This window comes from Burkholderia sp. Bp8984 (assembly GCF_003853755.1).
GTDB lineage: Bacteria > Pseudomonadota > Gammaproteobacteria > Burkholderiales > Burkholderiaceae > Burkholderia.
Genome location: NZ_QTQN01000009.1, coordinates 110,883 through 167,818, shown reverse-complemented (window position 1 = coordinate 167,818; position 56,936 = coordinate 110,883). Strand labels below are relative to the sequence as shown.

The following is a 56,936-nucleotide window of genomic DNA, read 5'->3' as shown; positions in this document are numbered from 1 at the left end:
TGCGTACCTGCTGAACTACTCGGGAATCAGCTACACGCTCGGCACCGGTGTCGCGTCGACCGGTGCGCTGTTCCCGCTCGTGTCGGCGTCGCTCGGCTGGATCGCGGTGTTCCTGTCCGGCAGCGACACGTCCGGCAACGCGCTGTTCGGCAACCTGCAGGTGGTCGCCGCGCGGCAGCTCGGCCTCGATCCGGTACTGATGGCCGCGACCAACTCGTCGGGTGGCGTGATGGGCAAGATGATCTCGCCGCAGAACATCGCGACGGGCGTCTCGACGACCGACCTGAAGGGGCAGGAAGGCATCGTGTTCGCGCGCACCTTCTGGCACAGCGTGATCCTCACACTGCTGCTCGGCGTGCTCGTGTTCCTGCAGCAGCACGTGCTGACGTGGATGATCCCCGCGCTGCCGAAGTGACGCGCGGCGGGAAGCGGCAAGGAAGGCACGAGGAACACAACGACGGAAGGCGCGGGAACAACGCAGGAACAACGCAGGAACAACGCAGGAACAACGCAGGAACAACGCGGGAACAACGCGGGAACAACGCGGGAAACGCGCCCCGAAAAGCGCCGGGAAGCGCGAAGGGAAAAACGCGAAGGGAAAGACGCGAAGCCGACGAACGCGCGGCGGCTCAGCGCGCGTTCACCGGCCGCGTCGCGTGCGTTGCGTCGCGCGTCGCGGTCTGCGCCGGTACGATGCACGCGAGGAACGCATCGATCGCCGGGCTTTGGCGGCGCGCCTTCAGGTAGTACACGTATTCGTCGATCGTCGTGTCGACGCCGCGCAGCGCGACGACGCGCAGGTCCGGGTGACGCTCGGCCTCGCCGCGCGGAAACAGGCTTCCACCCACGCCATGCAGGATCGCCTCGCGGATCGCTTCGCGGCTGCCGATCTCGGCGACCGACGTGGCCGCGACCCCGGCGGCCGCGAGGATCGTCTCCGTGCAGCGACGCGTGACCGACCCTTCCTCGCGAATCAGGAGCCGCACGTCGGCGAGCTGCGCGGCGTCGATCGCGTCGAAGCGTGCGAGCGGATGGTCGCGATGCACGACGAGCACGAGCGGATCGGTCGAGATCACCTTGCGTTCGAGGCCGTCCGCGTCATTGTGCTGCGACGACACCGCGAGGTCGATGCGGAATTCGTGCAGCGCCTGCAGGATTTCCTCGGAATTGCCGATCCGGCACGTGAGCGCGATCGACGGATGCGCGTGCGAGAAGCGGCCGACCGCGTCCATGATGTAGTACGGCCCGGTCGCGCCGATCCGCAGATGGCCTTCGAACAGGCCACCGACGTTGCGCAGCATGATGTCGGCCTGCGCCTCGAGCGCGATCATCTTCTCGACGAGCGGCAGCAGCTCGATGCCGGTCTCCGTGACCTCGAGCTTGCGGCCGCTGCGATAGAACAGCTCGACGCCGTACAACTGCTCGACCTGCCGGATCTGCGCGGCGATCGTCGGCTGGCTCACGCCCAGGTGGCGCGCGGCGCGCGTGATGCTGCCCTGCCGGACGGTCGCGTGGAACGCCTTCAGCTGATCGAACACGACTCGGCTTCTCCCCCCTCTTCATCGCGCGTCAGCGTAGCGCATGCGTGTGTCGGCCACGTGAAAGGTGCGTCGTGCGCCGCTTCGAAAAAAAGCTGGGGGTGACCGCAAGAAACCTGCTGGAACCGGTCACGGCCGGGACATGCCGGTGCGGAGTAATAGCGGCAACGCACCGACCGCCGGCCCCGCTCGACCGGCGCCACCCTTACCGACCCACAGGATCCTCCTCATGTCCGCCACCAATCGACGCGATTTCCTGCGCCTCGCCGCCCAGTCGGCCGGCGCGATGGCCGCCTACGCCGGCTTCCCGCCGGCGATCCGCAAGGCGCTCGCGATGCCGGCCGCCTATCGCACCGGCACGATCCGCGACGTCGAACACGTCGTGATCTTCATGCAGGAAAACCGCTCGTTCGATCATTACTTCGGCGGGCTGCGCGGCGTGCGCGGGTTCAACGACCCGCGCCCGCACCTGCTGCCGAGCGGCGCGCCGGTGTGGCAGCAGCCGCCGGCGTCGGTGTTCACGAAGAACTACCACTCGCGCGGGCTCGACCCGTCCGCGCCGTACGTGCTGCCGTTCTACCTCGACCCGAAGCAGACGACCGAATTCCAGCCGGGCACCAACCACGGCTGGAGCAGCGGCCACCTGTCCTGGAACAACGGCCAGTGGGACCAGTGGGTGAACCAGAAGCAGGACGTGCTGACGATGGGCTACCTGAAGCGCCAGGACCTCACGTACCACTACGCGCTCGCCGACGCGTTCACGATCTGCGATTCGTACTTCTGCTCCGCGCACGCCGACACGGCGCCGAACCGCATCTACCTGTGGACCGGCACGATCGATTCGCGCAACGTGTACGGCACGCAGCCGAACGGCCCCGGCATCGGCGAGCGCAACAACACGAACGGCTACACGTGGACGACCTACGCGGAACGCCTCGAGAACGCGAAGATCAGCTGGAAGCTGTACCAGGGCGGCACGGGCATCCCGGGCGACCCGACGGACAACTACACCGACAACTCGCTGATGTTCTTCAAGCGCTTCCAGGTGAAGGAAGGCGCGAGCGGCCCGCTGGTCGACAAGGGCGCGTCGGACCACACGCTCGCCGAGCTGAAGGCCGACGTGCAGGCGAACCGGCTGCCGCAGGTGTCGTGGATCGTGTCGCCGTACAAGTACAGCGAACACCCGCAGGCGTCGCCGACCGACGGCGCGTTCTACATCAACATGGTGCTCGAGGCGCTGACGTCGAACCCCGAGGTGTGGGCGAAGACGGTGTTCATCCTCAATTACGACGAAAACGACGGGCTGTTCGACCACGTCGTGCCGCCGGTGCCGCCGGTCACGAGCGGCGTGGGCGGCCAGGGCATCGTGTCGTCGAACCTGCTGTCGAACCTCGGCGACGAACTGCTCGACCTGAACAAGTACCCGGGCGAGATGAGCCCGCTCGTGCCGGGTGCGGACCCGGGGGGCATCCAGCCGATCGGCCTCGGGCCGCGCGTGCCGCTGATCATCATCTCGCCCTGGACGAAGGGCGGCTGGGTCTGCTCGGAGACGTTCGACCACACGTCGGTGCTGCGTTTCCTCGAAGCGCGCTTCGGCGTGCAGGAGCCGAACATCAGCGCGTGGCGCCGCTCGGTCTGCGGCGACCTCACGTCGGCATTCGATTTCTCCGCGCGACCCGATACGCGCACGGTGAGCTTCACGGTGCCGCAGCACATCCAGACGGCCGGCCAGGCGTACCAGGTGCCCGCGCAGCAGTCGATGCCGGCGCAGGAGCCCGGCACGCGTCCGGCGCGGGCGCTGCCGTACGAGCTGTTCGTGCATGCCCGCGTGAACGGCCGCGACGACAGCGTGTCGCTCGATTTCGCGAATTCGGGTGACGCGGGCGCCGCATTCTACGTGTACGACCGCCGCAATCCGGCGACGCCGCCGCGTCGTTACGCGGTGTCGTCGCACGACCGCTTCGCCGATACCTGGAGCACGTCGGCCGCGCGCGGCGACTACCATCTCGCCGCGTATGGCCCGAACGGCTATCTGTGCGAATTCCAGGGCAACACGCGGCTGGCCGCGGACGGCCGCCACGCGAATCCGGAAGCGAAGGTCGGCTACGACGTGCGCAACCGCCACGTGTACCTGCAGCTGCGCAACAGCGGCGGCGCGGCGTGCCGCGTGGTCGTCGACAACGCGTACAGCCATGCGCATGCACGCAGCTACACGCTGGAGCCGGGCGAGCGCATCGAGGATCACTTCGAGCTGTCGTCGAGCCACGGCTGGTACGATCTGACGATCACCGCGACCACGCTGCGCGGTGGCGACGACAAGGTCGTGCGCCGCTTCGCGGGCCACGTCGAGACGGGGCGGCCGAGCCAGAGCGACCCGGGGCCGGTGAAGCAGCCGGCCTGACGGCAGGCCCGCATCGAGCGGTTCGGCGTGCTCACGCCGGCCGCACGATGCCGCGTGCCGGTTGCATTCCGGCACGCGGAACCGGTTTTTGGAAACTGAAAACTGTTGACAATGTATCGGGCCGAGGGTATATAACGATCATTCGCCGACATGGCGCCCTCGTTTTTCTTCCGCAGCGTCGCTGCCTGCCCGACCATGACTGCCCCGAACGCGCTCAACGCCATCGAACTCCTGCAAAGCCAGTCGCTCGCGATGATTGTCCAGGACATGCTCGAGCGCGCGATCGTGTCCGGCGAATATGCGCCGGGCGAGAAGCTCAACGAAGTCGATATCGCGACCAAGCTGAACGTGTCGCGCGGCCCCGTGCGCGAAGCATTCCGCGCGCTCGAGCAGGCCGGGCTGCTGCGCAACGAGAAGAACCGCGGCGTGACGGTGCGCGTCGTGCCGCTGCGCGAGGCCGAAGAGATCTACGAAGTGCGCGCGATGCTCGACGAGTCGGTCGCGCGCGCGCTCGCGAAACGCATTTCGCCCGACACGCTGAAGGTGCTGAAGGGCATCATCCAGTCGATGAAGGATGCCGCGAAGACGCATGACGTCACGCGCTATACCGAGCTGAACGTGCAGTTCCACGACGCGATGGTGGTCGGCGTCGGCAATACGCATCTCACCGACACCTATCGCCGGCTCGTGCGCCAGCTCGGGCTGCTGCGCCAGGCCGCAATCGAGGCCGAGGAGGATGCGATCGCGGTGTCGGCGGCCGAGCACGACAAGATCGTGCAGGCGCTCGCGAGCGGCGACGAGGAGAAGGCGGTCGCACTGGTGCGCGAGCATGTCGCGCACGGCCTCGCGCGGATGCGCCGCACGCACGAGCAGGGGTTGCCTGCGGCGGGGAAGGCGGCGCGGGAGAAAGCCGGCGCGTGAGCGGGTTGCGGCGCGGGTTTCACCGCGCGTCGATGGCGACAGGGCGCTGAACCGATCGGTCAGCGCCTTTTGTTTTTTGCATCGCTGGCGCGGCTACTTGTGGTGCGTGATGTTCCGCGGGCCTGACCGGTTCAGTTCCCGCCGAAGGTGACGAGATCCGAGCCGATGGTGGTGATCGTCGGCGCGTTGATCATTTGCCGCTCCGGTTTATCGAAGAGATCGTCCAGGACCCAGCCGGTGCCAGTCTCGCAGCTCACCTGTGTGTAGGCGTAAATTTTTGCGGCGCGATCCGCCAATGGCACGCAGGATTCGCCTTTCCTGATCGTAAAGACGGGCTGGGTTCGATCGTCATTCGGCTCGGCGAAGGCAGGCATGTCTTGAAGCGCCATCCATTTTTCATCTATGTGTTTGGAGCATGCGCTGATCATCACGATGAGTGCGGGCAATAGAAGAAACTGTGTCATTTCTTCGGATGTCGTCGGACGAGTTGATGAGGGAGTCGATGGTATCGCGTTGCATCCCGATTTGTTGGCAATGCAGATAATTCAAGACGCTATCCCGGTACGACTCTATCGACCGCCGATAGCGGCATGTTGGAATCGTGGACCCGAAGATATGGATCGTGTGCGGCAGGACGCGTCCTATATTCATGCGGCTATTTGCATGCAGCGCCGCCGGTTCGAGAGAAGACGCCACGCTGGTGATTTGACTTGTTCTATCGAAGGACTTCGCGTGTTCGCGATCTGGTGAGGCGATACACGCGTTTCGATAAAAATCGGCGATGCCGCAACGTTCACGAGCGCTGTGCGTTACTTGCCCCTTTATTGCATGGCGCCCGCCATCACGCCTTGTCCGCCTTCCCCGCCGCGCTCGCGAACTTCGCGAGCCACGTATCGACCATCGCCGGCCTCCGGCTCTCATCCTCCGCACGCTCCTTGCGACGAATCGCATTGCGCACCACGTGCGCGCCCACATAGCGGATCGGCTCCGGCGGGAAATGGCCGAGCGGGCCGCGCACGATCGGGCTGCGCGTCCACGCGTTGTCGAGCCCGAGCACCAGCGACGACAGGATCTGCCCGCCCATGTAGGTCGGCCCGACGCCGTTGCCTGAATAGCCGAAGCCGTAGAACACGTTCGGCGCGCCATCGAGGCGACCGAAGAACGGGAAGCCCGTCACCGAGCGATCCGACGGGCCGTTCCAGCTCGCGGTGACCGGCACGCCCGCGAGCGACGGGAAGAATTCGCGCAGGCTCTGCGTGAGCTGCGCCTCGTACGGCGAGCGCCGGTCGAACACCGGCGCGATGCGGCTGCGCCACGAGAACGTGTTGCCGCCCTTGCCGAGCATCAGCCGGCCGTCGGCGGTCGTGCGGTAGTAGTACACGAAGATCCGCGAATCGAGCACCGACACGCCGTCGACGAGCCCGGTCCGTTCCAGCAGTTCCGGGCATTTCTCGGTGATGACCATGTCGCTCGACACGACCGCGATCGTGCGCTCGAACTGCGGGAAGCGGCTCGCCATCCACGCGTTGATCGCGAACACCAGCTTGCCGGCGCGCACGCTGCCGGACGGCGTCCGAACGACGGCCGGCTGCCCCGGCGTGAAGTCGACGAGCGGCGTGCGCTCGTAGATCCGGATCCCCATCTCGAGCGCGACGCGGCGCAGCCCGCGCACGAGCTTGCCCGGATGCACGGTCGCGGCGATCGGCGAGTACACGCCGTCGAGATTGCGGGCCGAGCCCGAACGGCGCGCGACTTCAGCTGCCGGCAGCGGCTCGTAGCTGTGGATACCGCACGCGGCGAGCGCGTCGAGCACCGGCGCGAGCGTGCCGACCTGCGCGCGCGACGTCGCGGTGTACAGCGTGCCGTCGAGCCGCAGTTCGGCATCGATGCGATGCGTGCGGCAGAAGTCGGCGATGTGCTGGACGGCCGCCTCCGACGCCTTCACGAGCCGGATCGCCTCCGCTTCGCCGAACAGGCGCCGCAGCGTTAGGAATTTGGCTGACCACGTGAGCAGGCATCCGCCGTTGCGCCCGCTCGCGCCGGCGCCGCACAGGTCGGCCTCGAGTATCGCGATGTCGAGCGCCGGGTTCTGCTGCTTCGCCTGGATCGCGGTCCAGAGCCCCGTGAAGCCGCCGCCGACGATGCAGACGTCGGCCTCTATCGTGCCCTGCAGCGCCGGGGCGAGATCGCCGTCGTTGAACAGTGCTTGTTCGATCCAGAAGGGTCGCATCGGATGTCGTGCCGGTAAGGGTCGAGAGAATTGCCGTGCCGCACACGGCGGTAAAACGCAAAACGAAAGCGAACCCGCCGCACCGCAACGCACGGCGACCGGCCGCGCGCCGCGGTGTGGCGGATGCAGCGCGTCAGGCCGCCGCTTCGGCCGACACGCGCCGCACGCCCATCGCCTTCAGCGTGTCGGCGATCGCGGCGACCGCGCCCGGAATGCCGGCCTCGCCGAAGTGGCCGATGCAGCCGACGCGGAACGTGTCGACCTCGGTCAGCTTGCCCGGATACAGAATGTAGCCGCGCTTTTTGACCTCCTGATAAAACCGCTTGAAGTCGTAGTTCGGATCGTCCGGCGCATGGAACGTGACGATGATCGGCGCCTGGATCGCGGAATCGAGGAACGGCCGGAACCCGAGCGCGCGCATTCCGTCGATCAGCGCGCGCGTGTTGCGCTGGTAGCGGCCACCTCGTGCGGCGAGCCCGCCTTCGTCGACGTATTGCGCGACGGCCGCATCGAGCGCCGCAACCACGTGCGTGGGCGGCGTGAAGCGCCATTGCGTCGTGCGCTGCATGTAGACCCACTGGTCGTACAGGTCCATCGCGAGCGAATGGCTGTTGCCTTCGCAGCGTTCGAGCGCGGTGCGCTTCGCGATCACGAAGCCGAGCCCCGGCACGCCTTCGAGACACTTGCCGGACGCGGCGATCACCGCGTCGAACGGCGTCGTGCGCGCATCGATGTCGATCGCGCCGAACGAGCTCATCGCGTCGACGATCAGTCCGCGGCCGTGTTTCGCGACGACCTGCGCGACTTCGTGCAGCGGGTTCAGCACGCCGGCGCCGGTTTCGCAGTGCACGAGCGCGACGTGCGTGATGGTCGGATCGCCGGCGAGCGCACGCTCGACGTCGGCCGGATCGACGCGGCGGTCCTCGCTGTAGTCGATCGTCGTGAGCTTGCGGCCGAGCACGCGGCAGATCTTCGCGAGGCGCTGGCAGTACGCGCCGTTGTTCGGCACCAGCACGTGGCCGTCGCGCGGCACGAGCGTGCCGATCGCCGCCTCGACCGAGAACGTGCCGCTACCCTGCAGCGGCACGCATTCGTGCGTGCCTTCGCCGTGCACGATCTGCAGCAGCCGTTCGCGCAGCCGCGCGGTGATCGCGTTGAAGTCGCTGTCCCACGAACCCCAGTCGCGCAGCATCGCGTCGCGCGTGCGCTCCGAGGTCGTCAGGGGGCCGGGGGTGAGCAGGATGGGCTGGGTGGCGAGCGTCATGGTGTCTCCTTGGTGAAGTCGGGACGTCACGTGAATGCGGCGAACGGATCAGCGGCGATGCGGGGTGCGCCAGGCCTGCGTGCGGCGCAACAGGCGGTGCGAGATGCAGGCAAACAGCACGCACGCGAACGACGAGGTCGCGAGCACGAGCGTCGCCATCGCGGCGGCCGGGCCCATCTGGCCCGCGTCGTCGAGGTTCAGGATCGCGACGGAGGCGGGCTGCGTGTCCGGCGAGTACAGGAACGCGACGGCGGAGACCGTCGTCATCCCGTTGACGAACAGGTAGCGCGCGATCAGCAGGATCGCGGGCAGGCACACGGGCACGGTCACGCGCAGGAAGGTCTTGTAGAACGGCACCTTCAGCGACGCGGACACGGCCTCGAACTCGCTGTCGATCTGCCGCAGCGCGGTGACGGCGGTCAGGTGGCTCGACGCGTAGTAGTGGACGACCGTGACGATCGCGAGCAGCCACAGCGACCCGTACAGCCCGTTCAGTGGATTGCCGGGCGCGTTGAACAGGAAGATGTAGCTGATGCCGAGCACGAGGCCCGGCACGCCCATCGGCAGGATCGCGCACAGGCTGATGAAGCCGCGCAGCCAGCGTGCGCCGCGGGTCTTCTCGATCAGGTAGGCGCCGCCGAACACGACGATCGTGCCGCCGAGCGCGACGGTCGCGGCCATCCGCAGGCTGTTCTTGTACGCGTCGAAGATGCCGGCGCCGATCAGTCCCATCTCGTAGTGCTGCAGCCCGACGCTCATCTGGTACGGCCAGAACTTCACGAACGACGCGAACACCGAGATGCCGACCACCGCGATGAAGAACGCGCACACCAATGCGCAGTACGCGAGCATCGCGGCGTCGAATCCGCGTGACGGCTTCGGCTGGTACGGCGTCGAGCGCGCGCCGAGCTGCGACTGCTGGCGGCGGCGGATGAAGAAGTCGACACCGAACGCGACCAGCGCCGGGCACAGCAGCATCAGGCTCACGACCGCGCTGCGGTTGAAGTCCTGCAGCCCGATGATCAGCTTGTAGATGTCGGTCGACAGCACGTTGTACGAGCCGCCGATCACGACCGGCACGCCGAAGTCGTTGATACACATCGTGAAGGCCACCATCGTCGCGCTGATCAGCCCGTACTTCGCGCCCGGCAGCGTGATCGTGAAGAACTTGCGCACGCGGCTCGTGCCCATCGCGTCGGCGGCTTCGTAGAGCCGGCCGTCCGCGAGCGACAGCGCGGTGACGAGGATCATCAGCACGTGCGGAAACGATGCGTACACCATGCTCAGCACGATCCCCGGCAGTCCGTAGATCGAGTGGCCGTGCAGCAGCGGCTTGAGCAGCCCCGCGTTGCCGAACCAGTAGATGAACGACACGGCGGACAGCAGCGTCGGCGCGAGCAGCGGCAGCAGCGCGATCGTGCGTGCTGCGTTCTTCAGCGGCATGCACGAGCGTGTCAGCGCATACGCGAACGTGAACGCCATCGGCACGACGATCATCGTGACGAGCGCGCCGACCGTCAGCGAATGAAGCATCGAGCGCAGCACGCCGCTGTCCTCGAGATACTCGACGAAGTTGTGTGCGCCGACGAAGCGGCCGTCCGTATCGACGAAGCATTTCTGCACGACGAGCGCGAGCGGCAGCAGCAGGAACAGCGACATCAGCGCGGCCATCGCGACGAGCGCGAGCTGTGCGATGCGGTCGTGCCAGTGCGTGAGCTGCCGCACGTCGGCGGAGGCGGCCGCGCCGCGGCGGCGTTCGGTGAGGACGGCGCTCATTGCAGTCGCTCCTTCGCGCTGGGGAACACGCGGACATGCTCGCGATCGAGCGCGAGGTCGATGCGTGCGCCGGCCTGCACGCCGGTGCGGTCGACGTCGTGATACGACAGGTCGGCGACGACTTCCTGGCCGTCGAGCCCGTCGATCCGGAAGCTCACGCGACAGAACGCGCCGAGGAACTCGAGCTTCTCGACGCGGCCGGCCAGCACGTTGTCGGCCGTCTCGCCCGGAATGCGGATGCGCAGATCCTCGGGCCGCACGTAGACCGACACGGCCGCGCCCTGGGCCGGCCGGTTCGCGCCATGCCGGCAGTCGAAGCCGATGCCGCCCGCGCGCAGCGTGCCGTCCTGCGCGACTTCGGCGGGGATCGTGTTGACGCGGCCGATGAAGTCCGCGACGAACGGCGACGCGGGCTGGCGGTAGATTTCGAGCGGCGTGCCGATCTGCTCGATCACGCCGTGATTCATCACGACGATGCGGTCGGCCATCGACAGCGCCTCTTCCTGGTCGTGCGTGACCATGATCGTCGTCACGCCGAGCCGCTGCTGCAGCGCGCGGATCTCCTGGCGCAGCCGCACGCGCACGCGCGCATCGAGTGCCGACAGCGGCTCGTCGAGCAGCAGCAGGCCGGGCGACGTCGCGAGCGCGCGCGCGAGTGCGATGCGCTGCTGCTGGCCGCCGGACAGTTGGCCCGGATGCTTGCGATGACTGTCGGGCAGGCCGACCAGCGCGAGCAGCGTATGAACGCGCTCGTGGATCGCGTCGCGCTTCATCCTGCGGTTCACGAGCCCGTACGCGACGTTGTCGAAGACGGTGAGGTTCGGAAACAGCGCGTACGACTGGAACACGATCCCGTAGTCGCGCAGTTGCGGCGGCAGCCGCGAGATGTCGCGGCCGTCCTGCATGATGTGGCCGGCGCTTTGCGCCTCGAGCCCCGCGATGATCCGCAGCAGCGTGGTTTTCCCGCAGCCGGACGGCCCCAGGAAGCAGATCATCTCGCCCTTCATCACGCTCAGGTTGATGTCGGTGAGGACCTGTGTGTCGTTGTACCGCTTTTCGATGCGTTCTACGCTCAGATAGGGTGCCATGCACGCCTCCACGCTGCGGGCGGCCCGGATGCGGGCCGGATACGACGATCGGAAGGGAGGCGGGGCGGCGCGTGTCGCGGCCCCGCTGCCTGGTGCGGCGTCATCGCCGCGTCATTGCTGTGCTTTCGCCCCGTAGCGCTTCTGCCAGGTATCGAGGATCGACTGACGGTTCTTCGCCGACCACACGAAGTCGTTCTTCACGAGCAGGTCCGCATAGTTGTCGGGTATGCCGGCGAGCTTGCGCGCGACGCCCGGGTACGCGACGATCGCCCACCAGCGCGCGGTGATCTGGTTCGCGTCCTTGCTCGCCATGAAGTCCGCGAGTTTCTTCGCGGCGTCGGGCTGCCTGGTCGTCTTCATGATCGCGGTGCCTTCCATGTCCCAGCCGAGCCCTTCCTTCGGGAACACGAGATCGATCGGCGCGCCCTGCGCCTGCAGTTCATGACCGCGGAACTCGAACGAGATGCCGATCGGGAATTCGCCGGTGCCGGCGAGCGTGCACGGCTTCGAGCCCGAATGCACGTACTGCGCGACGTTCTTGTCGAGCGCGTCCATGAATTTCCAGCCGCGATCGTCGCCGAAGGTTTGCAGCCACGCGGTGACGTCGAGATAGCCGGTGCCCGACGACACCGGGCTCGGCATCACGATCGCGCCTTTGTAGACCGGCTTCGTCAGGTCTTCCCACGACGTCGGCTTCGGGATGTTCTTCGCCTGCGCGGCGACGCGGTTGTAGCAGATCGTCGCGCCCCACACGTCCATGCCGACCCAGTGCGGCGGCGTGTTCGCGTCGCTGTACTTGCGGGTGAGCTGGTCGAAGCCCTTCGGCGCATACGGCATCAGCATCCCCTGCAGGTCGAGCAGCGTGAGGCTCGATGCGGCGAGGCCGAGGATGACGTCCGCGCGCGGGTTGTTCTTCTCCGCGAGCAGCTTCGCGGTGACCGAGCCGGTCGAGTCGCGCACCCAGCGGATCTCGATGTCGGGGTTCGCTTTCTCGAAGGCGTCCTTGTAGGGCTTCATCGCCTCGTCCTCCAGCGCGGTGTAGACGAGCAGCGACGTCTTCGCATGCGCCGCCTGCGCGGCGCCCAGCGCGACCGCGGCGGCCAGCGCGACGCGCGCCGCGCCCGTCGCCCATGCATTGAAACGCTTCTGTACCGGCACTTCGTTCATCTTCAGACCCCTTGACCGTGGCGCCGCGGGATGCGGCGGATGAGTGGAGACCAGCCCTCTTCGTACTGCCTCGTGTTTCCGTCTTTTGCTTTCTGTTCTCTGCATGTTGTTGACAATCTACAAATCATCAATTTTAATGTCAAGCATGGAAAACACCTCCTCGGCGCGGCGCGGGCGCCGACAGCTCAACCCCTTCGAACCGAAAGGACTGAACGTCATGACTGAAACGCCTGTATCCGTGGAAGTGAACGGCCGCCGCTACAACTGGATGCGCCGCCCCGTGGTGGTGGTCTGCGTCGACGGCTGCGCCTATGAGTATCTCGAGATGGCGGCCGAGGCCGGCGTCGCGCCGTTCCTGCGCACGCTGCTGAAGCCGGGCACGGCGCTCAAGGGCGAGTGCGTGGTGCCGAGCTTCACGAACCCGAACAACCTGTCGATTGTTACCGGCGTGCCGCCGGCGATCCACGGGATAAGCGGCAACTACTTCTACGATCGCGACACCGGCGCCGAGGTGCTGATGAACGATCCGAAGTACCTGGTCGCGCCCACCGTGCTCGCGACCTTCGCGGAACAGGGCGCGCGCGTCGCGGTCGTCACCGCGAAGGACAAGCTGCGCCGCCTGCTCGGCAAGGGGCTCAAGGGCATCTGCTTCTCGTCGGAGAAAGCGGACGAGGCGAGCCTCGAGGAAAACGGCATCGACAACGTGCTCGAGCTGGTCGGCAAGCCGGTGCCGAGCGTGTACAGCGCGGACCTGTCGGAGTTCGTGTTCGCGGCCGGCGTGCGCCTGCTCGAGACGCGCCCGATCGACCTGATGTACCTGTCGACGACCGACTACGTGCAGCACAAGTGCGCGCCCGGCACCGACGGCGCGAACGCGTTCTACCAGATGATGGACGCGTACCTGAAGCGGCTGGACGAACTCGGCGCGATCGTCGCGATCACGGCCGACCACGGGATGAACGCGAAGCACGACGGCGAGACCGGCGAGCCGAACGTGATCTACCTGCAGGAGCTGTTCGACGAGTGGCTCGGCCACGACGCGGCGCGCGTGATCCTGCCGATCACCGATCCGTACGTCGTGCACCACGGCGCGCTCGGCTCGTTCGCGACCGTCTACGTGCCCGACGACGCCGATCCCGACGCGCTGCGCGCGCGGCTCGCCGCGGTGGACGGCATCGAGGTCGTGCTGACGGGCGCCGAAGGCTGCGCGCGCTTCGAGTTGCCGCCCGAGCGGATGGGCGACCTGATCGTGATCTCGAAGCAGGACGTCGTGCTCGGCACGCGCCGCATCAAGCACGACCTGTCGGGCCTCGACGTGCCGCTGCGCTCGCACGGCGGGATCTCCGAGCAGATCGTGCCGCTGATCTTCAGCAAGCCGGTCGCGACCGACGTCGCGGGCCGCGCGCGGCTGCGCAACTTCGACATCATCGACATCGCGCTCAACCATCTGCAGTGACGCGGACGCATCCGCCAGGAGACACTCATGAACGCCATTGCAGCATCGACGGAGGTTCGCACGGTTCATCGTGAAGCACTGCGAATCGATGGTGAAAGGATTCAGCGCGATGCGGTAATCGAAGTGCGCAACCCGTACGACGGCTCGCTCGTCGGCACCGTGCCGAAGGCGACGCTCGACGACGTGCGGCGCGCATTCGCGGTCGCGCGTGCGTACCGGCCGTCGCTCACGCGCCACGAACGCGCGGCGATCCTGCGCCGCGCGGCCGACATCGTGCGTGCGCGCACCGCCGGGATCGCGGCGCTGATCACGGCCGAGGCCGGCTTGTGCATCAAGGATTCGACGTATGAAGCCGGGCGCGTGGCCGACGTGCTCACGTTCGGCGCGGGCGAAGTGCTGAAGGACGACGGACAGATCTTCTCGTGCGATCTGACGCCGCACGGCAAGAAGCGCCGCGTGTACACGCAGCGCGAACCGCTGCTCGGCGTGATTTCCGCGATCACGCCGTTCAACCATCCGATGAACCAGGTCGCGCACAAGGTCGTGCCGTCGGTCGCGACCAACAACCGGATCGTCGTGAAGCCGTCGGAGAAGGTGCCGCTGTCGTGCTACCTGTTCGCGGACATCCTGTATGAAGCCGGCCTGCCGCCGCAGATGCTGCAGGTGATCACCGGCGACCCGAAGGAGATCGCCGACGAGCTGATCACGAATCCGGCGATCGACCTGATCACGTTCACCGGCGGCGTGTCGATCGGCAAGTCGATCGCGTCGCGGATGGGCTACCGGCGCGCGGTGCTGGAACTCGGCGGCAACGATCCGATCATCGTGATGGAGGACGCCGATCTCGACGAAGCGAGCACGCTGGCGGTGTCGGGTTCGTACAAGAACTCGGGGCAGCGCTGCACCGCGATCAAGCGGATGCTCGTGCACGAGGCGGTGGCCGATCGCTTCACCGAGCTGGTCGTCGAGAAAACCCGCGCGTGGGCCTACGGGAACCCGGCCGATCCGTCGGTCGACATGGGCACCGTGATCGACGAAGCGGCCGCGAAGTTCTGCGAGCAGCAGGTGAACGACGCGATTGCGCGCGGTGCGCGGCTGCTGGTCGGCAACGTGCGCGACGGCGCGCTGTATTCGCCGACGGTCGTCGATCGCGTGACGCCCGACATGCCGCTCGTGAAGTACGAGACGTTCGGGCCCGTGTCGCCGATCATGCGTTTTCGCGACATCGACGAGGCGATCCGGATGTCGAACAGCACCGACTATGCGTTGTCGTCGTCGGTCTGCACGAACCGCTTCGACAGCATCACGCGCTTCATCACGGAGCTGGAAGTCGGCAGCGTGAACGTGCGCGAGGTGCCGGGCTACCGGCTCGAGCTGACGCCGTTCGGCGGCGTGAAGGATTCGGGCCTCGGCTACAAGGAAGGCGTGCAGGAGGCGATGAAGAGCTTCACGAACACGAAGACCTACTCGCTGCCGTGGTAAGCGGTGTGTGATGCACACGCGCCGGCTCGAAGGCCGGCGCGCGCAATTTCCCCATGACGGGAGGCGGCCGCGACAGCCGTCAGGCGACGGTCAATCGTCGTCGTGATGGTGATGACGCCAGCCGCGATGCCAGCCGTTGTCGTGCCGGTAGTAGCGGTAACGGTATTCGCCGTAGTACGGGCCGTAATAGACCGGCGCCGGCTCGTACACGACGGGCGGCGGCGGCGCGTAGTAGACAGGCGGCGGCGCCTCGATCACGGGCCCCGGCACGCCGAAATACACGCCGACGTCGGCACGCGCGAACGCACTTGCCGACAGGCAGGCGGCCGCGATGCCGACGGCACTGGACAACAGGATGCGTCTCATTTGCCGTTCACTCCGTCCGCGGGGACCAGGCCCGCGAGCAATCGTTTTACCTGCCTTCATGGTACGTAGCGCATGCCCAATGGGTGATACCGCAGTGTCGCTTCTGTAACCGCAGGTAACGATTCGTCAGACGATCGCCGCGCTGCATCGCGTGGGATTTCGTCTGCGGAATGGGCGCGGCTCGCCGGCGCGTTATTCGACGCGCTCATATCGTTAGCGGATTTGCGTTTTTGCCGGATATCGGCGCGTCGGTAGAATTCGCGGACCTCTCGCGCGGCCGTTCGGGCCGGCGGGTCCACTCCCTTCCATCGTTCGGGGTCCGCACCATGAAATTCCTTCGCTCCATCCTGGTCGTCGCATTGCTGCAGGCCACTGCCGTCACGAGCGCGCTGGCGGCCGACGATCTCGCGCAGATCAAGTCGGCCGGTGTGTTCCGGGTCGGCACCGAAGGCACGTACGCGCCGTTCACGTATCACGATGCGTCGGGCAAGCTGACCGGCTTCGACGTCGACATCGCGAGCGCGATCGCGCAACGGCTCGGCGTGAAGGCGGAGTTCGTCGAAGGCAAGTGGGACGGGCTGATCGCGGGCCTCGACGTGAACCGCTACGACGCGGTCGTCAACGAAGTGTCGATCACCGATGCGCGCAAGGCGAAATACGATTTCTCGACGCCGTACATCACGTCCCACGCGGTGCTGATCGTGCGCGCGGACAACACGTCGATCCGCTCGTTCGACGACCTGAAGGGCAAGAAATCCGCGAACACGCTGACCAGCAATTTCGGCAAGCTCGCGGCCGCGCACGGCGCGGACGTGGTGCCCGTGCAGGGCTTCAACGAATCGATCGACCTGCTGAGCGCGGGACGCGTCGACGCGACGATCAACGATTCGCTGTCGTACCTCGATTTCCGCAAGCACAAGCCCGACGCGAAACTGAAGATCGCGGCGACCGACACGAGCGGCGCCGGCGATGCATCGGGCGTGCTGCTGCGCAAGGGCAGTCCCGCGCTGGTGGCGGCGATCGACAAGGCGCTCGCGGACATCAAGGCCGATGGCACCTACGCGAAGATCTCGCAGAAGTACTTCGGCCGCGACGTGTCGCAGCCGTGACGCGAGGCTGACCGATGCCGCCCTGGCTGCACTTGATGGCGGAATCGCTGCGGCCCCTGCTGGTGGCGGGGCTCGTGTTCACGGTTCCGCTCACGCTCGCGTCGTTCGCGATCGGCCTGCTGCTCGCGTTCGGCGCGGCGCTCGCGCGCCTGTTCGGGCCGCGCTGGGCGCAGGCCGGCGTGCGTTTCTACATCTGGCTGTTTCGCGGCTCGCCGCTGCTCGTGCAGCTGTTCGTGATCTTCTACGGGCTGCCGAACGTCGGCATCGTGCTCGATCCGCTGACCGCCGCCGTGATCGGCTTCTCGCTGAACGTCGGCGCGTACAACGCCGAGGTGATCCGCGGCGTGATCGAATCGATCCCGAAAGGGCAGTGGGAAGCCGCGTACTCGATGGCGATGACGCGCGCGCAGGCGCTGCGCCGCGCGATCCTGCCGCAGGCCACGCGCGTCGCGCTGCCCGCGCTGTCGAATTCGTTCATCTCGCTGGTAAAGGACACGTCGCTCGCGGCCGTGCTGACCGTGCCCGAGATCTTCCAGGCCGCGCAGCGCATCGCGGCCGTCACCTACGAGCCGCTGATCCTCTATACCGAAGCCGCGCTGATCTATCTGCTGTTCAGCTCGGTGCTCTCGTCGCTGCAGCGTCGGCTCGAGCTGCGCTTCGGGCGCCATGCGCTGTTCCACGCGGAGTTGCGATGATCCGTCTCGAACGCATCGACAAGTCGTTCGGCGCGCAGCGCGTGCTGACCGGCATCGACCTCGCATTGCAGCCCGGCAGCGTGACCGCGTTGATCGGGCCGTCCGGCAGCGGCAAGAGCACGCTGCTGCGCTGCGTGAACCTGCTCGAAGTGCCGGAGGCGGGCGCGCTCACGGTCGGCGACGCCCGCATCGACTTCGCGGCGGGGCGCCGCCCGTCGCGCGATCACGTGTTCGCGGTGCGCCGTCAGACCGGCATGGTGTTCCAGAACTTCCAGTTGTTTCCGCACCTGAGCGTCGTGCAGAACGTGATGGAAGGGCTCGTGACCGTGCAGCGCTGGCCGCGCGACCAGGCGCGCGAACGGGCGCTCGCGTTGCTGGACAAGGTCGGTATCGCCGACAAGGCCGACGCATGGCCCGCGACGTTGTCGGGCGGCCAGCAGCAGCGCGTGGCCATCGCACGCGCGCTCGCGCCGTCGCCGCAGGTGCTGCTGTGCGACGAGCCGACGTCCGCGCTCGATCCCGAATTGTCCGTCGAAGTCGTCGAAGTGTTGCGCCAGCTCGCGCGGGAAGGCACGACGATGCTGATGGCCACGCACGACCTGCGCCTGGCTGCGTCGGTCGCGCACGATGCGGTGTTTCTCGCGGATGGCCGCGTGGTCGAGGCCGGCGCGTCGCGCGAGCTGTTCGGGCGGCCGCGAGATCCGCGCACCGCGAAGTTCGTCGCGACGCTCGCGCAGGGCGTGCCGGCCTTCTGATTGGCCACGCCACGCGGCTGCGTGGGCGATCATTCCTGTCCGTGTGCGTCGAGCACCGCGGCGACGATCGCCTCGGGCGCATCCTCCTGGACCAGGTGCCCCGCGCGCGGCACGCGGATCAGCGTGCCGCCCGCGATGCGATCGGCGAGCGCCTGCCCCTGTTCGCGCGGAATCCACGCGTCGTCCTCGCCCCACACGATGCGCACCGGAAAGTCCGGCGGCGCATAACGGGCCTCGGCTTCCTCGATATAGCGCTGGCGCATCTGCGCGATCTGCCGATAGAACGCCGGCTGGCCGGCCGGCGTGAGCCACGGCGAGCGGTAGATCGACAGCACGTCGTCGCTCAACGGCCGTGCGACCGCATTGCCGATGTAGGCCGACACGAGTGCGTGATGCGCATACGCCGGCAGCCCGGTGAACGCGGCTTCGTGCTGCGCGACGTGACGCACGAACGGCGAGCCTTGCGGCGCGATCGCGACGGGGTTCACGAGTGTCAGGTCCGAATACGCGATACCGTCGAGGAAATGCGCGCGCAGCACGGTTGCGCCGCCGTAGTCGTGCGCGAGTACGCGCGGGCGTGAGAGTTTCCATTCGGCGAGCAGCGCGCCGAACAGCGCGTTCTGCCGGCCGAGCGAGACGTCCGTGTCGGGCATGTCCGACTGGCCGTAGCCGAGCAGGTCGTAGAAGAACACGCGATGACGCCGTGCGAGCCACGGCGCGATGCGGCGCCACACCTGCGACGAGAACGGCGTCCCGTGCACGAGCACGAGCGGCGGCCCTTCGCCGAGCGTGCCCCATGCGATCCGGTGACCTTCAAAATTGTAGCGATTGGCGAGCTCGAGCATCGGTGCCTCCGTGCTAACCTGTTTTGGTTGTTAACAGGTTACGCTTGTTCACTCGGATGTGAAACCGATAGGTGAAAATAAATGGTTACTCGACACGAGCCTGCGCGAGCGGCGCATACATGGCGTGCGGCCGATTTCGTCGGCGGCCATCCGGCGCTCGATTTCCTGAACACGGTGGCCGACACGGGCAAGACGCGCGATGAGGACAAACTCGTCGACTGGCCGGCCGTGCGTGCCTGGGCCGGGAAGTCGGGGTTGCTGGCGGAGGCCGACCTGACGCGGTTTCTGCGTCATCCCCGGCAGGACGGCGCGGACGAACTCGTCGCGCTGCACGGTTTTCGCGAGGATGCGTATGCGGCTCTCGCGCACCTGACGGCCGGCGAAGGCGGCAGTGCCGGCGCGCGAACGGCGGACCGGCTCGCCGAGGCGATTCGCGATGCGATCGGGCGCAGCAGATTCGACGCGGTCGACGGCCGCTTCGCGTGGCGGCCCGATGCGCGCGCCGCGTCGCGCTGGATCGACGCGGCCGCGCTCGGGTTCGAGCATCTGCTGCGCGGCGACGATTTCGCGCGCGTGCGCCAGTGCGGCCGCTGTACGTGGTTCTTCGTCGATCGCGGCCGCGGCGTCGGACGCCGCTGGTGCGACATGCGCACGTGCGGCAACCGAGCGAAGGTGGAGGCGTTCAGGGAGCGGTGAAGCCGGGGCCGCGACGTTGACGGCCCGGTTCTTCCGCGTTCGTCATTCGGCGAGTTCGTGCGGCCGAGGCTCGGGCCACAGCGCCCCGACGACGAACAGTCCGGCGACGAGGAACGGCGCGCCGATCGCGAACAGGATGGCCGTGAGCCCCCACCGGTCCCAGAACCGGTCGATGACCGCGCGCTCGGGCGTGACGGGGTCGTACAGCACGTCGACCACCTCGCCTTCGTACAGCCCGGGGCGCGACGAGGTCGAGCCTTGCGCGAACGTGACGGGGCGGCCGCTGTCGGTCATGAACGCGATGGTCGCCGAATAGAGCGACGTGCGCGTGCGGGACGACTGGGCGGTTTCGGCGATCTCGACGACATGGCCGGTCGAGTGCGCGTAATGGCGGGCGATCTGCCACTGGCGCAGCCCGGCGGCGCCGGCGCCGGCCAGGAAGCCGGTGCCGATCGCGATCGGAATCAGCACGATCGCGATGTTCCAGCGGCGCCGGACCGCTTTGCGGGCGGCTGGCGCAGACAGCGCGTCGGCCTGCCGGCCGCGGCGCGCGTTCACGTACAGCAGGCTACCGATCGCCAGCGATGCGACTGCAAGCAGCGCCGGCACCGCGACGGGCAACCAGCGTTGCGTGAAATCGTCGATCAGTGCGGGACGGTTCGGATGGGCCGGATCGACCAGGACGTCCACGCTTTCGCCGATGTCGTAGGCCGGGACCACCGATGCGGTATTGCCGGCGACTTCGCGGCGGCGGCCGTCGTTCGCCAAATAGGCGACGATCGGGCGGTATGCACGCATCGCGTCGCTGTCCTGCACGATGCGCACGACCGTGCCCGGCGTACGGATCAGGTCGCCGGCCGCATGGCTCGCGGTGACGGCGAGCATGGCTGCGACCACGAGCAGCGCAACGCCGAGCGCGAGTGCGACGAGCGCGTCCTTACGCGGCATGGCCGGATCCGTAGTGCGCGTCACGCGACGGGCCCGGATGCGAGCGGGGGGAGGAGGCGACACGATGTGCGTGCCGTTGTCGGCGTGACCATGCCCTCTGAATGGTCGCGTCTCGTTCACATGATTCCATGTCTGACGTCCCATGCTCTCTCAGTGCCGGCGGCGATACGGCGATCGCCGTCCCGGTCGTGTGATATTTTGTCGGACGATTCTAGCGGAAAGTACCTGGGCGAGGCATCAATGTGATTGCCCGTCGCGAGGAGGGGCCGAGGCCGGGCGGCGCCGGAAATGGAAAAAGGCCGGTCAGCTTGCGCTGACCGGCCTTTGGAATTCCTGGTGGGGCGTGAGTGACTCGAACACTCGACCTACGGATTAAGAGTCCGCTGCTCTACCAACTGAGCTAACGCCCCCAACAGAAGAAAGATTATGCCCGTGTATTTCGGACTTGGCAAGCCCTTTCTGCGAATTTCCTCAAAATATTTCGTGGCGGCGACGGCGGCCGTCGCCGCGGTAATGAGCCATCGCAGTTGGCGCGCTCCCGGTATGATGACGTCCACACCCGTTGCGCGGCGGTCGCGCAACGTTTTCTGGACATTCGAAGATGGACGAAAACGCAGTCCGCGAATTGCTGGATCGCCTGCTGGCCCCGTGGGTCCGCTCGCTCGGTCTGGTCCCCGTATCGATCGGCGACGACAGCGTCACGATGCGCCTGCCGTTTTCCGGCGAATTCCGTCATTCGGGCGGGGTCATCTGCGGCCAGGTGTTCACGGCCGCCGCCGACACCGCGATGGTGGTCGCGATCTCGGCCGCGCTCGGCGAGTTCCGGCCGATGACCACCGTCTCGCTGAACACGAACTTCATGCGTCCGGTGCGCAAGGGCGACGTGCTCGTCACCGCGCGCGTGCTGCGGATGGGCCGCAACCTGGTATTCGGCGAAGTCGAGCTGTTCGACGAGGACGGCAAGATGGCCGTTCACGCGACGTCGACCTACGCGCTCGTCAGCTGAGCGGCGCGATGTTCGACCAGATCGTCTTCGCGGGCGGCGGCAATCGCTGCTGGTGGCAGGCCGGCTTCTGGGACGTCGCGCAGCCGGCGCTCGGCTTGCGCCCGCGCGTGATCGCGGGGATCTCCGCCGGCGCGGCGACCGCCTGCATGCTGTATACACGCGACGCCGCGTGGGTGATGCGCTATTACGAGGAAGCGCTGCGCCACAACCGCAAGAACGCGTACTGGGGCAACCTGTTCGGCCGCGAGCCGGTGTTTCCGCATTACCGGATCTACCGTCAGGCGCTGCTCGACATCTACGGCGAGCCGTTCGCGCGGCTCGCCGACGCGCCGGAGATCCGCATCGGCGTGTCGCACGTGCCGCGCTGGCTCGGCGCGCGCAGCGCGGTCGCCGCGGGCCTCGTCGCATACAACATCGAAAAGTACCTGCGCAAGACGCTGCACCCGACGCTCGGGCGCACGCTCGGTTTCCGGCCCGAGTTCGTGCGCGCGCAGGCGTGCGCGAGTGTCGAGGAGCTCGCCGACCTGATCCTGCAGTCGTCGTGCACGCCGCCGTTCACGCCGGTGCTGCGCCGCGACGGCCGGCCGGTACTCGACGGCGGGATGGTTGACAACGTGCCGGTCGACGCGCTCGACACGTCGCCGGGCGACGTGCTGGTGCTCGTCACGCGGCTGTATCCGCGCCCGCAGATGTTCACGGTCGCGCACGGCGACCAGCGGCGGCTGTATGTGCAGCCGTCGAGCAAGGTGCCGATTTCGAGCTGGGATTACACGAGTCCGTCGCAGATGCGGCATGCGTACGACCTCGGACGGCGCGACGGCGAGCATTTCCTCACGCGCGTCGACGCGATGACGGGCGGCCGCGTGGCCGCCTGAAGGCGGGGAAGGCGGGAAGCCCGGCAGCAGAGCCGCGCGGCGAGCGCGGCCCGTGCCGGTCAGCACCGGTCGGAGTCCGTCAGCGCACGCGGCGCGGCGTCAGCGCTTCCGGATTGACGACGCTCGACATATCGCCCTGGTCGAACGCGAGGATGTTCTTGAACGCCGCGCTGAAATAGAGCTCGTAGCTTTCGCGCTCGACGTAGCCGATGTGCGGCGTGCAGATCACGTTTTCCATTCGCAGCAGGCTGTAGCCCTGCAGGATCGGCTCGCTCTCGAACACGTCGATCGCGACCATCCCCGGACGGTTGTGCGACAGCGCGTTGACGAGCGCGTTCTCCTCGAGCAGCTCGGCACGGCTCGTGTTGACGAGCAGCGACGTCGGCTTCATCCGCATCAGGTCTTCCTGCTTGACGATCCCGCGCGTGTCGTCGTGCATGCGCAGGTGCAGCGACAGCACGTCGCTCTGCTCGAACAGCGCTTCGCGGCTCTCGGCGGCCGTGTAGCCGTCGGCGCGCGCGGCCTCGAGCGAATGCTCGCGGCCCCAGATCAGCACGTTCATCCCGAACGCCTTGCCGTAGCCGGCCACCAGCCGGCCGATCTTGCCGTAGCCCCAGATGCCGAGCGTCTGGCCGCGCAGCACCTGGCCGAGGCCGAAGTTCGGCGGCAGCGCCGACGTCTTCAGGCCCGACTGCTGCCACGCCCCCTGCTTCAGGTTCGCGACGTATTGCGGAATGCGGCGCTGGGCGGCCATCACGAGCGCCCAGGTCAGCTCGGCGGGCGCGACCGGCGAACCCGTGCCTTCGAGCACCGCGATGCCGCGGTCGGTACACGCTTCGAGGTCGATGTGGCTCGAGATGCGGCCGGTCTGGCTGATCATGCGCAGGTTCGGCAGCTTGGCGAGCAGTTGCGACGAAATCGGCGTGCGCTCGCGAATCAGCACGAGCGCCTCGACTTCCGCCAGGCGGCTCGCGAGTTGCCCCAGGCCGCGTACCGTGTTGTTGAAGACCTTCACGTCGTGCTCGGCGAGCATCTCGAAGCAGTTCAGCTTGCGGACGGCGTCCTGGTAGTCGTCGAGGATGGCAATTTTCATGATCAGCGGGAGTCGCGCGTTGAAAGCGGCAGCGGCGGCGGCGCAGGTCGCGCACCCGTCCCGCCCGGCCGGGGCCGACATGATGCTACGTCGGCGCACGTCGTGGTGTCTTTTTAACAGGTTGTTACGCTCCGCCGCAATCGGCGCCGGCCTGAGCCGGCGCCGCTCCCCTCGGACGCGTCGGGATGCGATGTTGTGTCGCATCAGACACGTCCTTTCTGATTCGGCAGCTTACCGGAGGAGGTTCACCCAATTGTTGCTTCAATCAGAATAATTGGATCATCCATTCGCGATGAGTGAGGATTTTTGACTATTTTTATCGTCAAGGCGGCCCTTGTTGAGCAACTCTGCATCATTTCCGCTGTCGTAGGAGAATTACGCATTTGCTTCAACTTTTTGAAGTTGTAACAGCGGCAGGAGTCGTTATGGATCATTTGCAGTCGATGCGCGTGTTCGTCAAGGTTGCGGATCTCGGCAGTTTCGCGCGGGCCGCGAGTGCAATGGATATTTCCAACGCGGTCGCGACGCGTCACGTCGCCGATCTGGAAGGCCGGCTCGGCACGCGCCTGCTGAACCGCACCACGCGCAGCCTTTCGCTGACGGAGTCGGGCCAGGTCTATCTGGAGCGGGCGCGCCAGATTCTCGATGAGCTCGAGGATGTCGAGCAGATGGTCGTCGCGCGCAATCACGAGCCGGTCGGCACGTTGCGCATCGTCGCGCCGGTCGTGTTCGGCCTGCACAACCTTGCGCCCGTCCTGCAGTCGTACACCGAGAATTTCCCGAAAGTGGTGCCGGATCTGACGCTGGTCGACCGCCAGGTCGACCTCGTCGAGGAAGGTTTCGACGTCGGCATCGTCGTGACGCGCCAGATGCGCAGCGCGAGCATCGTCACGCGTCGGCTGACCACGGGCTGCATGACCGTGTGCGCGACGCCGAGCTACCTGGAAAAGCACGGCGTGCCGACCCATCCGGAGCATCTCGCCGAACACCCGGCGCTGAGCCTGCCGACCGAATACTGGGGCGACGAGCGCGTGTTCACCGGGCCGGACGGCGAAGTGCGCGTGCGCCCGACCAACGTGATCGTCGCGAACAATACCGCGATGCTGCGCCAGTTCGCGCTGCTCGGGATGGGCGTCGCGATCCTGCCCAGCTACCTGATCGGCAGCGACATCGCGCGCGGCGCGCTGGTCCGGCTGCTGCCGGATTTCCGGCTGCCGCAGGTCGAGATCAACATCGCGTATCCGAGCCGGCGCCACCTGCCCGCGAAGGTGCGCACGTTCATCGATCACCTCGTCGAATATTTCAGCCACTCGACCGACGCGATGATGGGCGAACAGTGGGCCGCACAGAGCGCGGCGCCTGCGCCGATCGGCGTCGAGATGCGTGCCGAGCCGCCCGGGTCGACCGACCCGAACCTGCAGCCGCGGCTCGCGCGTTCGCCGCGCGCGCGCGTCGCGGTGCCGTCGCCGCTGTAACGGCGCGGCGGCCGCGCACCGGCACGGCCGGCAGCAGGCACCAAGAAAAAACGCGGATCGAGCGATCGATCCGCGTTTTTTTTGTCGCCGCTTCACCGGCGTACTACGGGCCGGAGAAACCCCGGCGCCCGGTGCGTCAGGAGCCCGTCTTGCGCGCCGTCGTCTTGCGGGCGGCGGTCTTGCGCGCCGGTGCCGGTTTCTCGTCGGCGCCTTCCGTCACGGTTTCGGCATCCTTCGTCGCCGATTTTGCCGTCTTCTTCGCGGCCGCGGCCTTCGGTTCCTTCTTCTCGAACTCGAAACCGATCTTGCCGTCCGGCTGCTTCACGAGGAATGCCTTGAAGTTGCGGCCCGTGCGCGACGACTTGAAGTTCGGCAGCAGGTCCGTGCGGCCGTCGGCCAGCAGTTTCGCCATCTGCTCGCGCGTGATTTCCTGCTGCAGGATCACCTTGCCCGAACGGAAGTCGCAGGTCTTCGGATTCGCGACCGAGTGCTCGCACACATAGCTCATCCCGTGCTCGAACACGCGGCCCTTGCACTTCGGGCATGCGCCGACCGGTTCCTGCGCGGAGAAGTCGGGCGCTTCGCCTTCCTCGCCGCCCTGGTCCTGGCCGAAGTCGAACTCGAGCTTGTAGTTCTTCGTTTCGTCGTCGAACGAGAGCTTCAGGATCGCCGAGAACGGACGGCCCATCTTGCTGCGGAAGCCGGACAGCGGGCCGATGGTTTTTTCCCGCAGCAGCTCCTCGACTTCCGCGATCTCGAACTGCCGGCTGCCCGGAATCTTCGAGATCGAGAACTCGCACTTCGTGCATGCGAAGCGGCGGTAGTTTTCCTTCACCTGGCCGCCGCAGTTCGGGCACGGCGTCTCGAGCGTCGCGTAATCGCCGGGGATCGTGTCGGAATCGTATTCCTTCGCGCGCTTGACGATCTGCTGCGTCATGCGGGCGATTTCCTGCATGAACGCGTCTCGCCCGAGGTTGCCGCGCTCCATCTGCGACAGCTTGTATTCCCATTCGCCAGTGAGCTCGGGCGCGGTCAGCTCCTTCACGCCGAGCCCGCGCAGCAGCGTCATCAGCTGGAATGCCTTCGCGGTCGGGATCAGCTCGCGGCCTTCGCGCACGAGATACTTCTCGCCGAGCAGGCCTTCGATGATCGCCGCGCGCGTCGCCGGCGTGCCGAGGCCCTTCGCGGCCATCGCCTCGCGCAGCTCGTCGTCCTCGACGAGCTTGCCCGCGCCTTCCATCGCGGACAGCAGTGTCGCTTCCGAGTAGCGTGCGGGCGGTTTCGTCACGAGCGCGACCGCGGCGATCTCGTCCGTCTTCACCTTCTCGTCCTTCTGCACCGGCACGAGGTTCGCGTCCGCGCCTTCGGCGTCGCGGCCGTACACCTGCAGCCAGCCCGGCTCGACGAGCACCTTGCCTTCGGTCTTGAAGTGATGGCCGGCGACTTCGGTGATCCGCGTCGTGACGCGGAACTCGGCCGCCGGGAAGAACACCGCGAGGAAGCGCTTCACGACCATGTCGTACAGCTTCTGCTCCGGCTCGGACAGCGACTTCGGCGCCTGCAGCGTCGGGATGATGGCGAAGTGGTCGCTGATCTTCGAGTTGTCGAAGATCCGCTTGTTCGGCTTCACCCAGCCCTTGTCGAGCACCTGCTTCGCATGCGGCAGGTAGTTGTGGCTCTCCTTGAGCATCTCGAGCGTGGACTGCACCGTCGAAATGTAGTCTTCCGGCAGCGCGCGCGCGTCGGTACGCGGGTACGTGAGTACCTTGTGCTTTTCATACAGCGCCTGCGCGAGGCCGAGCGTGTTCTTCGCGGAGAAGCCGAAGCGGCTGTTCGCTTCGCGCTGCAGGCTCGTCAGGTCGAACAGCAGCGGCGACAGCTGGGTCGACGGCTTCGATTCCTCGGACACCGTGCCGACCTGGTCGCGGCACGCGGCGACGATCGTTTCGGCGGCCGGCAGGCTCCAGAGGCGCGAGTCGCGCTTTTCCGGATCGAATTCGTCGCGCTTGAATTTCGGGTCGAACCACTTGCCTTCGTAGAAGCCGCCCGCGCATGCGAACTCGGCCTTCACTTCCCAGTAGTCGCGCGGGATGAAGCGGCGGATTTTTTCTTCACGTTCGACGACGATCGACAACGTAGGCGTCTGAACGCGGCCGACGGTCGTCAGGAAGAAGCCGCCGCCCTTGCTGTTGAACGCGGTCATCGCGCGCGTGCCGTTGATCCCGACGAGCCAGTCGGCTTCCGAGCGGCAGCGTGCGGCGTCGGCGAGCGGCTGCATGTCCGAGTCGGTGCGCAGGTGCGCGAAACCGTCGCGGATCGCCTGCGGCGTCATCGACTGCAGCCACAGGCGCTGGACCGGCTGCTTCGCCTTCGCGTGCTGCACGATCAGGCGGAAAATCAGCTCGCCCTCGCGCCCCGCGTCACATGCGTTGATCAGGCGGTCGACGTCCTTGCGCTTCATCAGCTTGGTCAGGACTTTCAGGCGCGACTCGCTTTTTGCGATCGGATTCAGGTCGAAATGCGGGGGGATGACGGGCAGATGAGCGAAGCTCCATTTCCCGCGCTTGACCTCGTACTCTTCCGGGGCGGCGATTTCCAGCAGGTGGCCGACCGCGGACGACAGGACGAATTCGTCGCTCTCGAAGTATTCGTCATGCTTGGTAAAGCCGCCCAAAGCGCGCGCGATGTCGTTCGCGACAGAAGGCTTTTCCGCAATGATCAGAGCTTTGGACATGACAGATGTGTGTTGGTAGACCGGGTTCGCCGGCGTGGGTCCCTTTTACGACGGCTTTATAGCACACGCCGCAGCGACGGCGGCTCGGCGTGCAAAAAGCGGCTCATCATAGAGGGGGGGCGCAACGGCGGCAAGCGCGCCCGGCGCGGCGGCACGCGCAACGGCGCGAAAAGCCCGGAAAAGCCGCCCGGCCCGTGCGCGGTTCACGCCTCGACGTTCAGGATATTGCGCAATTTCGGTGCGTGCGGCGCGCCGGGCACGGCGCTCAGGTCGGACAGCATCCGTTCGACGATCGTCGCGTGCGGCAGCACCGTGCCGAAGAAGCGCGCGGTGTTCGCGTCCTCGATCAGGATCGTCGGGAAATTCTCGACGTCGAGATCGTCGAGCCGGTCGGCATGGGTTTCGATGTCGATCCACGCGAAGCAGGCGTCGGGATGGGTATCGGCGAGCTGGTCGAAGGCCGTCCGGTAGTCGCGGCAGGTGCCGCACCACTCGGCGCACAGGCAGGCGACCAGCAGCGTGTCGGGATCGGCGAGGCGCTCGGCGATCCGATCGGCATCGGTGTCGAGATTCAGCGCGGGCATGGAATTCCTTGGGTAGCGTCGGCGGCACGGGCCGCCCTATGCGGGGGACTGTAGCACGCCGGACGCGGGCGGAGTGGGCGCCACGTCAAGCCGCGCGAAGCGTCCGCCGGGCACGCTCGCGACGCGGCCGGCCAGTTCGAGCGCGAGCAGCGCGCGGTGCAGCGCGTCATCCGACAGGCCGCTGTGCTCGGCGAGCCACTCGTAAGTAACGGGGCCGTATCCCAATGCGACGAGCACGGATCGTTCGGCCGGGTCGTCGGGCGGCACGCCTTCGTTTGCGGCCGATGCGATGGATGGAACGGCGCAATCCGGTTTCCCGGCATGCTCGCCCGCGCGTCGCCCCAGCGTGCCGGCTGTTTCGCCGTTATCGGGGCGCGTACGCGAATTCGCCGTGGCATGGGCGGTGTGCGCTGCCGGTTCGTCCAGCCCGTACTCCTCGAGCACGTCGAGCGGTGTCGCGGTGAGCTTCGCGCCGTCGCGGATCAGCGCGTGGCAGCCCTGCGCGAGCGGCGCGTGGATCGAGCCCGGCATCGCGAACACGTCGCGGCCCAGCTCGTTCGCGAGGCGTGCGGTGATCAGCGAGCCGGAGCGCGGCGCGGCTTCGACGACGAGCACGCCGAGCGCGAGCGCGGCGATCAGCCGGTTGCGCTGAGGGAAATGCGACGCCCGCGCGGGCGTGCCGAGCGGCCATTCGGACAGGATCGTGCCGCGCGCGGCAATGTCGTGCGCAAGCGTGCGGTGCCGCGCCGGATAGACGAGATCGGCGCCCGTCGCGATCACCGCGACCGTGCCGGCGCAGCCGTCGAGCCCGCCGCGATGCGCGGCGCCGTCGATGCCGAGCGCGAGGCCGGAGACGATCGCGAGCCCCGCGTCGGACAGCGCATGGGCGAAGCGCGTGGCGTCGGCGAGCCCTTGCGGCGTCGCATGGCGGCTGCCGACCACGGCGAGCCCGCGTGCGTGCAGCAGGTCGAGCCTGCCCTTTACATATAGCAGCGGCGGCGGGTCGTGCAGGTCGCGCAGCCGTGGCGGATAGACGGGATCGTTGAGCGTGACGATCGCGTTGCCCGGTGTATCGAGCCATGCCAGTGCGGCGTCGGTGCAGGCGTCGAGGTCGTCCCGCTCGCTGGCGCGCACCGCCCGCGCGGCGGCGGCGCTGCTCGCCGCGCCGATGGCCTGGTCGGACGCGGCGAGCAGCGCCGCCGGCGAGCCGAATGCGTCGAGCAACGCATGCAGCACGGCGGGTGAGATGCCCGGCGCATGCGCGAGCTGCAGCCACGCGCGCAATGCGGAAGTCGTCAGCGCTTGCGGCGACATGAGGTTCCCCTCGAACGCGGCGGCCAGCGGAGCGCGTGGCGCCATGATAAAATTTTCATCATCCGAAATACTCGACAGGGCCGCGCGCACGAGCGCCCGGCCAATTGCAGGAGGCATGACCCGCGGCGTTGATATGCCGCGCGTCTGCCTCATCTTCATTGCATCCCGGCGGCGGCGCCAGCCGGCCGGATGGCCGATGCGGCACGCCGCTCCACCGAATACCGAACACCATGGCTTTGCTGAACATTCTTCATTACCCCGACAAGCGACTGCACAAGGTCGCGAAGCCCGTCGACAAGGTCGACGACCGGATCCGCAAGCTCGTCGCCGACATGGCCGAAACCATGTACGCCGCGCCGGGCATCGGCCTCGCGGCGACGCAGGTCGACGTGCACGAGCGCGTGATCGTGATCGACGTCTCCGAGGAGAAGAACGAGCTGCGCGCGTTCATCAACCCCGAGATCATCTGGTCGAGCGACGTGAAACAGGTCTATGAGGAGGGCTGCCTGTCGGTGCCCGGGATCTACGACGAAGTCGAGCGTCCCGACCACGTGCGCGTGCGTGCGCTCAACGAGCACGGCGAGACTTTCGAGCTCGACTGCGAGGGCCTCCTGGCCGTGTGCGTGCAGCACGAGATGGATCACCTGATGGGGCGCGTGTTCGTCGAATATCTGTCGCCGCTGAAGCAGACCCGCATCAAGACGAAGATGAAGAAACTCGAACGCGCGATGTGACGCGCGTGTGCCCAGCCCGATCCCGAACGCTGTCATGACCCATACGTTGCGCGTGATTTTTGCCGGCACGCCGGAATTCGCCGCGGCCGCACTCGCCGCGATCCACGAGGCCGGTTTTCCGGTGCCGCTCGTGCTCACCCAGCCCGATCGCCCGGCCGGGCGCGGGATGAAACTGCAGGCGAGCGCCGTGAAGCGCTATGCCGTCGAGCACGGGATGCCCGTCGCGCAGCCGCCGTCGCTGCGCCGCGCGGGCAAGTACCCGGCGGAGGCGGCCGACGCGATCGAGCTGCTGCGCGCGACCCCGCACGATGTGATGGTGGTCGCCGCATACGGCCTGCTGCTGCCGCAGGAAGTGCTCGACATTCCGCGTGCCGGCTGCATCAACATCCACGCGTCGCTGCTGCCGCGCTGGCGCGGCGCCGCGCCGATCCACCGCGCGATCGAGGCCGGTGACGCCGAGACGGGCGTCACGCTGATGCAGATGGACGTCGGCCTCGACACCGGCGCGATGATCGAGGAAGCGCGCGTCGCGATCGCGTCCGACGACACGACCGCCACGCTGCACGACCGGCTCGCCGCCGACGGCGCGCGGCTGATCGTCGATGCGCTGGTGCGGCTCGAGCGCGACGGCACGCTGCCCGCCACGCCGCAGCCGGCCGACGGCGTGACCTATGCGGAAAAGATCGGCAAGCACGAAGCGGCGCTCGACTGGCGCAAGCCGGCCGACGTGCTCGCGCGCCAGGTGCGCGCGTTCGACCCGTTCCCGGGCGGCGTCGCCACGCTCGATGGCGCGGCCATCAAGCTGTGGGCGGCCGAGCCGGTGGCGGCGCGCGGCACGACTGTCGACATGGCGCCCGGCACGATCGTCGAGGCTGCGCCGGAGGGCGTGGTCGTCGCCTGCGGCAGCGGCGCGCTGCGCGTCACGCAACTGCAGAAACCGGGCGGCAAGCGGCTGCCCGCGCGCGAATTCCTGGCCGGCTCGCCGCTCGCCGCGGGCCAGCGCTTCGCGTTGCCTGACGCGGCCTGAGCGTCATTCGACACGGCATCGCGCCCGCGCGCAATCTGCCGGATGGCCGAGTCGCGCAGCGCGGCGGGCGCGCGTAGAATTTCCCTGCGCATTCCGGTTTCGAGGTTCTCATGCTTGGCATCACCCATTTCGGCTTCTTCGTGCTCGCGGTCTTCCTGCTGAACGTCACGCCCGGCCCCGATACGGCGTACATCGTCGGCCGCAGCGTCGCGCAGGGCCGTGGCGCGGGGCTGATGTCGGCGCTCGGCATCTCGGCCGGCTGCTGCGTGCACACGCTTGCGTGTGCATTCGGCCTGACCGCGCTGCTCGCGGCGTCGGCGGCCGCGTTCACGGCGATCAAGCTGGTCGGTGCCGCTTACCTGATCTACCTCGGCGTGCGCATGATCATCACGAAGCAGGCCGCCGCGCCGGCAGGCGCCGAGGCGGCGCAGGCCACGGCCGCGAAGCCGCTGCGCCAGTTGTTCATGCAGGGTTTCTGGACCAACGTGCTGAATCCGAAGGTCGTGCTGTTCTTCGTGTCCTTCTTCCCGCAGTTCGTGTCGGCCGACAGCCCGCACAAGGCGCTGGCGTTCCTGGCCCTCGGGTCGGTGTTCCTCGTGATGAGTACCGTCTGGAGCTGCATCGTCGCGTGGGTCGCGGGTAGCGTCACGCAGCGCTTTTCCGGCAAGCCGGGCGTCAGGAAATGGCTTGATCGCACGGTGGGCAGCGCCTTCGTCGGCCTCGGGCTGCGGCTCGCGGCGACGCAACGCTGAAATTGAATTTTTCCGGCAAGACCTTATCTAACAAATCGCTTACAATTTTCCGCCGTGCATTGTGAAGTCGGCGGGTCCCCTGACGGATAAGGAGTGGGTATGTTCAATTGGGTCAAAACGGCGATGCTGATGGCCGCGATCACGGCCCTGTTCATCGTGATCGGCGGCATGATCGGTGGCTCGCGCGGCATGACGATCGCGCTGCTGTTCGCGCTCGGCATGAATTTCTTCTCATACTGGTTCTCCGACAAGATGGTGCTGCGCATGTACAACGCGCAGGAAGTCGACGAGAACACGGCGCCTCAGTTCTACCGGATGGTGCGCGAGCTCGCCACGCGCGCGAACCTGCCGATGCCGCGCGTCTATCTGATCAACGAGGACGCGCCGAACGCGTTCGCCACGGGCCGCAACCCCGAGCACGCGGCAGTCGCCGCGACGACGGGCATCCTGCGCGTGCTGTCCGAGCGCGAGATGCGCGGGGTGATGGCGCACGAGCTCGCGCACGTGAAGCACCGCGACATCCTGATCTCGACGATCACCGCGACGATGGCGGGCGCGATTTCGGCGCTGGCCAACTTCGCGATGTTCTTCGGCGGCCGCGACGAAAACGGCCGTCCGGCCAACCCGATCGCGGGGATTGCGGTCGCGCTGCTCGCGCCGATCGCCGGTGCGCTGATCCAGATGGCGATCTCGCGGGCGCGCGAGTTCGAGGCCGACCGCGGCGGCGCGCAGATCTCCGGCGATCCGCAGTCGCTTGCCACCGCGCTCGACAAGATCCATCGCTATGCGGCAGGCATCCCGTTCCAGGCGGCCGAAGCGCATCCGGCCACCGCGCAGATGATGATCATGAACCCGCTGCACGGCGGCGGCCTGCAGAACCTGTTCTCCACGCACCCGGCGACCGAGGAGCGCATCGCGCGCCTGATGGAGATGGCCCGTACCGGCCGCTTCGACTAAGTCGCGCAGCGCTCGACACGTCGCCCCGCATGCCCCGCGCTGCGGGGTGTTTCATTTGTGCGCCCCGTAAAGGGGCCGCATGACCTCACGCTACAATGCGCGGTTTGGAATCGCGGCGGCCATGCGGCCGCAGGGTTCCCGCCGCTCGCGGCACCCGTTTGCCGATTTTGCTCCGATGACACGAACCCGTTCCTCCGCCCCGTCTTCCTCCGGCCGCCCGGCGCGCCCGTCCGCGCTGCATCTCGCGCCCGATTCGCTGGGCTTCGCGCTCGACGCGGCCGCGCAGGCAGTCGATGCGGTGCGGCGCGGCACCGCGCTGCCGGCGGCACTGGCCGCGGTGTTCGCGCAGATGCCGGCCGGCACGCAGGCGCTCGCGCGCGGCGCGACGCAAGACGTGGCGTACCGGACGATGCGTCGTCTCGGGAGCGCCGATTGGCTGATCGGCCGGCTCGTCAGCAAAGCGCCGCCCGCGCATGTGCATGCGGTGCTCGCCGGCGCATTCGCGCTGCTGCTCGATCCGGAGGAAACGGCTGCATATCCGGCGTTCACGATCGTCGACCAGGCCGTGACTGTAATCGGCGCGCGACGCGAATACGCGTTCGCGAAGGGGCTGGTCAACGCGGTGCTGCGGCGGTTCCTGCGCGAGCGCGACGTGCTCGTCGCGGCGCTGCAGGACGATCCGGTCGCGCGCTGGAATTACCGCACCTGGTGGGTCGACGCGGTGAAGCGCGCATGGCCCGACGCATGGCAGGCGATCCTCGCGGCCGGCGAGCGCCAGGGGCCGCTGACGCTGCGTGTGAACGCGCGCCGCGCGAGCGTCGACGCGTATCTCGACACGCTGCGTGCGAGCGGGATCGACGCGACCGCGATCGGCCGTCACGCGGTGCGGCTCGCGTCGGCGCTGCCGGTCGATCGCATTCCGGGCTTCGCCGATGGCGTCGTGTCGGTGCAGGACGCCGGCGCGCAGCTCGCGGCCGAATGGCTCGGTGCGCGCGACGGCATGCGCGTGCTCGACGCGTGCGCGGCACCGGGCGGCAAGACCGGGCATATCCTCGAACTGGCCGACGCGGAAGTCGTTGCGCTCGAAAGCGACGCGACCCGCGCGGCGCGCATCGGCGAGAACCTCGCGCGCCTGTCGCTCGCGGCGGACGTGCGCGTCGGCGACGCGGGCGCACCGGACGCGTGGTACGACGGCCGTCCGTTCGATCGCATCCTGGCCGACGTGCCGTGCTCGGCGTCCGGCATCGTGCGCCGTCATCCCGACATCCGCTGGCTGCGCCGCGAAGCCGACATCGCCGCGCTCGTCGCGGAACAGCGCCGCATCCTGAGCGCGTTGTGGCCGCTGGTGAAACCGGGCGGCGAACTGCTCTACGTGACCTGTTCGATCTTCCCCGAGGAAGGTGAATTGCAGGCGCGCTGGTTTGAAGCGGCCTGTGAAGATGCGGTACGATTGGACGCGCCCGGCCAACTGCTGCCGGGCGGCGTGCACGGCGGGGCGGCCGGCGCACGCGACCAGAACACCGATCACGACGGATTTTTCTACGCGCGGTTTCAGAAACGGTGACGATCAAACACCTTTTTCCACTTCGGCTTGCGGCCGTCCTGCTGGTCGCGTTGACGCTGTGCCTGACGGTCGTTCGGCCGGCGCGCGCCGAGTCGATCGCCGTGCAGCGTGCATCGCTGCAGGCTGACGGAAGCGGCTGGAGCCTCGATGCCCGCTTCGATTTCGAGCTGAATCCGAACCTCGAGGATGCCGTCAACAAGGGCATCCCGCTTTACTTCACGACCGATTTCGAACTGGGCCGCGCGCGCTGGTACTGGTTCGACGAGCAGCCGGTGTCGGTGTCGCAGACGATCCGGCTGTCGTTCCAGCCGCTCACGCGCGAGTACCGCGTGTCGACGGGCGGCCTGCAACTCGGCTTCCCGTCGCTGAAGGACGCGCTCGCGGTCGTCCGGCACATCACGTCGTGGCACGTGATCGACCGCAACCAGGTGCGTGCCGGCGAAACCTACACGGCCTCGGTGCGGATGCAGCTCGATACGGCGCTGATGCCGAAGCCGTTCCAGGTCGACGCGGTGAACAACCGCGACTGGACGCTCGGGTCGGACTGGAAGCGCTTTACCTTCACGGTGACCGAACGTGCTAAATAAAGTGCGCCGCGCGGCCAGCGGGAAGAGCCTCCTCGTTCGCGTGATCGTCTCGACCGTCGCGATCACCGCATTGCTGCTGCTCGTGCTGCTCGCGGCCGCGAGCGCGAACACCGAATTCTTCGACCGCTACTACTCGTGGCTGTACGCGACGAACATCGTCGTCGCGCTCGTGTTCCTGCTCGTGGTGCTCGGGCTGATCGGGATGATCGTCGTGCGCCTGAGGAAGGGCAAGTTCGGCACGCGGCTGCTCGCGAAGCTCGCGGTGTTCTTCGCGCTCGTCGGCGTGGTGCCGGGCGGGATCATCTACATCGTGTCGTACCAGTTCGTGTCGCGCAGTATCGAGTCGTGGTTCGACGTGAACGTCGAGACCGCGCTGACGGCCGGCCTGAACCTCGGCCGCGGGATGCTCGACGCGTCGCTGTCCGACCTGCAGACGAAGGCGCGGCTGATGTCCGACCAGCTCGCGAGCGTCGATGCGAACACGAACGGCACGACGCTCACGCTCTTGCGCCTGCGCGACCAGTTCGGCGTGCAGGATGCGACGATCGTCGAGCCGAGCCGCGGCGGCTCCGGCGCGGCGCCCGACCTGCACATCGTCGCGCAGGCATCGGGCAATTTCGCCGCGCTGATTCCGGACGACCTGCCGACACCGCTGATGCTGAGCCAGGCGCGCGAACACGGCGCGTATGCGGCGATCGAGGGCGAGGTCGACGGCGACCCGCGCGCGCACGGCGCGAAGGGCGCGCTGCGGCTGCGTGTCGTGCGGCCGATTCCCGATGCGACGACGTCGCTGCTGCAGCCGGCGGAGCGGTTCCTGCAGCTCACGCAGCCGGTGCCGCCCACGCTCGCGCACAATGCGGACGCAGTGCAGCGCGCGTATCGCGAGTACCAGGAAAAATCGCTCGGCCGCACGGGCTTGCGCAAGATGTACATCGGCACGCTGACGCTCGCGCTGTTCCTCGCGACCTTCATCGCGATGATGCTCGCGCTCGCGCTCGGCCAGCAGCTCGCGCGGCCGCTGTTCCTGCTCGCGCAGGGCACGAAGGAGATCACGGAAGGCGACTACACGCCGAAGCGCGAGATCAAGTCGCGCGACGAGCTCGGCTTCCTCACGCAGTCGTTCAATGCGATGACGCGCCAGCTGTCCGAGGCGCGGCTCGCGGTCGAGAAGAACCGCGTCGCGCTCGAGCATTCGAAGACCTATCTCGAGAGCATCCTCGCGAACCTGACCGCCGGCGTGTTCGTGCTCGACCGCCAGTTCCGGCTGACGACGGCCAACCGCGGCGCCGAGCGCATTTTCCGCCAGCCGTTCGGCGCGATGATCGGCACGGCGCTCGACCGGATCGGCGTCGTCGCGGAATTCGGCGCGATGGTGCGCAAGGCGTTCGCCGATCGCGAAGCGGCGTCCGACGACGGCGGCGGCGACCGCGGCCACTGGCAGCAGCAGTTCGCGATCGAAGTGCCGGGCGAAGCCGATCCGCTGACCTTGCTCGTACGCGGCACGCGCCTCGTATCGACCGTCGAGGGCGAGGCCGACGATCCGCAGACGTCCGGCTACGTCGTCGTGTTCGACGACATCTCCGACGTGATTTCCGCGCAGCGTTCGGTCGCATGGGGCGAGGTCGCGCGGCGGCTCGCGCACGAGATCAAGAACCCGCTGACGCCGATCCAGCTGTCGGCCGAGCGGCTGCAGATGAAGCTGTCCGACAAGCTCGCGCCGCCCGATGCCGACGTGCTCAAGCGCGGCGCGACGATGATCGTCAACCAGGTGGCCGCGATGAAGCGGATGGTCGACGACTTCCGCGAATATGCGCGCACGCCGCCGGCGGTGCTCGCCAACCTGCAGCTGAACGAACTGGCGAGCGAGGTGCTCGGGCTGTATGGTGTCGGCGAAGGCAAGAGCGCGATCGTCGCCGAACTCGCGCCGTCGCTGCCGGTGATCCGCGGCGACGCGACGCAACTGCGCCAGGTGATTCACAACCTGCTGCAGAACGCGCAGGATTCGGTCGCGGACGTCGCGCATCCGCGTGTGTTGATCGAAACCAAGACAGTAGAATATGGCGACCCCGACGCCGAGGGCAAAACGCGCGTCGCGGTACGTCTTACCGTGTCCGACAACGGGCCCGGTTTTCCGGCACGCATCCTGACCCGTGCGTTCGAGCCTTACGTGACGACGAAGGCGAAGGGCACGGGGCTCGGATTGGCCACGGTCAAGAAAATCGTCGATGAGCACGGCGCGCGGATCGATCTGCGCAATCGCATGCACGGCGAGACCGTCGAGGGTGCGCAGGTGTCGATCCTGTTCCTGCAGATGGCGAGCGATACGCCAGGCGTCGAATCCGGCGCGCAGGGCGGGGCGGCTCCCGCCAAGACAAAAGCAAGTGTGCAGACAAAGGCAGCGTAAATGGCAACCATCCTGGTGGTAGATGATGAAATGGGCATCCGGGAATTGCTCTCGGAGATCCTCAGCGATGAAGGACATGTCGTCGAGGCGGCGGAGAACGCGCAGGCCGCGCGGGAATACCGTCTGAATCAGGCGCCCGATCTCGTGCTGCTCGATATCTGGATGCCCGATACCGACGGCGTCACGCTGCTCAAGGAATGGGCGGCGCAGGGCCTGTTGACGATGCCCGTGATCATGATGTCCGGGCACGCGACGATCGATACCGCCGTCGAGGCGACGAAGATCGGCGCACTCGATTTCCTCGAGAAGCCGATCGCACTGCAGAAGCTGCTGAAGTCCGTCGAGCACGGTCTCGCGCGCGGCGCGGCACCGGTGTCTGCCAATGCGGCGGCGAAGGCGGGCGGCGGCCAGGCATCGGGCCCGGCGGCGGTCGCGTCCGCGGCCGCGCTGCCGACGCTCGGCGACGACGTGGCCGCGGCGCTCGGCCTCGCGGGCCAGACGGCCGCGATTCCGTTCGACATCCCGTTGCGCGAAGCGCGCGACGCGTTCGAACGCGCGTACTTCGAATATCACCTCGCGCGCGAGAACGGCAGCATGACGCGCGTCGCGGAGAAGACGGGCCTCGAGCGCACGCACCTGTATCGCAAGCTCAAGCAGCTCGGCGTCGAGCTCGGCAAGAAGCCGTCGGAAGGGGCCGTATAAGAAATTTCACGAAACCCCTTGTGCGACTCAATAAAGCTCGATATACTTTGCTTCTTCGTTGGCCCGGTAGCTCAGTTGGTAGAGCAGCGGATTGAAAATCCGCGTGTCGATGGTTCGATTCCGTCCCAGGCCACCAGCAGTTCCAACCCCAAGAATCGGAAGGTTCTTGGGGTTTTTCGTTTGTGGTGGGTTCGCGCGGCATTGGCGGTGCGCCCGGCAGCATTCGCCGGGGCGTGATAAAATCCGTGCCCGCTCAATGACTTAGCGCATCGCTTCATGCGCACGGCAAGGCTGCCCGCAGGCGCTGCCGTGATGTGCGGCAACGAAGCCGCGCGATGGGCGGTATAAGCGCTCCGCCGCGTTCGCGGCCGACCGCGCTGCCTATACTGGTCGAGCCGGCGCAGGCCGGCACGCGTCGGGCCGCCCGGCGGCAGCCGGCCCCGGGGCGCAGCGCGACGCGAGCCTACACATTCACGGAGTATCACGGTGATTCGGACAGACGCTAAAGACGGCGCGCTCGTGTTGTTTTCCGGCGGGCAGGACTCGGCCACGTGCGTGGCCTGGGCCCTCGAACGCTACCAGACGGTCGAGACGCTCGGCTTCGATTACGGCCAGCGCCACCGCGTCGAACTCGAATGTCGCGAAGGCGTGCGCGACGCGCTGAAGCGTCAGTTTCCCGCCTGGGCCGACCGCCTCGGCGACGATCACATGGTCGACCTGTCGGTGCTCGGCGCGATCAGCGATACCGCGATGACCCGCACGATCGAGATCGAGACCGCGGCGAACGGCTTGCCGAACACGTTCGTGCCGGGCCGCAACCTGCTGTTCATGACGATCGCGGCCGCGATCGCCTATCGCCGCGGCTTGCGCGTGCTGGTCGGCGGGATGTGCGAGACCGATTTCTCGGGCTACCCGGACTGCCGCGACGATACGATGAAGGCGCTGCAGGTCGCGCTGAACCTCGGCATGGACACGCGCATGGTGCTCGAGACGCCACTGATGTGGCTCGACAAGGCGCAGACCTGGCAACTCGCCGAGCAGCTCGGCGGCGAGGCGCTCGTCGAGCTGATCCGCGTCGAGACGCACACGTGCTACGTGGGCGAGCGCGCGGAACTGCACGACTGGGGCTTCGGCTGCGGCGAATGCCCGGCCTGCAAGCTGCGCAAGCGCGGCTACGAGGCCTACCTGAAGGGCGAGCGCGTGACCGAAGCACCGCTGTGACGCGGGTGCGCCGGCAGCGCTGGATGGATAACGGATTCTGATCGACAACGAGCGGCGCGAGCCGGACGAAGCACGATGACTTACGCGGTCAAGGAAATTTTCTACACGTTGCAGGGCGAGGGCGCGAACGCGGGCCGTCCGGCCGTGTTCTGCCGGTTCGCCGGCTGCAATCTGTGGTCGGGCCGCGAAGAGGATCGGGCGGACGCCGTGTGCCGCTTCTGCGATACCGACTTCGTCGGCACCGACGGCGAGAACGGCGGCAAGTTCAAGGACGCCGACGCGCTCGTCGCGACGATCGCCGGCCTGTGGCCGAACGGCGAGGCGCACCGCTTCGTCGTCTGCACGGGCGGCGAGCCGATGCTGCAGCTCGACCAGCCGCTCGTCGACGCGCTGCACGCGGCGGGCTTCGAGATCGCGATCGAGACCAACGGCTCGCTGCCGGTGCTCGAGACGATCGACTGGATCTGCGTGAGCCCGAAGGCCGACGCGCCGCTCGTCGTCACGAAGGGCAACGAACTGAAGGTCGTGATCCCGCAGGACAACCAGCGGCTGGCCGATTACGCGAAGCTCGATTTCGAGTATTTTCTCGTGCAGCCGATGGACGGCCCGTCGCGCGATCTCAATACGAAGCTCGCGATCGACTGGTGCAAGCGGCATCCGCAGTGGCGGCTGTCGATGCAGACCCACAAATATCTGAACATTCCCTGAGCCACGGCTTTTGACATCGTGCTGATTACCCGAAAACTCGAATTCGACGCGGGCCACCGCATTCCCGATCACCGCAGCCAGTGCCGCAACCTGCACGGCCATCGCTACGTGCTCGAAGTCACGCTGCGCGGCGATCTCGTCGATACCGAGGGGGCGCCCGACCGCGGCATGGTGATGGACTTCGCCGACGTGAAGGCGCTCGCGGTCGAGCACCTCGTGAACAAGTGGGATCACGCGTTCCTGGTCTATGCGCGCGACGAAGTCGTGCGCTCGTTCCTCGAGCAGATGGCCGACCACAAGACCGTCGTGCTCGACCGGATCCCGACCGTCGAGAACCTCGCGGCGATCGCGTTCGACATCCTCGCGAACGTGTACGACGCGCACTACGGTGTGAACCTGCGCCTGGAGCGCGTGCGCCTGTACGAAACGCCGAACTGCTGGGCCGACGTCGAGCGCCAGCCCGGCCGCTGATCCTGCCTTCCCGGCAGCCCCGCCAGCCGGCGCGGGCTGCCTGCCGCCGCGCCGCGCGGCCTCGCCCGGCGCCGTTCCCCGCCTGTTCCCACATTCCGCGTGACGCCGCGCTATGATCGTTGCGTGGCACCGGAAAACACATCCGTGCGACATCGCGCGGCCCGCGCTGTCAGATCGGCTGCTCACGACCGACTGACGTTCCAGGGCCCGGTCCGGCGCCGCCGGGCATCGCGGCCCGGCGCATTGCGCCCGCTTCGCCCGTTGCTTGTCCCGTTCGATTGCCGTTCCGTCCAGGAGCCCGTATCGATGAGCACGCTCACCAATTCCCTCAAACAACGCCTGCACGACGGCGACGAGCCGCTGTACGGCCTGTGGCTGTCGCTCGGCTGCGATTCGGCCGCGGAAGCGCTCGCCCACGCCGGCTACGACTGGCTCTGCATCGACATGGAGCATGCGCCGAACGACAGCCGCGACGTCGCGTCGCAACTGCGCGCGCTGGCTGCCGCGCACCTGCCGAGCGAGCCCGTCGTGCGCGTGCCGGGGCGCGAGCCGTGGCTCGTGAAGCGCGCACTCGACGCCGGCGCGCGCACGCTGATGTTCCCGTGCATCGAGACGCCCGACGAGGCCGCGCACGCGGTGCGGCTCACGCGCTTCCCGTCGCCGGATTCCCCCGACGGGCTGCGTGGCGTGGCCGGCATGGTGCGTGCGGCGGCGTTCGGCATGCGCCGCGATTACCTGCAGACGGCGAACGCGCAGGTCGCGGTGATCGTGCAGATCGAATCGGCGCGCGGTATCGACGAAGTCGAGCGGATCGCCGCGACGCCGGGCGTCGACTGCCTGTTCGTCGGCCCGGCCGATCTGGCGGCGAGCCTCGGGCACCTCGGCGACAGCCGCCATCCGGACGTCGAAACCGCGATCGCGCGCGTGCTCGCGGCCGGCAAGCAGGCCGGCGTCGCGGTCGGCATCTTCGCGAGCGATACCGCAACCGCGCGCCAGTATCGCGAGGCCGGCTTCCGGATGATCACGCTGTCGGCCGACGTGAGCTGGCTGCTGCGTGCGACGCGCCAGGCATTGCAGGAGGTGCGGTCATGAACGATGTCGACGGCGCGGGGCACGAAGGTGTGCGGCTTGCGGCCGGCGTACGCGGGCGGATCGGCGCGCTGCTCGGGCTGTGGGCCGTATGCGTCGCGGCGGTTGCGCAGAATGCGCCGCACGCGAAGCCGGACCCGGCGCGCGAGACGCAATCCGCGGTGGCCGACTACAACGCGGGCGACTATCGCGCAGCGCTGGTGCAGTTCCACGACGCGGCCGAACGCGGCGACCGGCTCGCGCAGTTCAACTACGCGATGATGCTGCTCACGGGTGTCGGCGTGACCGCGAACGTCGACGAAGGGCTGCGCTGGCTGAAGCGGGCGGCCGACGCGAACATGTCGCATGCGCAGTACGTGTACGGGCGCATGTTCGACGACGGCGAGTTCGTTGCGCGCAACCCGGCCGAAGCGCACCGCTGGTTCCTGCGCGCGGCGAAGCAGGGGCACGTGCAGGCCGAGCTGTCGCTCGCGAACCAGTTCCTCGACGGGCGCGGCACGCCGCGCGACAACCGGCGGGCGTTCGAGTGGTACAAGCAGGCGGCCGACGCGGGCGAGCCGACCGCGCAGTACGTGACCGCGTCGTTCTACGAGCGCGGTGGCGACGGCGTCACGCAGAACCTGAACATCGCGCGCGCGTATTACGCGGCCGCGGCCGCGCAGGGCGACGAGACGGCCGGGCTGAAATTCAAGGAACTGAGCGCGCGGCTCAAGGCGCAGGAGCCTGCATCGGGCGCCGGTGCGGATCATGGGAGCCCGCGCGCGACGCCACCGCAGTGAGTAGGCAGCGCCGGCGCCATGCGATACGCGCAGAACGAAAAAACGGCGCCGAGGCGCCGTTTTTCATTACTTTCGACTGCGTGCCGTGTCGCGCCGCGCCGTCAGCTCTTCATCAACCGCCGCTGTCGCCCGACGCTCATGATCATGCCGATCGCGACACCGAGCGTCGCGAGTGCGGTGCCGCCGTAACTCATGAACGGCAACGGCACGCCGACGACGGGCAGCACGCCGCTCACCATCCCGATGTTGACGAATGCGTAGACGAAGAACGCGAGTGTGAGCGAGCCCGCGAGCAGCCGGCCGAACAGCGTCGCGCCCTGCGCGGCGATATAGAGCCCGCGTGCGATCAGCGCCATGTACAGCGTCAGCAGCACGAGGCCGCCGGCGAGCCCCCATTCTTCCGAGAACACCGCGAAGATGAAGTCGGTGTGCTTCTCCGGAATGAATTCGAGGTGGGCCTGGGTGCCCTTCAGGTAGCCCTTGCCGAGCGCGCCGCCCGAGCCGATCGCGATCACGGCCTGGATCGTGTGGAAGCCCTTGCCGAGCGGGTCGGAGGTCGGATCGAGCAGCGTGCACACGCGGTGCTTCTGGTAGTCGTGCATCAGCGGCCACTGCACTTCGGGCTGGCAGATGCGCTCTTCGAACACGGCGATCGAGCCGACCGCGATCACGCCCGCGACGAGCACCGGCACGATCAGCTTGAACGACAGGCCCGCGAGGTAGATCACGAAGAAGCCGGCCGCGAACACGAGCAGGCCCGTGCCGAGGTCGGGCTGCTTCGCGATCAGGCCGACCGGCACCAGCAGGATCGCGAACGCGGCGATGAAGTCGTACCAGCGCAGCCCGCCTTCGCGGCGCTGGTAGTACCACGCGAGCATCAGCGGTGTCGCGATCTTTAGGATTTCCGACGGCTGGATCACGACGCCGACGTTCAGCCAGCGCTTCGCGCCCTTCTTGGTCATCCCGAACAGCGCGACGGCGACCAGCAGCGTGACCCCGAACGTATAGAGCGGGACCGCGAAGCGCATCAGTGTCGTCGGCGGGATGTTGGCGATCACCCACATCAGCACGAACGTCAGCAGGATGTTGCGCAGCTGATCCTCGACGCGGCCCGGCATGTCGATCGACGCGCTGTACAGCGTGACGATGCCGACGCACAGCAGCAGGAACACGATGAGGGCGAGCGGGCGGTCGAAGCCCGCGAACATCTGCTTGATCTTGTCGAGCCAGGCGCGCTTGTCGAATTGCATGCCTTTCTCCGTTAATGAGCGGTGCCGGCGTTCACCGCTTTCGCGGAGGCCGTGACACGGAAGTTGTCGTCGCGCGGCGCGGCGGCGAGCGGCTGCGCGTCGCTGGCGGGCCGGCGCGGCCGGTGCGGGCGCCGGATCGGCGGCAGGCTCGCGGCCCTCGGCGCCGCGGCGCTCGCGTCGGCGGGCTGCGCCGCGCTTGCCGCGGCCGCACCCGGCGCATCGGGCGCCGACGCGGCCGATGCCGCATCCGCCGCGCTGGCCGCGGCCGGCACGACCGGCTGCGGCAGCGCCTTGAAGCCGGCCGCGACGGACACTGCCTTCGAGGCATCGCCGATCACCGGTGCGCTGATCGGCTCGGTCGCCGACGCGGCGGCGGCGACGGCAGCCGCCTCGTTCTCCGGTTTCTGGCGCTCGACGAGGTAGAAGTCGAGCACGCGGCGCGCGATCGGGCCCGCGGCCTGCGCGCCCCAGCCGCCGTTCTCGACGACCAGCGCGAGCGCGATCTGCGGATGGTCGACCGGCGCGTACGCGATGAACAGCGCGTGGTCGCGCAGGTGCTCGGCGAGCAGGTGGCCCTTGTAGTTCGAGCCCTGCAGCGAGAACACCTGCGCGGTACCGGTCTTGCCGGCCGCGAGGTACGATGCGCCGCGGAACACCTTGTACGCGGTGCCGGACGGATTCTCGATCACGTTCTCCATCCCGCGCTTCACGACATCGATGTCGGCCTGCTTGAGCGGGATCGTTTCGCTTTCCTTCGGCACGGTCAGGTGGCGCCCGCGCGTGATCGGATCCTCGACTTCCTTCACGAGGTGGGGCTTCATCACGACGCCGTTGTTCGCGAGCGTCGCGGTGGCATGCGCGAGCTGCAGGATCGTGTACGAGTTGTAGCCCTGGCCGATCCCGAGGCTGATCGTCTCGCCGTCGAACCACTTCTGCTGCGCGGCCTTCTTGAACGCCTTCTTCTTCCAGTCGGTCGACGGCAGGATCCCGCGCGCCTCGCCCTGGATGTCGATGCCGGTGATCTGGCCGAAGCCGAACGGCTTCATGAAGTTCGCGATCGCGTTCACGCCGAGATCGCGCGCGAGCATGTAGAAGTAGGTGTCGTTCGACACCATGATCGCCTTGTTCATGTCGACCCAGCCCTGGCCCGAGCGCACGTCGTTGCGGAACGTGTGCCCGCCGAACGTGAAGTAGCCGGGATCCTGGAAGCCCCAGCCCGGCGTGCGCTTGCCGAGCGTCAGGCCGGCCAGCGCCATGAACGGCTTGTACGTCGAGCCGGGCGGGTAGGTGCCGTGCAGCGGGCGGTTCAGGAGCGGCTTGTCGGGCGAGTTGTTCAGTTCGTCCCAGGTCTGCTGGTCGATGCCGTCGACGAACGAGTTCGGGTCGAAGCTTGGCGACGACACGAACGCGAGCACGTCGCCCGTCTTCGGCTCGATCGCGACGAGCGCGCCGCGCTTGCCGGCGAACGCCTGCTCGGCGACCTGCTGCAGCGCGATGTCGAGCGACAGCACGAGGTTGTTGCCGGGCGTCGCCTGCGTGCGCGACAACGTGCGCACGGGCCGGCCGCCGGCCGTCACCTCGACTTCCTCGAAGCCCGTGAGGCCGTGCAGCTCGGTTTCGTAGCTCTGCTCGACGCCGATCTTGCCGATGTAGTCGGTGCCCTTGTAGTTGTTCGCGTCGCGACGCGGATCGTAGTGTTCCTGGTCGCTGTCGTTGTCGTCGCTCATCGCGTCGATGCGATCCTGGTCGCGCTTCGAGATCCGGCCGATGTAGCCGATCACGTGCGCGGCCGTCATGCCGAGCGGGTACTGGCGGAACAGCCGCGCGCGCACGTCGACGCCGGGAAAGCGGAAGCGCTGCGCGGTGAAGCGCGCGACTTCCGCGTCGGTGAGGCGCGTGCGGATCGGCAGGCTCTCGAAGTTCTTCGAGTCTTCCTGCAGCTTCTTGAAGCGGCGGCGGTCGCGCGCGTCGATCGGGATGATCTCGGACAGCTTGTCGATCGTGTTGTCGAGCGTGTCATCGAGCTTCGACGGCGTGATCTCGAGCGTGTAGGCCGAATAGTTCTTCGCGAGGACCACGCCGTTGCGGTCGGTGATGATCCCGCGGTTCGGCACGATCGGTGCGACCGAGATGCGGTTTTCCTCGGCCTGCAGCGCGTATTTGCCGTGCTGCATCAGCTGCAGGTAGAAGAAGCGGCTCGCGAGCAGCCCGAAGCAGACGAACACGAACACGCCCGCCGCCGCGACGCGCAGGCGGAACTTCGAGAGCTGCTGTTGGGTGTCGTTGAATTCGGTCATGCGGTTACGATCGATCTGGCCCGTGCGCGGCGAGCGCGCGCGGGCGAGGAGCCGCCCCGGAGCGCGGCGCGCGGGCGTGGGGGCGGCGGGTATTCAAGGTCGGTCCGGCTCAGATGGGGCGCGTATCGTCCGGGTCGACCGGACGGCGTTGCGGCATCAGCAGCAGGTGGCTCGCGATCGGCCACAGCGCGGCCTCGACGAAGCCGTCCACCAGATAGCGCCAGCCGGGAAACGCGGCGCCCATCACGAGGCGGATCACGAACGGCACCAGCTGCGCGACGACGAGCAGCGGCGTGACGTACAGCACCTGCACGCCGATCGGCATCCACAGCACGCGGCGGTGGATCGTGATCGCGCCGTACGACAGCAGCGTATAGGCGAGCGCATGCTCGCCGAGCAGCCCCGCGTCATGCACGTCCATCAGGATGCCGAGCGCGAACGCGACGCCCATTCCGACCTTGCGCGGCTGGTGGATGTTCCAGAACAGCAGCACGAGCGCGACGAAGTCGGGCACGCCGGGCAGGCGGCCCCACGGCATCAGGTTCAGCAGGAACGCGGCGGCGAGGCTGAAGACGATGAAGTACGGGTTGACCGGCTGCAGGATGTATTGCGGGCGGTTCATCGCTGGGCTCCTGGTTGCCCGGCCGCGGGCTTCGCGGGCGCGGCGGCGGGCTTGGCCGGAGCGGCGGGGGCGGCAGGTGCAGCCGGCGCCGGTTTCGCGCCGGGTGCGGCCGCGGCGGCCGGCTTCGCGTTCGCGTCGGCCTTCTCGGCCTTGTCGGCTTTGTCGCTCTTCGCGGCGGCCTTCGCGCCCTTCTTGCCCTTCGCGTTCTTGTCGGCCGGCTCGGGCTCGGCCGGGCGCGGCGGGACATCGTTCTGGTAATGCAGCACGAGCATCTGCCGCGCGCCGCGCACGGCGGCGACCGGCGCGCAGGTCACGCGCGCGAACGCGGTATCGGCGAGCTTGTCGACCTTCGCGACCTTCGCAACCGGTAGGCCCGGCGGATAGACGCCATCGAGGCCGCTCGTGACGAGCTCGTCGCCCGCGACGAGGTCCGAGCTCGTCGGCACGAAGCGCAGGTCGAGCGAATCGCCCTTCGGCGTGCCGTAGATCACGCTGCGCAGGCCGGTGCGCAGCACCTGCACGGGAATCGCGAGATCGCGGTCGGTGATCAGCGTGACTTCGGCCTGCAGCGGGAACACGCGCGTGACCTGGCCGATCACGCCGTCCTCGCTGACGACCGGCGCGCCGTTCTGGATGCCCTGCTGCGAACCCTGGCCGATCACGATCTTCTGCGTGAACGGGTCGCTGGTGTCGTACTGGATCTCGACCGGCGTCGAATGCGTCGCGATGTGCTGGCGCAGCTCGAGCACGGCGCGCAGATGCGTGTTTTCCTGCGCGAGCACCGCGGCCTGGTTGGCCTGCGTGGACAGCTGCAGGTTGCGCTTGCGCAGCGCGTCGTTCTCGTGGCGCAGCGACGCACCGGTGACGGCGATGTCGGCCGCGCCCATGAACAGGTCGCGCGGCACGAGCGCCGCGCGCTGCAGCGGGTACAGCACGGTGCCGAGCACGCCGCGGACGATTTCGAGCGTGCTGAAGCGCGCGTCCGATACGAGAAGCGCGATGGCGAGGGCGACGAAGAAGATGAGCCGCGCGAGCGCGGGCGGACCTTGCTTGAAGAGGGGCGGCGGACTGTATTCCATGGTCGGCGCCGGGCGCGTGGCGATCGGTTAAATAATGCTCAGACGCGCGAACGGCGTGGCGGTTCGTTCTGAACGAGCGATCCGGCCACGCCGCGGGTGCGCCATATCAAACGGGACTGCTTAGGCGATCACTCGTCGATCACTCGTACGAGAAGATGCTGCCCAGCTTGTCCATGCGTTCGAGCGCCATGCCCGAACCGCGTACGACGCAGGTGAGCGGATCTTCGGCGACGAGCACCGGCAGGCCGGTTTCTTCCGCGAGCAGGCGGTCGAGGTCGCGCAGCAGTGCGCCGCCGCCCGTCAGCATCATCCCGCGCTCGGCGATGTCGGCGCCGAGTTCCGGCGGCGTCTGCTCGAGGGCGATCTTCACCGACGACACGATCTGGTTCAGCGGATCGGTCAGCGCTTCGAGGATTTCGTTGCTGGAGATCGTGAAGCTGCGCGGAATGCCTTCCGACAGGTTGCGGCCCTTCACTTCCATTTCCTTGACTTCGGAGCCCGGGAACGCGGAGCCGATTTCCTTCTTGATCGCCTCGGCCGTCTGCTCACCGATCAGCATCCCGTAGTTGCGGCGGATGTAGTTGACGATCGCTTCGTCGAACTTGTCGCCGCCGACGCGCACCGAGCCTTTGTAGACGATGCCGCCGAGCGAGATCACGCCGACTTCCGTGGTGCCGCCGCCGATGTCGACGACCATCGAGCCGGTGGCTTCCGACACCGGCAGGCCGGCGCCGATCGCGGCCGCCATCGGCTCCTCGATCAGGTAGACCTGCGATGCGCCGGCGCCGTGCGCGGCTTCCTTGATCGCGCGGCGCTCGACCTGGGTCGAGCCGCACGGCACGCAGATGATGATGCGCGGCGACGGCGAGAACATGCGCGACTCGTGCGCCGTCTTGATGAACTGCTTGATCATCTGCTCGGTGACGGTGAAGTCGGCGATCACGCCGTCCTTCATCGGGCGGATCGCCTCGATGTTGCCCGGCACCTTGCCGAGCATCTGCTTGGCTTCCTTGCCGACTGCCTGGATCGTCTTCTTGCCGTTGGGGCCGCCTTCCTGGCGGATCGACACGACCGACGGCTCATCGAGCACGATGCCCTTGCCGCGCATGTAGATCAGGGTGTTTGCGGTGCCGAGGTCGATCGCCAGATCGTTGGAGAAGTAGCTGCGCAAAAAACCGAACATTCAGAATCCTGTTTCGCTCTGGGCCGGCCCTGCATAGCGAACGCTGAGGGCGGGCAGCGGAAAAAATAACAGCCTCGGGAAGCGTGGCGGAAGCGGCCGCCGCGGCGCACGAAGCTGCGAGTGATGTCTACCGGGAATCGCACGAAGCACGCACGGCTTGCCGAAGCGGGGCGAAACGGTGCGGGAAAAGGCTGCCGGGTTTGGGTCGAACGCGTAATGATACCTTATAATTTCGCGGTATTTGAATCGAAACGGACGGTATTTTTGCCGCTTCGGCCCTGATTTTTGAGGGTGGGATCGTACCCTCCAACCCCCCGCCGCAGCGCGGTTTTCAATGCGCTGCGCAGCCTTGTTTTTCCGGTGATCGCATGGCCCTGACCCTGACCGATGTGAAACGCATCGCGCACCTCGCGCGACTCGAAATGGCCGACGCCGACGCCGAGCATACGCTCGGCCAGCTCAATGAATTCTTCGGCCTCGTCGAGCAGATGCAGGCGGTCGACACCGCCGGCATCGCGCCGCTCGCCCACCCGATCGAACAGATCCAGGAAGTCGCGCAGCGCCTGCGCGACGACGCCGTGACGGAAGTCGTCAATCGCGACGACAACCAGCGTCCGGCGCCGGCCGTCCAGGACGGCCTCTATCTCGTGCCGAAGGTGATCGAGTAAGCATTCGACGAGAAGCGCGCCGGCCGGCTTGCGCCGCGCGCCACCCAGAATTCCCAGGAAAACCACTCAATGCACGCAAAAAGCCTGACCGAACTGCGCGCCGCGCTCGCCGCCAAGGAATGCTCGGCCGTCGAGCTCGCGCAGCTCTACCTGAAACGGATCGACGCGGCACGCGACCTGAACGCGTTCGTCCATGTCGATGCCGACCTCACCCTTGCGCAGGCGAAGGCCGCCGACGCCGAACTCGCGCGCGGCGCGGGCGGCGCGCTGACCGGCCTGCCGATCGCGCACAAGGACGTGTTCGTCACGCGCGGCTGGCGCTCGACCGCCGGCTCGAAGATGCTCGCGAACTACGAAAGCCCGTTCGACGCGACCGTCGTTGCCCGCCTGCAGGCGGCCGGCATGGTCACGCTCGGCAAGACCAACATGGACGAGTTCGCGATGGGCTCGTCCAACGAGAACTCGGCGTTCGGCGCGGTGAAGAACCCGTGGGACACGAACGCCGTGCCGGGCGGCAGCTCGGGCGGCAGCTCGGCGGCCGTCGCCGCGCGCCTCGCGCCGGCCGCGACCGGCACCGACACCGGCGGCTCGATCCGCCAGCCCGCGTCGTTCGCGGGCGTGACGGGCATCAAGCCGACTTACGGCCGCGTGTCGCGCTACGGGATGATCGCGTTCGCGTCGTCGCTCGACCAGGGCGGCCCGATGGCGCAGAGCGCGTCCGACTGCGCGCTGCTGCTGAACGCGATGGCCGGCTTCGACGAGCGCGACTCGACGAGCCTCGAGCGCGACGACGAGGATTTCACGCGTCATCTCGGCCAGCCGTGGGCGGCCGGCAACGATGCGGGCAAGCCGCTCGCGGGGCTGCGCATCGGCCTGCCGAACGAGTATTTCGGTGATGGTCTGGCCGACGACGTGCGCGCGTCGATCGACGCGGCGCTCAAGCAGTATGAAGCGCTCGGCGCGACCCTCGTGCCGGTGTCGCTGCCGAAGACGGAACTGTCGATCCCCGTGTACTACGTGATCGCGCCGGCCGAGGCGTCGTCGAACCTGTCGCGTTTCGACGGCGTGCGCTTCGGCCACCGCGCCGCGCAGTACGGCGACCTGCTCGACATGTACAAGAAGTCGCGCGCCGAAGGCTTCGGCCCCGAGGTGAAGCGCCGGATCCTGGTCGGCACCTACGTGCTGTCGCACGGCTACTACGACGCGTACTACCTGCAGGCGCAGAAGATCCGCCGCATCATCGCGAACGATTTCCAGGAAGCGTTCAAGTCGTGCGACGTGATCATGGGCCCGGCGTCGCCGACGGTCGCATGGGATCTCGGCGCGAAGGGCGACGATCCGGTGCAGATGTATCTCGCGGATATCTACACGCTGTCGGTGAGCCTCGCCGGTCTGCCCGGCATGAGCGTGCCGTGCGGCTTCGGCGCCGGCGCGAACGCGAAGCGCCCGGTCGGCCTGCAGATCATCGGCAACTATTTCAACGAAGCCCGGATGCTGCAGGTCGCCGACGCGTTCCAGCGCGCGACCGACTGGCACAAGCAAGTTCCGGCAGGGGTGTAAGCATATGGCTACTCAATGGGAAGTCGTCATCGGTCTCGAGACGCACGCGCAACTGTCGACCGTCTCGAAGATTTTCTCGGGCGCGTCGACGCAGTTCGGCGCGGAGCCGAACACGCAGGCTTGCCCGGTCGACCTGGCGCTGCCGGGCGTGCTGCCGGTGCTGAACCGCGGCGCGGTCGAGCGCGCGATCCGCTTCGGCCTCGCGATCGGCTCGACCATCGCGCCGCGCAGCATCTTCGCGCGCAAGAATTACTTCTACCCCGATCTGCCGAAGGGCTATCAGATCAGCCAGTACGAGATTCCGGTCGTGCAGGGCGGCCAGATCACGATCCAGGTGCCCGCCAACGAAAAGGCCGGCAAGGAAGCGTACGAGAAGACCGTCAACCTGACCCGCGCGCACCTCGAGGAAGATGCGGGCAAGTCGCTGCATGAAGACTTCGCCGGGATGACCGGGATCGACCTGAACCGCGCGGGCACGCCGCTGCTCGAGATCGTCACCGAGCCGGAAATGCGCAGCGCGGCCGAGGCCGTCGCGTATGCGAAGGCGCTGCACGCACTCGTCGTGTGGCTCGGCATCTGCGACGGCAACATGCAGGAAGGCTCGTTCCGCTGCGACGCGAACGTGTCGGTGCGCCCGGTCGGCCAGGAAAAGTTCGGCACGCGTGCCGAGATCAAGAACCTGAACTCGTTCCGGTTCCTTGAAGAGGCGATCAACTACGAAGTGCGCCGCCAGATCGAGCTGATCGAGGACGGCGGCGAAGTCGTGCAGGAAACGCGCCTCTACGATCCGGACAAGCGCGAGACGCGTTCGATGCGCAGCAAGGAAGACGCGCACGACTACCGCTACTTCCCCGACCCCGACCTGATGCCGCTCGTGATCGGCCGTGACTGGGTCGAGCGCGTGCAGGCCGGCATGCCCGAGCTGCCGGCCGCGATGCAGCAGCGCTTCGTCGAGCAGTACGGCGTGTCCGCGTACGACGCGGGCGTGCTGACGTCGAGCAAGGCGATGGCCGCCTACTTCGAGGCGGTGGTCGCGAAGGCCGGCGCGGCGAACGCGAAGATCGCCGCGAACTGGCTGATGGGCGACGTGTCGTCGCAGCTGAACCGCGACGGCATCGAGATCGACGCGATTCCCGTGTCGGCCGCGCAGCTTGCGCTGGTGCTGCAGCGCATCGCCGACGGCACGATCTCGAACAAGATCGCGAAGGAAATCTTCGCGACGATCTGGGACGAGAAGGCGACCGACGAAGGCGCGGCCGACCGCATCATCGACGCGAAGGGCCTGAAGCAGATTTCCGACACCGGCGCGCTGGAAGCGATCATCGACGAGGTGCTGGCGGCGAACGCGAAGTCGGTCGAGGAGTTCCGCGCCGGCAAGGAAAAGGCGTTCAACGCGCTGATCGGCCAAGCGATGAAGGCGACCAAGGGCAAGGCCAATCCGCAGCAGGTCAATGAGCTGCTGAAGAAGAAACTCGGCTGAGCATGGCCGCGCGCCTGAACCGCGCCTGACCACGGGCCGCCGCCGAACCTGTTCGGGGCGGCCCGTCGTTTTGGTGCATGCGTTATCGTGTGCGCGTGTGCATCGCACCGTCCAACGGAGGAACGAATGGCGAAACAACCGTCGCTCGACGATTTCCGCGTGCCGTACAGCACGCGCGAGAAGGAAGCTGCCGCATTCAAGCTCGATGCGTTCGATCCGGCCGCGAAGCCGTTTTCGTCGGGGTCGAAGGACGCCGACCGCGAACGGCTGTCGGCCGTATCGACCGAGCTCGACGTCCAGCAGGAGCGCCTGCACACGCAGCAGAAGAAGCGCGTGCTGCTCGTGCTGCAGGGGATGGATACCAGCGGCAAGGACGGCACCGTGCGCGCCGTGTTCCGCGAGGTCGATCCGCTCGGCCTGCGCGTCGTGTCGTTCAAGGCGCCGACGCCGATCGAGGCCGCGCACGACTTCCTGTGGCGCGTGCATGCGCAGGTGCCGGCCGCGGGCGAGCTCGCGATCTTCAATCGCAGCCACTACGAAGACGTGCTCGTGCCGCGCGTGATCGGCGCGATCGACGACAAGGAATGCGAGCGCCGCTACCGGCAGATCCGCGATTTCGAGACGATGCTGTTCGAGAACGGCACGACGATCGTCAAGTGCTTCCTGCACATCTCGAAGGACGAGCAGCGCGCGCGGCTGCAGGCGCGCATCGACGATCCGACCAAGCACTGGAAGTTCGACATCGCCGATCTCGACGCGCGCAAGCACTGGGAGGCGTACCAGTCGGCGTACCGCGATGCGCTCGCCGCGACGTCGGCCGAGCATGCGCCGTGGTACGTGATCCCGGCGAACTCGAAGACGCACCGTAACGTGATGATCGCCGAGCTGCTGCTGCGCACGATGACCGACATGAAGCTCGAATTCCCGCCGCCGAAGCCGGAACTCGAAGGCGTGAAGATCCGCTAGGCTGCGATCCTGCAACCACATCGAACTGAACTGAACTGAACAACGGAACCCGACATGATGCGAGTGATTACCGCCAACCTGAACGGCATCCGCTCCGCCGCGAAGAAGGGCTTCTTCGAATGGCTCGGCGAACAGAATGCCGACTGCGTGTGCGTGCAGGAAATCAAGGTATCGGCCGACGACCTGCCGGCCGAATTCGTCGAGCCGCACGGCTTCAGGAGCTACTTCCATCACGCCGAGAAGAAGGGCTACAGCGGCGCGGGCGTGTACAGCCGCCACGAGCCCGATGACGTGATCATCGGCTTCGGCAGCAGCGAATTCGATTCCGAGGGGCGCTACGTCGAGGCGCGCTACGGCAAGCTGTCGGTCGTGTCGGTGTATGTGCCGTCCGGCTCGAGCGGCGAAGAGCGCCAGCAGGCGAAGTACCGCTTCATGGACGAGTTCATGCCGCACCTCGCCGAACTGAAGAAGAAGCGCGAGGTGATCCTGTGCGGCGACGTGAACATCGTGCACAAGGAAATCGACATCAAGAACTGGAAGAGCAACCAGAAGAATTCGGGCTGCCTGCCGGAAGAGCGCGCGTGGCTCACGCAGCTGTTCGACGATGTCGGCTACGTCGACGTGTTCCGCACGCTCGATCCGCGCCCCGAGCAGTACACGTGGTGGAGCAATCGCGGCCAGGCGTACGCGAAGAACGTCGGGTGGCGGATCGATTACCAGATCGCGACACCGGGCGTGGCCGGCACCGCGAAGCGCACGTCGATCTTCAAGGACATCAAGTTCAGCGATCACGCGCCGCTGACGGTCGACTACGACTACAAGAAGTGAGCGTCGGCGCGACGCGCTGCGCGTCGCCGTCGAGTCGTCCGGTCGCCGGACGCAAAACGGGGCCGCATGTCGAACATGCGGCCCCGTTTCGTTTGGTGCGTCGCTTACTGCTTGATCGACGCCATGTCGATCACGAACCGGTACTTCACGTCGCTCTTCAGCATCCGCTCGTAAGCGGCATTGATCTGCTGCATCGGAATCGTTTCGATATCCGACGTAATGCCGTGCTCCGCGCAGAAGTCGAGCATTTCCTGCGTTTCCGCGATCCCGCCGATCAGCGAGCCCGCGAGGCGGCGGCGCTTGAAGATCAGGTTGAACACCTGCGGCGACGGATGGTCGTGCTCCGGCGCGCCGACGAGCGTCATCGTGCCGTCGCGCTTCAGCAGGTGCAGGAACGGGTTCAGGTCGTGCTGCGCGGCGACCGTGTTCAGGATGAAGTCGAAGCTGTTCAGGTGCGCGTTCATCTGCGCTTCGTCCTTCGAGATCACGACCTCATGCGCGCCGAGACGCTTGCCGTCCTCGATCTTCGACGGCGACGTCGTGAACAGCACGACGTGCGCGCCCATCGCGCGCGCGAGCTTCACGCCCATGTGACCGAGGCCGCCGAGGCCGACGATCCCGACCTTCTTGCCGGGCCCGACGTTCCACTGGCGCAGCGGCGAATAGGTCGTGATCCCCGCGCACAAGAGCGGCGCGGCGCCGGCCGGGTCGAGTGTCTCGGGCACGCGCAGCACGAATGCCTCGTCGACGACGAGCTGCGTTGAATAGCCGCCGTACGTGACGTCGCCGGTCACGCGGTCCTGGCCGTTGTAGGTGCCGACGAAGCCGTTCTCGCAATACTGCTCGAGGCCTTCCGCGCAGCTCGGGCAGGTGCGGCACGAATCGACGAGACAGCCGACGCCGACCAGCTCACCGACCTTGAAGCGCGACACTTGCGGGCCGGTCGCGGTCACGCGGCCGACGATTTCATGGCCCGGCACGACCGGGTAGATCGTGTTGCGCCATTCGTTGCGGGCCTGGTGCAGGTCCGAGTGGCAGACGCCGCAGTAGAGCACCTCGATCTGGACGTCGAGGTCGCGCAGCGCGCGGCGCTGGAATTCGAACGGGGCGAGCGGCGAGCGCGCGTCGGTCGCCGCGTAAGCGTAGGTTGTGCTCATGCAGGGGGCTCCTTGTCCGGCAAAAAGTCCGGCGAATCAGACTGCCGCCGCATCATGTGGCGACGCGGCGAGACAGGTGCCCATCGTAAGGAGCGGGCCGCGTCGGCGAAATACACGAAGGTCTCGAAGATTTGCCTATTCCTCTCGAAGTGCACGCGAACGGCCGTCAAAACGCTTTCAAGGTGCTACATTGCGAGCCTGATTCTCTTGCCGGACATGACGACGCCCGTGAGCTTCCAACCCCTTTTCGACGACACGGGCGACCGTGTGCGGCGCCGCATGATCGAGCTGCATGCGCGTCTCGCGCCGAACGAGGGCGATACGCCGGCGGCGCTCGACGGCGTGCGCTTCTTCCGCGTGAACCGCCCCGTGCCGCGCATGCCGGTGCTGTACGAACCGAGCATCATCGTCGTGTGCCAGGGCCGCAAGCTCGGCTATCTCGGCGACCGCTCGTTCGTCTACGACGCGCAGCAGTATCTCGTGCTGTCGGTGCCGCTACCGTTCGAATGCGAGACCTTCGCGAGCATGGACGAGCCGTTTCTCGCGATCTCGATCCGCGTCGATCTCGCGGTGATCGCCGAGCTCGCGATCCTGCTCGACGAGACGCTGGGTGCTTCAGTCAGCGAGCCGCACGGCGTCTATTCGACGCCGCTCGACGCGCCGCTCGCCGACGCGGTGGTGCGGCTGCTCGAAGCGCTCGCGTCGCCGCACGACACGTGCGTGCTCGGGCCGGCGATCATGCGCGAGATCGCATACCGCGTGCTGACGGGGGCGCAGGGCGACGCGATTCGGGCGGCGCTCGTCCAGCAGCATCATTTCGGCCGCATCGCGAAGGCGCTGCGGCGCATCCATGCGGACCTGAAGGCAGATCTCGACGTCGAGACGCTCGCGCGCGAGGCCGGGATGAGCGTTGCGGTGTTCCACGCGCAGTTCAAGCACGTGACGGCGACGTCGCCGATGCAGTATGTGAAGGCCGCGCGCCTGCACCAGGCCCGGTTGATGATGGTGCAGGACGGTCTCGGCGCGGGTGCGG

General features: G+C 67.3%; 51 protein-coding genes and 2 tRNA genes (2 of these 53 cut by a window edge). 32 read left to right on the top strand and 21 right to left on the bottom strand.

The genetic code is table 11. The features are described from left to right. A protein-coding gene (locus DID98_RS12435; RefSeq protein ID WP_124486726.1) for an L-lactate permease crosses the window boundary here: on the top strand, positions 1-415 show its end. The gene continues 1,226 nt to the left of window position 1, outside the view; 415 of the gene's 1,641 nt are visible here — the last part of the coding sequence; its start codon lies off the left edge, out of view; its stop codon occupies positions 413-415. Positions 416-629: 214 nt separating this feature from the next. Here DID98_RS12435 and DID98_RS12430 read toward each other — a convergent pair whose 3' ends face one another. After that, positions 630-1,538: a LysR family transcriptional regulator gene (locus tag DID98_RS12430; protein WP_124570783.1), complete on the bottom strand. Its 909-nt coding sequence runs from the start codon at positions 1,536-1,538 to the stop codon at positions 630-632. A gap of 229 nt (positions 1,539-1,767) precedes the next feature. Between DID98_RS12430 and DID98_RS12425 the strand changes: the two genes are divergently transcribed. Beyond that, entirely contained in the window at positions 1,768-3,939 is a 2,172-nt protein-coding gene (locus DID98_RS12425) for a phosphocholine-specific phospholipase C (RefSeq protein ID WP_124570782.1), read from the top strand. Positions 3,940-4,134: 195 nt separating this feature from the next. Continuing rightward, positions 4,135-4,860 (top strand): phosphonate utilization associated transcriptional regulator, encoded by a 726-nt coding sequence (locus DID98_RS12420; RefSeq protein ID WP_044847361.1) that lies wholly within the window; start codon positions 4,135-4,137, stop codon positions 4,858-4,860. A 131-nt stretch (positions 4,861-4,991) separates the two neighbouring features. Here DID98_RS12420 and DID98_RS12415 read toward each other — a convergent pair whose 3' ends face one another. From DID98_RS12415 to DID98_RS12390, 6 genes are all read right to left on the bottom strand, one after another. Then, positions 4,992-5,324 (bottom strand): hypothetical protein, encoded by a 333-nt coding sequence (locus DID98_RS12415; RefSeq protein WP_124570781.1) that lies wholly within the window; start codon positions 5,322-5,324, stop codon positions 4,992-4,994. 377 nt (positions 5,325-5,701) lie between these two features. Beyond that, positions 5,702-7,090 carry an FAD-dependent oxidoreductase gene (locus tag DID98_RS12410; RefSeq protein WP_124570780.1) on the bottom strand — a complete coding sequence of 463 codons (1,389 nt, stop codon included), beginning with the start codon at positions 7,088-7,090 and terminating at the stop codon, positions 5,702-5,704. 133 nt (positions 7,091-7,223) lie between these two features. Next, positions 7,224-8,354, bottom strand: a complete 1,131-nt coding sequence (locus DID98_RS12405) for a 2-aminoethylphosphonate--pyruvate transaminase (protein ID WP_124486721.1) — start codon at positions 8,352-8,354, stop codon at positions 7,224-7,226. A gap of 48 nt (positions 8,355-8,402) precedes the next feature. Next, on the bottom strand, positions 8,403-10,130 hold the full coding sequence (locus tag DID98_RS12400; protein ID WP_124570779.1) for a putative 2-aminoethylphosphonate ABC transporter permease subunit: 1,728 nt from the start codon (positions 10,128-10,130) through the stop codon (positions 8,403-8,405). After that, entirely contained in the window at positions 10,127-11,218 is a 1,092-nt protein-coding gene (locus tag DID98_RS12395) for a putative 2-aminoethylphosphonate ABC transporter ATP-binding protein (protein ID WP_124520570.1), read from the bottom strand. The genes DID98_RS12400 and DID98_RS12395 overlap by 4 nt, the downstream gene beginning before the upstream one ends. 111 nt (positions 11,219-11,329) lie before the next feature. After that, positions 11,330-12,385: a putative 2-aminoethylphosphonate ABC transporter substrate-binding protein gene (locus DID98_RS12390; protein ID WP_124520569.1), complete on the bottom strand. Its 1,056-nt coding sequence runs from the start codon at positions 12,383-12,385 to the stop codon at positions 11,330-11,332. A gap of 217 nt (positions 12,386-12,602) precedes the next feature. Here DID98_RS12390 and phnA point away from each other — a divergent pair, with 217 nt between their 5' ends. Further along, a complete protein-coding gene (phnA, locus tag DID98_RS12385) occupies positions 12,603-13,841 on the top strand; it encodes a phosphonoacetate hydrolase (protein WP_124570778.1) in 1,239 nt (412 codons plus the stop codon). A 27-nt stretch (positions 13,842-13,868) separates the two neighbouring features. Then, positions 13,869-15,323, top strand: a complete 1,455-nt coding sequence (phnY, locus tag DID98_RS12380) for a phosphonoacetaldehyde dehydrogenase (RefSeq protein ID WP_124486716.1) — start codon at positions 13,869-13,871, stop codon at positions 15,321-15,323. Between the two features lie 90 nt (positions 15,324-15,413). Here the strand turns inward: phnY and DID98_RS12375 are convergent, their stop codons facing one another. Next, positions 15,414-15,689 carry a hypothetical protein gene (locus DID98_RS12375; protein ID WP_124486715.1) on the bottom strand — a complete coding sequence of 92 codons (276 nt, stop codon included), beginning with the start codon at positions 15,687-15,689 and terminating at the stop codon, positions 15,414-15,416. A gap of 326 nt (positions 15,690-16,015) precedes the next feature. Here DID98_RS12375 and DID98_RS12370 point away from each other — a divergent pair, with 326 nt between their 5' ends. Genes DID98_RS12370 through DID98_RS12360 form a run of 3 tightly spaced genes read left to right on the top strand, consistent with a single transcriptional unit; the run spans position 16,016 to position 18,248 of the window. Continuing rightward, complete coding sequence (locus DID98_RS12370) at positions 16,016-16,798, top strand: amino acid ABC transporter substrate-binding protein (protein ID WP_124570777.1); 783 nt, start codon at positions 16,016-16,018, stop codon at positions 16,796-16,798. Between the two features lie 14 nt (positions 16,799-16,812). Beyond that, positions 16,813-17,493 carry an amino acid ABC transporter permease gene (locus DID98_RS12365; protein WP_124570776.1) on the top strand — a complete coding sequence of 227 codons (681 nt, stop codon included), beginning with the start codon at positions 16,813-16,815 and terminating at the stop codon, positions 17,491-17,493. Further along, entirely contained in the window at positions 17,490-18,248 is a 759-nt protein-coding gene (locus DID98_RS12360) for an amino acid ABC transporter ATP-binding protein (RefSeq protein WP_124570775.1), read from the top strand. The genes DID98_RS12365 and DID98_RS12360 overlap by 4 nt, the downstream gene beginning before the upstream one ends. Before the next feature lie 29 nt (positions 18,249-18,277). Here DID98_RS12360 and DID98_RS12355 read toward each other — a convergent pair whose 3' ends face one another. Further along, positions 18,278-19,093, bottom strand: coding sequence for an alpha/beta fold hydrolase (locus DID98_RS12355; RefSeq protein WP_124570774.1), 816 nt, complete (start codon positions 19,091-19,093; stop codon positions 18,278-18,280). 81 nt (positions 19,094-19,174) lie between these two features. On the opposite strand from DID98_RS12355, the gene DID98_RS12350 reads away from it, so the two are divergent. Continuing rightward, entirely contained in the window at positions 19,175-19,789 is a 615-nt protein-coding gene (locus DID98_RS12350; protein ID WP_124570773.1) for a CGNR zinc finger domain-containing protein, read from the top strand. Positions 19,790-19,831: 42 nt separating this feature from the next. Here DID98_RS12350 and DID98_RS12345 read toward each other — a convergent pair whose 3' ends face one another. Beyond that, complete coding sequence (locus DID98_RS12345) at positions 19,832-20,881, bottom strand: DUF3592 domain-containing protein (protein WP_124570772.1); 1,050 nt, start codon at positions 20,879-20,881, stop codon at positions 19,832-19,834. 190 nt (positions 20,882-21,071) lie between these two features. After that, positions 21,072-21,147: transfer RNA gene (locus DID98_RS12340), tRNA-Lys, on the bottom strand. Between the two features lie 191 nt (positions 21,148-21,338). Between DID98_RS12340 and DID98_RS12335 the strand changes: the two genes are divergently transcribed. Together DID98_RS12335 and DID98_RS12330 are read left to right on the top strand one after the other, a co-directional pair. Continuing rightward, positions 21,339-21,743: a PaaI family thioesterase gene (locus DID98_RS12335; protein ID WP_044847342.1), complete on the top strand. Its 405-nt coding sequence runs from the start codon at positions 21,339-21,341 to the stop codon at positions 21,741-21,743. An 8-nt stretch (positions 21,744-21,751) separates the two neighbouring features. Further along, positions 21,752-22,618, top strand: coding sequence for a patatin-like phospholipase family protein (locus DID98_RS12330; RefSeq protein ID WP_124570771.1), 867 nt, complete (start codon positions 21,752-21,754; stop codon positions 22,616-22,618). Positions 22,619-22,697: 79 nt separating this feature from the next. On the opposite strand, the gene DID98_RS12325 is transcribed toward DID98_RS12330, so the two are convergent. Next, the gene (locus tag DID98_RS12325) at positions 22,698-23,711 is read right to left on the bottom strand and encodes a D-2-hydroxyacid dehydrogenase family protein (RefSeq protein ID WP_044847344.1); all 1,014 of its coding nucleotides are present in this window, start codon (positions 23,709-23,711) and stop codon (positions 22,698-22,700) included. Positions 23,712-24,136: 425 nt separating this feature from the next. Between DID98_RS12325 and DID98_RS12320 the strand changes: the two genes are divergently transcribed. Beyond that, positions 24,137-25,186 (top strand): LysR family transcriptional regulator, encoded by a 1,050-nt coding sequence (locus tag DID98_RS12320; RefSeq protein ID WP_124520562.1) that lies wholly within the window; start codon positions 24,137-24,139, stop codon positions 25,184-25,186. A 136-nt stretch (positions 25,187-25,322) separates the two neighbouring features. Here DID98_RS12320 and DID98_RS12315 read toward each other — a convergent pair whose 3' ends face one another. The 3 genes from DID98_RS12315 to dprA form a co-directional block, all read right to left on the bottom strand. Further along, positions 25,323-27,920: a DNA topoisomerase III gene (locus DID98_RS12315; RefSeq protein WP_044847346.1), complete on the bottom strand. Its 2,598-nt coding sequence runs from the start codon at positions 27,918-27,920 to the stop codon at positions 25,323-25,325. A 203-nt stretch (positions 27,921-28,123) separates the two neighbouring features. Further along, positions 28,124-28,504 (bottom strand): thioredoxin family protein, encoded by a 381-nt coding sequence (locus tag DID98_RS12310; RefSeq protein WP_044847347.1) that lies wholly within the window; start codon positions 28,502-28,504, stop codon positions 28,124-28,126. A gap of 36 nt (positions 28,505-28,540) precedes the next feature. Continuing rightward, positions 28,541-29,818 (bottom strand): DNA-processing protein DprA, encoded by a 1,278-nt coding sequence (gene dprA, locus DID98_RS12305; RefSeq protein ID WP_409362337.1) that lies wholly within the window; start codon positions 29,816-29,818, stop codon positions 28,541-28,543. Between the two features lie 230 nt (positions 29,819-30,048). Between dprA and def the strand changes: the two genes are divergently transcribed. The 14 genes from def (at position 30,049) to DID98_RS12235 (ending at position 42,813) form a co-directional block, all read left to right on the top strand. Continuing rightward, on the top strand, positions 30,049-30,552 hold the full coding sequence (gene def, locus DID98_RS12300) for a peptide deformylase (RefSeq protein WP_057924826.1): 504 nt from the start codon (positions 30,049-30,051) through the stop codon (positions 30,550-30,552). Positions 30,553-30,586: 34 nt separating this feature from the next. Next, the gene (gene fmt / locus DID98_RS12295) at positions 30,587-31,579 is read left to right on the top strand and encodes a methionyl-tRNA formyltransferase (RefSeq protein WP_124570769.1); all 993 of its coding nucleotides are present in this window, start codon (positions 30,587-30,589) and stop codon (positions 31,577-31,579) included. A gap of 110 nt (positions 31,580-31,689) precedes the next feature. Next, the gene (locus DID98_RS12290) at positions 31,690-32,331 is read left to right on the top strand and encodes a LysE family translocator (protein ID WP_124520559.1); all 642 of its coding nucleotides are present in this window, start codon (positions 31,690-31,692) and stop codon (positions 32,329-32,331) included. A 99-nt stretch (positions 32,332-32,430) separates the two neighbouring features. Beyond that, on the top strand, positions 32,431-33,288 hold the full coding sequence (gene htpX / locus DID98_RS12285) for a zinc metalloprotease HtpX (protein WP_006485774.1): 858 nt from the start codon (positions 32,431-32,433) through the stop codon (positions 33,286-33,288). 175 nt (positions 33,289-33,463) lie between these two features. Beyond that, complete coding sequence (gene rsmB / locus DID98_RS12280) at positions 33,464-34,852, top strand: 16S rRNA (cytosine(967)-C(5))-methyltransferase RsmB (protein WP_124486705.1); 1,389 nt, start codon at positions 33,464-33,466, stop codon at positions 34,850-34,852. Further along, a complete protein-coding gene (locus DID98_RS12275) occupies positions 34,849-35,439 on the top strand; it encodes a DUF4390 domain-containing protein (RefSeq protein ID WP_044847362.1) in 591 nt (196 codons plus the stop codon). The genes rsmB and DID98_RS12275 overlap by 4 nt, the downstream gene beginning before the upstream one ends. Then, positions 35,429-37,843 (top strand): sensor histidine kinase EsaS, encoded by a 2,415-nt coding sequence (gene esaS, locus DID98_RS12270; protein ID WP_124570768.1) that lies wholly within the window; start codon positions 35,429-35,431, stop codon positions 37,841-37,843. Before DID98_RS12275 ends, esaS begins: the two co-directional genes overlap by 11 nt. Next, positions 37,844-38,545, top strand: a complete 702-nt coding sequence (gene esaR, locus DID98_RS12265; RefSeq protein WP_124570767.1) for a response regulator transcription factor EsaR — start codon at positions 37,844-37,846, stop codon at positions 38,543-38,545. It abuts the gene before it with no gap. Positions 38,546-38,605: 60 nt separating this feature from the next. Then, a tRNA-Phe gene (locus DID98_RS12260) sits at positions 38,606-38,681 on the top strand. 350 nt (positions 38,682-39,031) lie between these two features. Further along, positions 39,032-39,766 (top strand): 7-cyano-7-deazaguanine synthase QueC, encoded by a 735-nt coding sequence (queC, locus tag DID98_RS12255; RefSeq protein WP_044847355.1) that lies wholly within the window; start codon positions 39,032-39,034, stop codon positions 39,764-39,766. Between the two features lie 75 nt (positions 39,767-39,841). Then, the gene (gene queE / locus DID98_RS12250) at positions 39,842-40,474 is read left to right on the top strand and encodes a 7-carboxy-7-deazaguanine synthase (protein WP_124570766.1); all 633 of its coding nucleotides are present in this window, start codon (positions 39,842-39,844) and stop codon (positions 40,472-40,474) included. 18 nt (positions 40,475-40,492) lie between these two features. Further along, the gene (queD, locus tag DID98_RS12245; RefSeq protein WP_044847357.1) at positions 40,493-40,945 is read left to right on the top strand and encodes a 6-carboxytetrahydropterin synthase QueD; all 453 of its coding nucleotides are present in this window, start codon (positions 40,493-40,495) and stop codon (positions 40,943-40,945) included. 306 nt (positions 40,946-41,251) lie between these two features. Continuing rightward, positions 41,252-42,037 carry an HpcH/HpaI aldolase/citrate lyase family protein gene (locus DID98_RS12240; protein ID WP_044847358.1) on the top strand — a complete coding sequence of 262 codons (786 nt, stop codon included), beginning with the start codon at positions 41,252-41,254 and terminating at the stop codon, positions 42,035-42,037. Next, complete coding sequence (locus DID98_RS12235) at positions 42,034-42,813, top strand: tetratricopeptide repeat protein (protein ID WP_124570765.1); 780 nt, start codon at positions 42,034-42,036, stop codon at positions 42,811-42,813. The genes DID98_RS12240 and DID98_RS12235 overlap by 4 nt, the downstream gene beginning before the upstream one ends. Positions 42,814-42,914: 101 nt before the next feature. Here the strand turns inward: DID98_RS12235 and rodA are convergent, their stop codons facing one another. The 5 genes from rodA to DID98_RS12210 form a co-directional block, all read right to left on the bottom strand. Beyond that, positions 42,915-44,063 carry a rod shape-determining protein RodA gene (gene rodA / locus DID98_RS12230; protein ID WP_044847360.1) on the bottom strand — a complete coding sequence of 383 codons (1,149 nt, stop codon included), beginning with the start codon at positions 44,061-44,063 and terminating at the stop codon, positions 42,915-42,917. An 11-nt stretch (positions 44,064-44,074) separates the two neighbouring features. Further along, a complete protein-coding gene (gene mrdA, locus DID98_RS12225) occupies positions 44,075-46,360 on the bottom strand; it encodes a penicillin-binding protein 2 (RefSeq protein WP_124570764.1) in 2,286 nt (761 codons plus the stop codon). Positions 46,361-46,469: 109 nt separating this feature from the next. Beyond that, complete coding sequence (gene mreD, locus DID98_RS12220; RefSeq protein ID WP_009687274.1) at positions 46,470-46,982, bottom strand: rod shape-determining protein MreD; 513 nt, start codon at positions 46,980-46,982, stop codon at positions 46,470-46,472. Then, positions 46,979-48,061, bottom strand: coding sequence for a rod shape-determining protein MreC (gene mreC, locus DID98_RS12215; RefSeq protein ID WP_124486700.1), 1,083 nt, complete (start codon positions 48,059-48,061; stop codon positions 46,979-46,981). The genes mreD and mreC overlap by 4 nt, the downstream gene beginning before the upstream one ends. Before the next feature lie 139 nt (positions 48,062-48,200). After that, positions 48,201-49,244 (bottom strand): rod shape-determining protein, encoded by a 1,044-nt coding sequence (locus tag DID98_RS12210; RefSeq protein WP_004189550.1) that lies wholly within the window; start codon positions 49,242-49,244, stop codon positions 48,201-48,203. A 368-nt stretch (positions 49,245-49,612) separates the two neighbouring features. Here DID98_RS12210 and gatC point away from each other — a divergent pair, with 368 nt between their 5' ends. The 5 genes from gatC to DID98_RS12185 all read left to right on the top strand — a co-directional run bounded on the left by gatC (position 49,613) and on the right by DID98_RS12185 (position 54,746). Further along, complete coding sequence (gatC, locus tag DID98_RS12205) at positions 49,613-49,912, top strand: Asp-tRNA(Asn)/Glu-tRNA(Gln) amidotransferase subunit GatC (protein WP_006407213.1); 300 nt, start codon at positions 49,613-49,615, stop codon at positions 49,910-49,912. Between the two features lie 69 nt (positions 49,913-49,981). Further along, complete coding sequence (gene gatA, locus DID98_RS12200) at positions 49,982-51,472, top strand: Asp-tRNA(Asn)/Glu-tRNA(Gln) amidotransferase subunit GatA (RefSeq protein ID WP_124486699.1); 1,491 nt, start codon at positions 49,982-49,984, stop codon at positions 51,470-51,472. Between the two features lie 4 nt (positions 51,473-51,476). Continuing rightward, positions 51,477-52,952 (top strand): Asp-tRNA(Asn)/Glu-tRNA(Gln) amidotransferase subunit GatB, encoded by a 1,476-nt coding sequence (gatB, locus tag DID98_RS12195; protein ID WP_124570763.1) that lies wholly within the window; start codon positions 51,477-51,479, stop codon positions 52,950-52,952. A gap of 126 nt (positions 52,953-53,078) precedes the next feature. Then, positions 53,079-53,918 (top strand): polyphosphate kinase 2 family protein, encoded by an 840-nt coding sequence (locus DID98_RS12190; protein WP_124570762.1) that lies wholly within the window; start codon positions 53,079-53,081, stop codon positions 53,916-53,918. 54 nt (positions 53,919-53,972) lie between these two features. Next, positions 53,973-54,746, top strand: coding sequence for an exodeoxyribonuclease III (locus tag DID98_RS12185; protein ID WP_044847825.1), 774 nt, complete (start codon positions 53,973-53,975; stop codon positions 54,744-54,746). Between the two features lie 104 nt (positions 54,747-54,850). On the opposite strand, the gene DID98_RS12180 is transcribed toward DID98_RS12185, so the two are convergent. Then, entirely contained in the window at positions 54,851-55,903 is a 1,053-nt protein-coding gene (locus DID98_RS12180) for an NAD(P)-dependent alcohol dehydrogenase (protein ID WP_124520555.1), read from the bottom strand. 228 nt (positions 55,904-56,131) lie between these two features. Between DID98_RS12180 and DID98_RS12175 the strand changes: the two genes are divergently transcribed. Next, on the top strand, positions 56,132-56,936 hold the 5' portion of the coding sequence (locus tag DID98_RS12175; RefSeq protein ID WP_044847827.1) for an AraC family transcriptional regulator. The gene runs 140 nt beyond the window's last position; the window shows 805 of its 945 coding nt (coding positions 1-805); its start codon is at positions 56,132-56,134; its stop codon lies off the right edge, out of view.

Coding starts and splice junctions, on each gene's coding strand:
- DID98_RS12315 (WP_044847346.1), bottom strand. CDS start 27,920: ATGTCCAAAGCTCTGATCATTGCGGAAAAGCCTTCTGTCGCGAACGAC.
- DID98_RS12370 (WP_124570777.1), top strand. CDS start 16,016: ATGAAATTCCTTCGCTCCATCCTGGTCGTCGCATTGCTGCAGGCCACT.
- esaR (WP_124570767.1), top strand. CDS start 37,844: ATGGCAACCATCCTGGTGGTAGATGATGAAATGGGCATCCGGGAATTG.
- DID98_RS12345 (WP_124570772.1), bottom strand. CDS start 20,881: ATGGGACGTCAGACATGGAATCATGTGAACGAGACGCGACCATTCAGA.
- DID98_RS12180 (WP_124520555.1), bottom strand. CDS start 55,903: ATGAGCACAACCTACGCTTACGCGGCGACCGACGCGCGCTCGCCGCTC.
- mrdA (WP_124570764.1), bottom strand. CDS start 46,360: ATGACCGAATTCAACGACACCCAACAGCAGCTCTCGAAGTTCCGCCTG.
- queE (WP_124570766.1), top strand. CDS start 39,842: ATGACTTACGCGGTCAAGGAAATTTTCTACACGTTGCAGGGCGAGGGC.
- rsmB (WP_124486705.1), top strand. CDS start 33,464: ATGACACGAACCCGTTCCTCCGCCCCGTCTTCCTCCGGCCGCCCGGCG.
- DID98_RS12210 (WP_004189550.1), bottom strand. CDS start 49,244: ATGTTCGGTTTTTTGCGCAGCTACTTCTCCAACGATCTGGCGATCGAC.
- DID98_RS12320 (WP_124520562.1), top strand. CDS start 24,137: ATGGATCATTTGCAGTCGATGCGCGTGTTCGTCAAGGTTGCGGATCTC.
- DID98_RS12415 (WP_124570781.1), bottom strand. CDS start 5,324: ATGACACAGTTTCTTCTATTGCCCGCACTCATCGTGATGATCAGCGCA.
- DID98_RS12185 (WP_044847825.1), top strand. CDS start 53,973: ATGATGCGAGTGATTACCGCCAACCTGAACGGCATCCGCTCCGCCGCG.
- DID98_RS12395 (WP_124520570.1), bottom strand. CDS start 11,218: ATGGCACCCTATCTGAGCGTAGAACGCATCGAAAAGCGGTACAACGAC.
- dprA (WP_409362337.1), bottom strand. CDS start 29,818: ATGTCGCCGCAAGCGCTGACGACTTCCGCATTGCGCGCGTGGCTGCAG.
- DID98_RS12350 (WP_124570773.1), top strand. CDS start 19,175: ATGGTTACTCGACACGAGCCTGCGCGAGCGGCGCATACATGGCGTGCG.
- phnA (WP_124570778.1), top strand. CDS start 12,603: ATGACTGAAACGCCTGTATCCGTGGAAGTGAACGGCCGCCGCTACAAC.
- DID98_RS12360 (WP_124570775.1), top strand. CDS start 17,490: ATGATCCGTCTCGAACGCATCGACAAGTCGTTCGGCGCGCAGCGCGTG.
- DID98_RS12410 (WP_124570780.1), bottom strand. CDS start 7,090: ATGCGACCCTTCTGGATCGAACAAGCACTGTTCAACGACGGCGATCTC.
- DID98_RS12325 (WP_044847344.1), bottom strand. CDS start 23,711: ATGAAAATTGCCATCCTCGACGACTACCAGGACGCCGTCCGCAAGCTG.
- gatA (WP_124486699.1), top strand. CDS start 49,982: ATGCACGCAAAAAGCCTGACCGAACTGCGCGCCGCGCTCGCCGCCAAG.
- DID98_RS12190 (WP_124570762.1), top strand. CDS start 53,079: ATGGCGAAACAACCGTCGCTCGACGATTTCCGCGTGCCGTACAGCACG.
- DID98_RS12375 (WP_124486715.1), bottom strand. CDS start 15,689: ATGAGACGCATCCTGTTGTCCAGTGCCGTCGGCATCGCGGCCGCCTGC.
- DID98_RS12400 (WP_124570779.1), bottom strand. CDS start 10,130: ATGAGCGCCGTCCTCACCGAACGCCGCCGCGGCGCGGCCGCCTCCGCC.
- DID98_RS12335 (WP_044847342.1), top strand. CDS start 21,339: ATGGACGAAAACGCAGTCCGCGAATTGCTGGATCGCCTGCTGGCCCCG.
- DID98_RS12235 (WP_124570765.1), top strand. CDS start 42,034: ATGAACGATGTCGACGGCGCGGGGCACGAAGGTGTGCGGCTTGCGGCC.
- DID98_RS12240 (WP_044847358.1), top strand. CDS start 41,252: ATGAGCACGCTCACCAATTCCCTCAAACAACGCCTGCACGACGGCGAC.
- mreC (WP_124486700.1), bottom strand. CDS start 48,061: ATGGAATACAGTCCGCCGCCCCTCTTCAAGCAAGGTCCGCCCGCGCTC.
- gatB (WP_124570763.1), top strand. CDS start 51,477: ATGGCTACTCAATGGGAAGTCGTCATCGGTCTCGAGACGCACGCGCAA.
- DID98_RS12365 (WP_124570776.1), top strand. CDS start 16,813: ATGCCGCCCTGGCTGCACTTGATGGCGGAATCGCTGCGGCCCCTGCTG.
- DID98_RS12390 (WP_124520569.1), bottom strand. CDS start 12,385: ATGAACGAAGTGCCGGTACAGAAGCGTTTCAATGCATGGGCGACGGGC.
- DID98_RS12405 (WP_124486721.1), bottom strand. CDS start 8,354: ATGACGCTCGCCACCCAGCCCATCCTGCTCACCCCCGGCCCCCTGACG.
- gatC (WP_006407213.1), top strand. CDS start 49,613: ATGGCCCTGACCCTGACCGATGTGAAACGCATCGCGCACCTCGCGCGA.
- def (WP_057924826.1), top strand. CDS start 30,049: ATGGCTTTGCTGAACATTCTTCATTACCCCGACAAGCGACTGCACAAG.
- DID98_RS12290 (WP_124520559.1), top strand. CDS start 31,690: ATGCTTGGCATCACCCATTTCGGCTTCTTCGTGCTCGCGGTCTTCCTG.
- fmt (WP_124570769.1), top strand. CDS start 30,587: ATGACCCATACGTTGCGCGTGATTTTTGCCGGCACGCCGGAATTCGCC.
- mreD (WP_009687274.1), bottom strand. CDS start 46,982: ATGAACCGCCCGCAATACATCCTGCAGCCGGTCAACCCGTACTTCATC.
- DID98_RS12425 (WP_124570782.1), top strand. CDS start 1,768: ATGTCCGCCACCAATCGACGCGATTTCCTGCGCCTCGCCGCCCAGTCG.
- rodA (WP_044847360.1), bottom strand. CDS start 44,063: ATGCAATTCGACAAGCGCGCCTGGCTCGACAAGATCAAGCAGATGTTC.
- DID98_RS12310 (WP_044847347.1), bottom strand. CDS start 28,504: ATGCCCGCGCTGAATCTCGACACCGATGCCGATCGGATCGCCGAGCGC.
- phnY (WP_124486716.1), top strand. CDS start 13,869: ATGAACGCCATTGCAGCATCGACGGAGGTTCGCACGGTTCATCGTGAA.
- DID98_RS12420 (WP_044847361.1), top strand. CDS start 4,135: ATGACTGCCCCGAACGCGCTCAACGCCATCGAACTCCTGCAAAGCCAG.
- htpX (WP_006485774.1), top strand. CDS start 32,431: ATGTTCAATTGGGTCAAAACGGCGATGCTGATGGCCGCGATCACGGCC.
- DID98_RS12355 (WP_124570774.1), bottom strand. CDS start 19,093: ATGCTCGAGCTCGCCAATCGCTACAATTTTGAAGGTCACCGGATCGCA.
- DID98_RS12330 (WP_124570771.1), top strand. CDS start 21,752: ATGTTCGACCAGATCGTCTTCGCGGGCGGCGGCAATCGCTGCTGGTGG.